The following is a 57,671-nucleotide window of genomic DNA, read 5'->3' on the forward strand; positions in this document are numbered from 1 at the left end:
CATCAAACAGCACGATCTCCACTGCAGAAGGACCCGGATGCGCCATATCATCAAGGTACCGACTAACACTGGGGATTTCAGGCGCATCACACTAGGCGGTGCCCTCGGCCCCCTCCGGGACCTCGCCCTCGGCGCGCGCGATGTCGTCGGTCAGTCTCTTGCGGGCCTTGGCGGGGACGTAGCCGCCCTCCGAGTAGTTCTGGACGAAGGCGTCGGCGAACTCCACCGGGTCCTCCCCGACGATTTCGCGGATCGACGTTCCGTCCGCCACGCCCTGGTCAAACAGGTCGGCGAGGTCTTCGAACATGGAGATGCTGCTGTCGCCGTCGCTGGGGACGAAGTGCATCAGGTACCGCTCGATCGCCTCGACGGCCGTGCGGTGGCCCTCGGGAAGCTCCTTGACGCGTGCCTTGTAGGCCCACCAGCGCTTCTTGGGCCCGATCACCTTCGCGATGAAGCCGGTCTTCTCGTCCTCGGACATGGCTACTTGCCTCCTTCGCGGAGCTGTTCCAGTCGTTCCGTGAGGAAGCTCCAGGTCCTCCAGAACTCTTCGAGGTACTCCCGTCCCCGAGCGTTCAGGGAGTGCACCTTGCGCGGTGGCCCCTTCTCGGAAGGCACCTTCTCCACGTCGACCAGACCGCGCTTCTCGATCCTGAGGAGCAGCGCGTAGATGGTCCCTTCGGCGATGTCGGAGAAGCCCTGCTCCCGCAGCCGCGCCGTGATCTCGTAGCCGTAGGCGGGTCGACCGGACAAGGACGCGAGGATGATGCCCTCCAGCGTGCCCTTGAGCATCTCCGTCTCCAGCTTGGACATGAAGCATCTCCTCTCTCTGTGCTAGTTAGCGCTGTTGAGTACTGGTACACCGTAACGCTGACTACCGGTACTTAGCAAGAAGGAATAGTGGAGTTCTCGATTCACTGCTTGTCGTGGACCCACCCCCACCACGCACCCCCCACCGACACCCACCCACCGCGCCACCCGCCGCCCGCTCACCGCGCCACCCGCTCACGCCGCCCGAGGCGACGCAGCGTCCCGGGAAATGTCACCTCTCCCAGGTTCCGGGCCGCGGGTCGGACCGGACGGGACACCCGAGCCGCGGTTGTCGCGCTCCACGAGGTCCGTGATGCCGGCGGTCGTGCGCCGATGACATCACCACGAACGCACGCCCCCACCCCTACTGCGAGCACCCGCGGCGCCCAGCGGCCGAGCACACCCCAGCAACGGCCGCACCACCCCAGCATCGGCCGACCATCCGTCCCACCGCCGAGCACCCTCCCCATCGCACACGAGCCGCCCACCCCGTGACGCCCCGCCACACTGAGCCCGCTCACACCGCCCCACCAGGGTTCCGGCCTGGATCTGTCACCACTCCGCAACTGTTTCGGTCGGCGGCGGAATCCTCGTACAACCATCCCCGTCCCCATGAGTCATCAGTGGCGGGCGCACCGACCTAGGCGCGCCCACATCAGTTCCAGGGGACAGGGGAACCCTCCATGACTCAGCACCGAATAGCCGGCCGTGCCGCACGCCGACCGCGTGCCCTCGCCGCTGCTCTCGCCGTTGCGACCCTCGCGCCCGCCCTCGTGGTCAGCGCAGGTGCCGCGCCTGCGGCAGCCGCCACACCAGCGGTCTCCTGCACCGCGGTGAAGGCCGGTCTCGCAGCCAAGCTCAAGAAGGACATCGACGCGGCGCTCAAGGGCCGCAAGGGCACCGTCGCGATCCACTTCAACGACCGTGCCGGCAAGTCCAACTGCACCCTGCGCCAGGACCAGAAGTTCGACTCCGCCAGTGTGGTCAAGTCGACCGTCCTCGGTGCGCTGCTCCTCGATGCGCAAGCCCAGAAGCGATCGCTCACCGCCCGTGAGAAGACCCTGGCCACCGCCATGATCACCAAGTCGGACAACGCCTCCACCACCACGTTGTGGAAGCAGCTCGGACTGACCAAGATCAAGCGCTTCCTGACCGGGGCGGGGATGAAGAACACCGTCCCGGGCGCCAACGGCTACTGGGGGCTCACCCAGATCACCGCCCGTGACCAGGGCATACTGCTCTCCCGGCTGACCGTGAAGAACGGCCTGCTCACCGACGCCTCACGCGCCTACGCACTCAAGCTGATGCGTGACGTCGTCGCCTCCCAGCGCTGGGGAACCCCGGCGGGAGCACCCAGTACGGCCACCGTGCAGTTGAAGAACGGCTGGCTGCCGCGTTCCACCCACGGATGGCGGGTGCACAGCATCGGCGCCTTCACCGGCAACGGACACGACTACACGATCACCGTCCTCACCCATGGCAACACGACCATGAACGACGGTGTGAACACCATCCAGGCCGTCTCCCGGGCCATCCACAAGGCGATCAACCCGACCGCACGCACCACGTTCGTCCTGCCGGCGGTGCCGTACGAGGCCGTCCCCGCAACCCCCGAGCGGGCAGCGAAGGACGCGGTCCCGGCCATCCGCTGACCCCACCGGGCCCAGCCGTACCCACAGTCCCGGTCACCCATCCGACGGTGGCCGGGACTGCGCCGTGATCACGCCCCTTCCCAGCGGTTCCCGCCACGCCCTTCCCTGCGGTCCCTGCACCCCCTTTCCCACCGCTCCTCTCCCGCCCTCCCGCACGGTTCCTTTGTTACAACGGGATGAAATCGGCCCCGCCCGGCGTTGGTGTGTCTCGGCGGAACCGAACCAACGGGAGGCATCAGTGGCGGCGGCTGAGCAGGGCTGGATACGGCGACTGAGCGGCTACGCCTGGCGCTACCGGCGCAACGTGGTGCTCGCCCTCGGGTCCTCGCTGGGCGGCATGGCCCTGATGGCCCTCGTACCGCTGATCACCAAGATCGTCATCGACGACGTCATCGGCGACAAGAGCCGCTCCCTCGCCGTCTGGACCGGAGTCCTGATCGTTGCGGCGCTCGTCGTCTACGTCCTCACCTACATACGCCGCTACTACGGCGGCCGGCTCGCCCTCGACGTCCAGCACGACCTGCGGACCGAGATGTACGCGACCATCACCCGCCTCGACGGCCGCCGCCAGGACGAACTCTCCACCGGCCAGGTCGTCGGCCGTGCGACCAGCGACCTACAGCTGATCCAGAGCCTGCTGTTCATGCTCCCGATGACCATCGGGAACATACTCCTCTTCCTGATCTCCCTCGTGATCATGGCGTGGCTCTCGCTGCCCCTCACCTTGATCGCCCTCGCCGTCGGCCCCGCCCTGTGGTGGATCGCCGGCCGCAGCCGAGCCCGTCTCCACCCCGCCACCTGGTACGCGCAGAGCCAGGCCGCCGCGGTCGCCGGCGTGGTCAACGGCGCCGTCTCCGGCGTCCGTGTGGTCAAGGGCTTCGGTCAGGAGGACCAGGAGACCGGCAAACTCCGCGACGCCAGCCGCCTCCTCTTCGCCGGACGCCTGCGGACCATCCGACTGAACTCCCGCTACACCCCGGCCCTCCAGTCCGTCCCCGCGCTCGGCCAGGTCGCCATGCTCGCCGTCGGTGGCTGGCTCGCCACCCGGGGGGAGATCACCCTCGGTACGTTCGTCGCCTTCTCCGCCTATCTCGCCCAGCTCGTCGGCCCGGTACGGATGCTCGCCGTCGTCCTCACCGTCGGCCAGCAGGCCCGCGCCGGTGTCGAACGCGTCCTGGAACTCATCGACACCGAACCCACCATCCAGGACGGCACCAAGGAACTCCCCGCCGACGCCCCCGCCACCGTCGAGTTCGACGCGGTCACCTTCGGCTACGACCCTGACCGTCCCGTTCTGGACGGTTTCTCCCTGGAGCTCCGCGAAGGGGAGACCGTCGCCGTCGTGGGCGCTTCCGGCAGCGGCAAGTCCACCGTTTCCCTGCTGCTGCCGCGCTTCTACGACGTCGACCAGGGCGCGGTCCTCGTCGGCGGCCACGATGTCCGCGAGCTGACCCTCGAATCCCTGCGCGCCGCCATCGGACTCGTCCCCGAGGACAGCTTCCTCTTCTCCGACACCGTGCGCGCCAACATCGCGTACGGAAAGCCCGACGCCACCGACGAAGAGATCCTCGCCGCGGTCCGCGCCGCACAGGCGGAGGACTTCATCGCCGCGCTGCCCGACGGATACGACACCAAGGTCGGCGAACACGGACTGACCCTCTCCGGCGGCCAACGCCAGCGCATCGCACTCGCCCGGGCCATCCTCACCGACCCCCGGCTGCTCCTCCTCGACGACGCGACCTCCGCCGTGGACGCCCGTGTCGAGCACGAGATCCACGAGGCACTCCGCTCGGTCATGGCCGGCCGCACCACGCTGCTCATCGCCCACCGCCGTTCCACGCTCAACCTCGCCGACCGGATCGCCGTGCTCGACGGCGGACGCCTCGCCGACATCGGCACCCACGACGAGTTGGCCGAGCGATCCGCGCTCTACCGCAAGCTGCTCACCGACCCCGACGAACTCGGCGGGGTGTCGCCCGGCCACCTACCGGCCCTGGATGCGGAGCCGCCGCAGGACCTGACCGTACGGGAGGAGCTCGACGCCGAGTTCGACGCCGAGCGCGGCATCACCCCCAGGCTGTGGATACGCGACGAGAGCCCCGCCACCGCTCAGCCCGCCACCGCCGACGCCACGCCCGAACTCCTGGCCCAGGTGGAAGCCCTGCCACCGGCCACCGACACCCCCGACGTGGACGAGGCCCGCGCAGTGCGCGCCGAGCACACCCACGGCGAGCGCCAGGGACTGCGGATGCTCCTGCGGGGCTTCGGCGTACCTCTACTGCTGAGCCTGCTCCTGGTCGCCGTCGACGCAGGCATGGGGCTGCTGCTGCCGGTGCTGATCCGCTACGGCATCGACCAGGGCGTGCAAGAGGTGGCGCTCGGCGCCGTCTGGGCCGCCTCCGGACTGGCCCTGCTGAGCGTGCTGGTGCAGTGGGCGGCGCAGATCGGTGCGACCCGGATGACGGGCCGCACCGGTGAGCGCGTCCTGTACTCCATCCGGCTGCGGATCTTCTCCCAACTCCAGCGGCTCGGTCTCGACTTCTACGAACGCGAACTGACCGGCCGGATCATGACGCGGATGACCACCGACGTCGATGCGCTCTCCACCTTCCTCCAGACCGGATTGGTGACCGCGTTCATCTCGGTCGTCACCTTCTTCGGCATCATGGTGGCCCTCGTCTTCATCGACGTGCAGCTTGCCCTGGTGGTCTTCGCGACCCTCCCGGTGCTGATCATCGGCACCTACTTCTTCCGCAAGCAGAGCATCAAGGCGTACGAACTGGCCCGTGAGCGGGTCAGCGTCGTCAACTCGGACCTCCAGGAGTCCGTCTCCGGACTGCGGATCGTGCAGGCGTTCCGCCGGGAGCGCCACGGCAACGAGCGCTACGTCGCCGGCAGTGACAGCTACCGCGAAGCCCGGGTGCGGGGCCAGTGGCTGATATCGATCTACTTCCCGTTCGTTCAGCTCCTCGCGTCCGTCGCCGCAGCTGCGGTACTGATCGTCGGCGCCCACCGCATCGACGCCGGCACCCTCACCACCGGTGCCCTGGTCGCCTATCTGCTCTACATCGACCTGTTCTTCGCCCCCGTACAGCAGCTCTCGCAAGTCTTCGACGGCTACCAGCAGGCGGCCGTCTCGCTGCGACGGATCCAGGAACTGTTGGACGAGCCCACCTCGACCGCACGCGCGGACCGGCCCACGGATGTCACCGGGCTCCGCGGTGACATCGCCTTCGAAGACGTCGACTTCTCGTACGGCGACGAGGAAGAGGCCCTGACCGGCATCAATCTGCGGATACCCGCCGGGCAGACCGTTGCCTTCGTCGGGGAGACCGGGGCCGGAAAGTCCACCCTGGTCAAGTTGGTCGCCCGGTTCTACGACCCGACCGGAGGTCGGGTCACCGCCGACGGCGCCGATCTTCGGGAGCTCGATCTCACCGCCTACCGGCACCGGTTGGGCGTCGTCCCCCAGGAGGCGTACCTCTTCGAAGGCACGGTCCGCGACGCCATCGCCTACGGTCGTCCCCGTGCCGGCGACGCGGAGGTGGAGGCCGCAGCCCGTGCCGTCGGCGCCCACGACATGATCGCCACCCTGGACGGCGGCTACCTCCACGAGGTCTCAGAGCGGGGACGCAACCTCTCCGCGGGGCAGCGGCAGTTGATCGCGCTGGCCCGCGCCGAACTGGTCGATCCCGATGTCCTGCTGCTCGACGAGGCGACCGCCGCGCTCGACCTCGCCACCGAAGCGCAGGTCAATCAAGCCACGGACCGGCTCGCCGGCCGCCGCACCACCTTGGTCGTGGCGCATCGCCTCACCACGGCCGCACGCGCCGACCGCGTGGTCGTGATGGCGGACGGCAGGGTCGCCGAGGACGGCACGCACGAGGAACTCCTCGCCCTTCAGGGGCAGTACGCCGCCTTGTGGCGGACCTTCATCGGCGCGGACGACCCCGACGACCTGGCGGGTGTCGAGGCCGCGGTGAGCTGACGTCACGGGGACGGGCACCAGGAGGACGGGCACATCGAGGCCGCGGACCGCGGGTGAGCCGAGGCGGCCGGTTCATGGGCCGATGAGCCAGGAAGGTGCACGGGCCGGTGCTGCCGGCTGCAAGGGCACCCGGCAGCACCAGCCCGGCCGGTCAGGAGATCCTGTCGTACGTTCCTGACTGGTCGGTCAGCACCGGTGTCGCCGAGCGTGGCCGGAACGGCACCTTCGCATCGCCGGTGCTCTCGTAGAAGAAGGACGCGGAGTTCGGGCCGAAGGCATGGAGGTCCGCCCGACCGTCACGGTTCCCGTCACCGATGCCGACGAGATGGGTGTACGGCTTCCAGCCGCCGCCCACCTTCACCCGGGGCAGGAACCCACCATTGCCCCGGCCCTGGTAGAGCCAGAGCACCCCCGCCGAGTCCCGGACCACCAGATCGCCGGCCGAACTGCCCGCCACCTGACCCACCGAGGTCAACTGGACGTACGGCTGCCAACCTCCGCCGACTCGTTGCCGGGCCGCATAGGGCGCGGACGCCTTGCCGGTGCCGCGGTAGAGCCAGAGCACCCCCGCCGTGTCGACCGCCACCAGATCGGCCCGGCCGTCCCCGGTGAAGTCGCCTCCTCCCGCGATCTGACGGTGGATCTGCCAACCACCGCTCACCCGGACCCTCGGCGCGAAACTGCCGTCCGTACGTCCCTGGTAGAGCCAGAGCACTCCCGCGCGATCACGGGCGACGACATCGCCGGCCGTCGTCCCCCCGGCATCGCCGACCGCCTCGATCACGTCGTACACGTTCCAGCCGCCGCCGATCAACTGGCGTGTCGTCCGGCCGAGCTTCTGGGTCGCGAGGTCGAAATGGGTGTCCTCGCGCCACAATCTGCCCGCCGTGTCCCTGGCCAGCACATCGGGAGAGCCGTTGTCGGTGTAGTCGTGGGGGGCTGGCCTGCGTACGACGGTGAACTGGCCCGAAGCCGTGACGTCCGGACCGATCCCATTGACCGGAGTGGCCGAAATGTGCCAGGTGTAGTCACCGTTGTACGCGGCCGACTTGCCACCGCCGCTCGCGTCGAGGAGACCGTCCCAGACCAACTGCGCTGACTGGGGCCCGCCCGTGTCCCCTTGATCCGGCCGGATCTGCCGGGTCAGGGTAGCCCCGGTGCGCACATGGCGCAGGGTGACGGTCATCCGGACGTTCAGCCGTGACAGCCGCCATTGCAGCGGGACCTGGCCGCGGTTGCGGTCGAGATCCACCGTTCGCGGAATCGCGTCCCCGAGATACGTGACCTTGGTGGGCTCTCCCGTACTGGCGATCAACTGCACGACCGGGGCGTTGCTTCCGTATGCGGAGATCCGGTAGACGCCTTCGCCCTGATCGAGGGTCCCTCCCACGGCGAGGAGCGATCCATCCGGGGCCGGGGTCAGCGAGCTGACGTGGTCCAGCAGCGTACGGGGTGCGCCTCCGGTCACCGGACGTACGGTGAGCGGCAACAACGGATCGCCCGCGGTGCCGCGGTCCACCGGGGTGGCGTTGCCGTAGGCGACCCAATCGCCCACCAGGCCCACGACCGGATCGTCCACCGCGGGCAGTTCCCACTGGAGGGGCGGTTCGGTGTCCGAGCCGTGCACGGCGACGGAGAGCGTCGTCCGCTGGGCGGCCACGTCGACGTCGATCCAGGCCAGTCGGGTGGCGGAGAGCGCACTCTCCTCGGCGACGCTGTCCGTGCCGTTGGGGTAGACCGCGGTGACCGTCGCGGTGGCCAGATCCACCACGGCCAGGTGCATCGTCCGGTTCTCCGGGGTCCCGGCACGGAACTCCACCAGCAGGCCGCCCGGCGCCGCTCCGGCGGTGGTGATCCGATGGGCGTTGTCGGGGAGCCCGACCACCTTCCGGTTCTGTGTCTGACCGTCCGTCCTGGTCAGCAGGTGCAGGTCCTGGGCGTCGGCGGACCGGGTCCGCGTGGCGATGACCGTCGATTCGACCGTGCCGGCGTACCAGTACTGGTCCGATGTCGGACCCAGATCGATCACGGCCCGATCGGTGCCGGTCGACATGTCGATCAGTCGCACCGAGCGGTAGTTGGCCGGGAGCCCGCCCTCGCCGACGGCCACGACATCGGACAGGGCACCGTGCCACTCGGTCTGGCGGAACTGGGAGGCATCCCGGCTCACCAGGGTGGCGGCGCCGTCGGCGTACCGCGTCCAGCGCACCTCGTCCTTGGCGTTCACCGAGAGGAAACCGTTCGGGCCCGCGCTCAGCACCTCGGAACCTGACGGGTACGGAAGCACGTTGCGCGCGCTCGGAGAGCTCAACGGGCGCGTGGCGTCCCAGGCGTTCGGGGCGCTCGACGCCCCGTCCGGCAGCGCCCGCGGAACCGCAGCGGCCGGTGCCGCCGTCACCGCCAGGGCGGCGGCTATCGCCGCGGCGAGCAGCGGTCTGGTACGTAGTAATTGGATCACGATGGTTTCCCTCCCCGGGAGGGCCCCGCGCACCACGGCGCGCTCGGCCCGCTGCGTTCGGAGGATCGGGGGACGGGGCGTCCAGACGGGTTCCCACTCGGACGATTTGACCCCCGGGTCCGATGTGGCCGGAGCATAACAACGCCGTGGAGGCCCGTCCCCTCCCCGGACGGAGCCGAATTCTCCCCAGAAATTCCGCGGTGTGAAGCCCCTGTGGGGTCGACAACCATTCGGCATCGTCAAGCGTCGTACGGAAGTACGGCATCCACAGCTAGGGGGAGTCATGGCGCTCAGCGGCATGCAGACGGGTACGGGACGAACCGCTCGAATACGAAGGACCTCCACCGGGTGCAGAGCCGTGCGAAGGTTGTTGGCGCAACTCCTCGCCCTCGTGATGGTCCTGCTGGGGTTCAGTGCCTTCGGTCCCGGCGGGCAGCGGGCCCAGGCCGCCCCGGTGAGTTCCTCCGTCGCCATCTCGGCACTCGCGGCGCCCGGTGGGGCGACGGCCCTGGCCTCGGGTTGCTCGGGGCGTCCGGCGAAGACGGTGCGTTTCTCCACCGGAGAGCTGAGGGTCTACCGCAGCCACCGCTATGCCTGTGCGATCACGATTGCCAAGCGCCCGGGCGTTCGGCGCGCCATGTCGGTGTCGCTCCAACCGCGGGGCGGGCGCGCGGTGGTGGACGAAGGCCGCTACAGCCGGAAGGCGGGGCCGGTGACCGTCCATGCACTGAACCGTTGTGTTCGGGCGACCGGAAGCGTTGCCGGCGTCGGACGCTCCACGGGGTGGATCCTCTGCTGACCTGCTGACCTGCTGACCTGCTGACCCGCTGACCCGCTGACCCGCTGACCCGCTGACCCGCTGACCAGGTGACTTGGGCGCCCTGGGGCTGGTTGCGCGGACGCATCGCCTCCGTTCGGCACCCGTTGCCTCCATCTGAGCGCTCTCGTGACGTTCCCTCACCCTTTGCCGGTAACTTCCCTGTCTTCGGCGGGCATAACGGTTGATTCTCCTGTTCAGGGCCCCTGACGTCGGAAATTGGGTCTGGCGGGTCGGGTGTGACCAACGCTAGGTTCGCGGCGACCCACAGAACAATCAGGGGAGGGTTAATGCGCAAGGCGCGCAAGGCGCTGACAGGTCTGGTGTCGCTCGGGGTGCTCGTGGGCACCGTGGGCGCGGCGGAGGCGACTTCAGGGGCGGCGAAAGCCGCGGAGTCTTCGTCCACCAGATCCGTGAGCACCGACATCAAGGATCGGATCCTTGCCATACCCGGCATGAGTCTGATCGAGGAGAAGCCCTACCCGGGCTACCGGTTCTTCGTACTGAACTACACCCAGCCCGTGGACCACCGCAATCCGCGCAAGGGCACCTTCCAGCAGCGGCTCACACTGCTGCATAAGGACACCACCCGACCCACGGTGTTCTTCACCTCCGGCTACGGACTGAGCACCACTCCGCGCCGCAGTGAACCCACCGCGATCATCGACGGCAACCAGGTCTCCCTGGAATACCGCTACTTCACGCCGTCGCGCCCCAGCCCGGCCGACTGGTCGAAGCTGGACATCTGGCAGGCCGCCAGCGACCAGCACCGGATCTTCTCCGCACTGAAGAAGATCTACGACAAGAAGTGGCTGTCCACGGGCGGCTCCAAGGGCGGCATGACCGCCACGTACTTCGAGCGGTTCTACCCGCGCGACATGGACGGCGTCGTCGCCTACGTGGCGCCGAACGACGTGGTCAACAACGAGGACAAGGCGTACGACCGCTTCCTCGCGAACGTCGGCACCAAGGAGTGCCGCGACAAGTTGAACGCCGTCCAGCGCGAAGCCCTCGTCCGTCGTGCACCGCTCACCGCGAAGTACGCCCAGTACGCCAAGGACAACGGCTACACCTTCAACACGATCGGTTCCCTCGACCGTGCCTTCGAAGCCGTCGTGCTCGACTACACCTGGGCGTTCTGGCAGTACAGCCTGGTCGCCGACTGCGGCGCGATCCCGGCCGCGAAGACCGCGACCGACGACGAGCTGTGGAACAGCGTCGACTCGATCTCCGGGTTCTCCTTCTACACGGACCAGGGGCTCGCCCCGTACACGCCGTACTACTACCAGGCGGGTACGGAACTCGGTTCGCCCGACATCAAGCAGCCCCACCTCAAGGGGCTGAGCCGCTACGGCTACCAGCCGCCGCGCAACTTCGTGCCGAAGGACATCCCGATGCGGTTCAAGCCGCACGCGATGAAGGACGTCGACCGGTGGGTGCGCCACAACGCCGACCAGATGATGTTCGTCAACGGCCAGAACGACCCGTGGAGCGCGGAGCCGTTCCGTCTGGGCCGTGGCAGCAGCGACAGTTATGTGTACGTTGCCCCGGGCGGCAACCACGGCGCCAACGTGGCCCGCCTCGCCCCCGACGACAAGGCCGCGGCCACCGCGTCCATCCTGAAGTGGGCGGGTGTCGCACCGGCCGCCGTCCAGCGGGACGAGTCACAGGCGAAGCCGCTGGCGCGGTTCGACGCCAAGCTCGACAAGGTCGACATCGAGCGCGAGCCCACCCTGCGACCGTAAGGTCCCCGGGCTCGGCAGGTCGTGTCCGTCGCCGTCATACGCGGCGGGCACGACCCCACCCGTGCGACACCTGTTTCGACATCCGTGCGTACGGTCGGATGTGTTTGCCGTGGCGTCGTGCGCTCGGCTATACGTGGTGTGCGCAGCCCACCGGCTTGCCCACCCGCAGTTGGACATAGAGATCCGTGGTGGACGGGCACTGCGACCGGTGGAGCACCGCAGACTCGATCTCGTACGCCGGCTCGTGCGGCCCGGATCCGTCGCACGCTGCCTCCTTCACCTGGCCGCCCCCCGCCCGATACACACAGTCGCCGACCACGGTGTGCGGACCACCCCCGCCGCCCGGGTCGCCCGGATGCGGCGGTTCCAGATTGCGCATGCAGGCATAGCCCTGGCCCACGTCCCCGTCGCCGTCCTCGTCGACGGGGGAGTAGCCCTGTGAGATGTGCAGGACGAAGTCGGTGACGAGGGGACAGGCGGGGCCGGTGGCCTGCCGTCCGCCGTGTCGTGCGATCACCCGTGCGGCTGCCTTCTCGCTGGTGCAGGGGACCTCTAGGAAGTGTTTGTCGCGCGAGCCGCAGTCCCCGGGGCCCAGGAAGACCGTTCCGTAGTCGGGAGCGGCGGTGGCGCTCGCGCCCGCCGACTCCTTCGCCGCGGTCCCCTGGGCGGGTTGCTGGCAACCGACGACGAGCGCCACCGGTAGGAGTACCAGGGCGCTCATCGTGGACCTGCGTCGGCTCGACCGCAGCCGCTTTGCCATTCGGACCCCCGAGCGTTCGGCCGTGCGGCCGTCGGATCAAGGGTGGCCCGTCCGGGCTGTCGATGCCAGCGGCACCGATGGCCATGGGGCCCGCTAGAGGTGTTGTGTCTAGAGTGCGGGCCCCATCCGTCTACGTCAGTCGTCGTAGGACAGTCCATAGCCGACGGGGTAGAGCGCCTGCGCCGGATTGTCCGCACGCGGGATCGCCGCGGGCAGCCGTCCACCGGGCTCGCCCTTACCCGCGAGCACGCGGGCGAGCGTAGGCAGTTCTGCGTCCGCGCTGCCGTAGGTGGCGAGAGACGCTTTCACACCGCTGAAGTGGGCGATGTCGTACGGGTTACCGACGGCGACCGTCACCACCGGAACTCCGGTGGCCACGAGCCGCTCCACCAGCACCTTCTGGCGGTTGGTCGCGCCCACGTTCTGGGTGAGGACCACAACGACGTCCTGACCCTGAGCGCCGGCGACCGCCCGCGCGATGTTGGCGTCGTCCCATGTCGCCCGGTTGGCGTGGTCGATGGTGACGGTGGTCGGGGTGAAGCCCTGAGCCGTCAACTGTTCGGCCAACACCGGGACGCTGCGGCGGTCCGCGTTGTAAGGGAACGAGGGGCTCTGGCCGGTGACCAGTACCTTGCCCTGCTTGCGCCGGGACAGCGGAAGGAAGTCCCGCTGGTTCACCAGCAGGGTGACCGTGCGCTCGGCGATCCGGTCCGCGGTCGCGAGGTGCTTGCGGATGCCGACCGTGCGGTCGACGCCGCGGTGGGTGACGTAGGGGTTGCCGTCGAGCAGCCCCACCTTGTCCTTCATGCGGAGAATGCGCAGGATCGATTCGTCCAGGCGCGCCTCGGTCAGTTCGCCGCCGCGCACCGCGTTGAGGACGGCGTTCCAGGCCAGGTCCAGGTTCGGGACGAACAGGAGCTGGTCCACGCCCGCCTTGAGGGCGAGCACGGGGACGCGGTCGTCGCCGTACTTGGTCCGGACACCCGCCATATTCAGCGCGTCGGTCACGATGACCCCGTCGTAGCCGAGTTCTCCGCGGAGCACACCGGTGATGATGGGGTGGGAGAGCGTCGCCGGGTCGTTGCTCGGGTCGAGAGCGGGGACCTGGAGATGCGCGGTCATGATCGACGACACACCCGCGTCGATGGCCGCCCGGAACGGCGGGGCGTCGATCCGCTCCCATTCCTCACGGGTGTGGGTGATGATCGGCAGCGAGGTGTGGCTGTCCATGCCGGTGTCGCCGTGGCCCGGGAAGTGCTTCGCGGACGTGGCGATGCCTTTGCGCTCGTAGCCGCGCACCTGAGCGGCGGTCAGCCGGCTCACATGGCGCGCTTCGGAGCCGAAGGACCGGATGTTGATGATCGGGTTGGCCGGGTTGACGTTGACGTCGGCGACCGGGGCGAAGTTCTGGTGGATGCCCATGGCGGCCAGCTCAATACCGGCGATCTCAGCTGCTGTGCGGGCATCAGAGACCGAACCGTTGGCGCCGAGCGCCATCGGACCCGGGAGTTGGGTGGCCGGCGGGCCGACACGGGTGTTCGGCCCGTGCTCCTGGTCGATGGAGATGACGACCGGGAGGGTGCCGTTGTCCTTCGCGACCTTCTGGATCGCGTTGGAGAGGTCGACGAGCTGGTGCGGGTCGGTGATGTTCCGCGCCCAGCCGAAGTAGATGACTCCGCCGACGTGGTACTTCTGGATCATCTCGGCGACATTGCTGACGCCGATCTCCCGGAGATTCTGGTCGATGTCGCGTTGGGACGGGGCAGTGGCAGACGTCCCGTAGAAGTACGGGACGAACAGCTGGCCGACCTTCTGCTCCAGACTCATCCCGGCGATGAGCTGCTTGAGGCGTTTGGTCTGGGAGTGACGTGCTGCTTCGGCGGCTGCCGCCGGCACGGTCGTGCCCGTCACTGCTGCGACGGTTGCCGCACCGACGGCGGCTGACGCGATGAGCGTGCGTCTGGAAAGGCTTCGGTCCTGCACAGGTGCTCCTTCCGGCCTTGCTCACAAGGGAGTTGAAGGAAACTTCCAGGGGGAAACGGTCAGGCGGAAGATAACTGTCAGGACGAGCGTTCGGCAAGGGAATGGACCCGAGGGGTGTCAGAGGTCCCTTTTGCGTCGATTCGTCTCGGTGGATCAGGGCGATTTGTGCCCCGCCTCGATGCCGCGCTGTCGCTCTGCGACCCCGAGCACCCATGCTGTGAGGGGTCCGCACAGAGGGATGACGGCAGGGCGACAGCAGGACGACGGCAGGGCGACAGCAGGACGATGGCCCAGGTCCGGGGCATCACGTTCCCGGGAGGCGTCACTTTTCCCCGTCGTTGCTCCACCGGCGTGACGTCTTCGCGGTGTCACTCCTCTGCCGCGTCACCGTCCCGCAGCGCCCTTCCCGCGGTCTTGTCCTGCTGCGGGTCGGCGCGTCGAGGCCCGGGTCCGCCACCGGCGCCGTCGGGAGGGGACGCACCGGTGGCGGCGAGCCCGGCCGGCCGCAGAACGGCGGGAGAGGGGTAAGCCGGCGATGCGCTCGTACCGAAACGAAGCGAACCGGCACCGACTGCGGACCCACCCGGCAGGGCTGGCTGGATAGACGGGAAAGTCCGGGCGGGGGTTGCCTGGCGGTCCGAACTCCTCTCGTACGCACCGTTGTCCGCTCCGACCGGGTCACTCCAACGGCCGTGCGTCGGGCGCTCCCAGGAAGACCGTGCGCATTACACCGTTCTGGCGCAGTGCTCCCGCAGCATTCCCACCGTCGTGGTGATCGCCGGTCGCCGCGCCGCACCCGTCCGCCACAAGGCGTACAGCCGCCGCCTGGGCAGGGGATCGAGCCGTACCGCCACCACTCCCGGCGGCAGGGCGCCCCGACCCAGGCGTGGAATCATCGCCACCCCCAACCCGGCTGCCACCAGGGCGAGTTGAGTGTGGTTCTCCTCCGCCTGGTGCACCAGATCGGGCTCATGGCCGGACGCCCGCAAGGTTCGCACCAGCCAGTCGTGACAGACCGTCCCCGGCGGCTGGCAGATCCACCGCTCGCCCACCAGATCCGCCTGGACCGCTCGCCTCCCCGCGGCCAGCGGATGCCCCTCCGGCACCAGCAGATCGCAGAGGTCCTCCCCGAGGAACGCTTGCTCGACGCCCTCCGGTGCCGGCAGCGGTGCGATGTCCCAGTCGTGCGCCACGGCGAGATCCGTCATGCCCTTGGCGACCAGATCGATCGACAGATGCGGATCCACCTCGGTCAACCGCGCGTCCAGGTCGGGGTGACGTTGCGTCAGTGCAGCGAGGACGCCCGGTAGGAGGCCGCGGGCCGCCGATGGGAAGGCGGCGATCGTCAGCCGGCCGGTCGGAGTGCCGCGCCGTTCCTCCAGGGTGGTCTCGGCGCGTTCCACGATCGCCAGCAGCTCCTGCGCCGCCCCGACGAGGTGGCGCGCCTCATCGGTGAGGACGACCCCTCGCCCCTGGCGCTCCAGCAGGATCGTGCGCGTCTCCCGCTCCAACTTGGTGATCTGCTGCGACACCGCGGAAGGCGTGTACCCAAGTGCGGTCGCGGCACCCGCGACCGAGCCGTGCACCGCGATGGCGTGCAGCGCCCTCAACCGTCCCAGATCGAGCACGACGGCCTCCTTCGTCCTCGGCGCTCTCGCCCTCAGCACTTCATTCGTTAGCAATGCTCAATTTCACCATGAAGAAATCCGTGCTGGTGCTACATGGTTCGGGTCCGTGATGCTCGCTTCATGCGCCCAGCACACATCTGCCTGGCCGTCGCCGTCACCGCGACCTGGGGAGTCAACTTCGTCGTCATCGACATCGGCCTCGATCACTTCCCGCCCCTGCTCTTCTCCGCCCTGCGGTTCGCGGTCGCGGCCGTCCCCGCCGTCTTCCTCGTAGGACGCCCCACCGTCGCCTGGCGGTGGATCATCGGCGTGGGCCTCGCACTGGGCGTGGGGAAGTTCGGCCTGCTCTTCCTCGGCATGGACCAGGGGATGCCAGCCGGCCTCTCCTCGCTGGTCCTCCAGGCCCAAGCCGTCTTCACCGCGGTCTTCGCCGCCACCCTCCTCGCCGAGCACCTCGGAAGGGGGCGGATCGTCGGCATGGGCATAGCGTTCGGCGGGATCGTGGTCGCCGCCGTCGACGAGGGCGGCTCGGGATCGTTCGCCGCCTTCGCCCTGGTGATCGCCGCCGCTGCCTGCTGGGGCGTGTCCAACGTGCTCACCCGCAGGGCGTCCCCGTCCCACGCCCTGAACTTCATGGTCTGGGTCAGCGTCGTCCCCGTACTGCCCCTGCTCGCCCTCTCGCTCCTCTTCGAAGGACCGCAGGCGCAGGCAGAGGCACTGCGCTCCCTGGACTGGACCGGCGCGGGAGCGGTGCTGTTCATCGCCTGGGTGTCGACGGTGCTCGGGTTCGGGGCCTGGAACTGGCTGCTCAGTCATCACGCGGCCTCGGCGGTCGCCCCGTTCTCCCTCCTGGTCCCCGTCTTCGGCATGTCGTCGTCGGCGCTGCTGCTGGACGAGTCCATCAGCCCGTTGGGTTGGTGCGCGGCCGTCCTCCTGGTGAGCGGAGTGGCGCTCACTTCGCTGTCGGGAAGGTCGGCTGAGCGGGCAGCGAGGACAGCAATCCCTCCAGGTGCTCCCGTCCCGCGACGAGCAGCTCCGGAAGGTCCGCCGCCTGCGGATGCCAACGCTTCTCGTACTCCCAGCTCAACCACGTCTGGGGCGTGAGCGTCGCCAGGCACTCGGCGAGCGGGACCACGCCTTCGCCGAGGGCGATCGGGGTGAGGTCATCGCGCGAAGCCACATCCTTGACCTGGACGTATCCCAGGAACGGGGCGAGCGCGCCATGGGTGGTGAGCGGGTCCTCGCCGGCCAGCCACGGATGGAGCACGTCCCAGAGGGCACCGGCGTTCAGATGGCCGACCGGCCCGAGGATCCGAGAGAGTGCCTCCCCCGTGGGATGCGAGTCATGGGTTTCCAGGAGCAGCTTCACCCCGGCGCCTGCCGCGGTCTCCGCCGCGGCACCGAGCAACCCGGCGGCCGTTGCATCCGCAAGGGAGGAGTCCCGGTCGCCGCCGCCGGGGAAGACCCGGACGTAGGGCGCGCCGAGGTCCCTGGCCAGCCACAACAGTTCGCCGATCTCTCGCAGCACCACCGCTTCGTCGGCCTCGGCGGCGAGGTCCGTGTAGCCACAGACGGCGAGGATTTCCACCCCGGCCCGCTCGAACTCCTTCACCACGGCGGCCCGCTCGGACATTTGGATCCCCGGGTGCACCGGTTCGTCGGGAGCCACCCTCAGCTCCACGCCCTGATAGCCGGTGTCGGCGGCGAGGGCCGCCACATCGGCCGTGGCCATGCCCGGCACGCCGAGCGTGGAGAACGCGAACTTCACGGCACTGTTCCTTTCGGTCGGGGCCGGTAGCTGCCCTGTGAACTGCGGGACCGGCGAAACGCCCGCCGGCCCGATACGGGGACGGCCGCCGGGACCCATGAGTACGGAAGGTCCGACGGCGCGCGACGCCCCGTGTTTGCGCGTACCCCGCATCCCGCCCGGCATCCGCCACGACCTGCGAGCATCCCCCGGATGACCCCGCACCCGCCGTGCGCAGGGCGGGCCGGGCGCTCACCCCCGCGGCCGGGCCGTGGACCCGCGCACCATGAGTTCTGCCTCGACCGTCGCTATCCCACCCGGAGGTGACGCCTCCTTCCCCATCGCCAACCGCCCCGCCCGTGCCCCCGCCTCGACCAACGGCAGCCGTACGGTGGTCAGCGCCGGCACCGCGTCCACGGCGAAGGGCAGGTCGTCGAAGCCCGCCACCGAGACGTCCTCGGGTACGCGCAGTCCCCGGTCGCGCAGGGCGGCGCAGACTCCGAGCGCCACCGTGTCGTTGGCCGCCACGACGGCTGTCAGATCCGGGTCCCTCCGCAGCAGTTCGCGGGCGGCGTCGAAGCCCGAGCCGCGCCCGTAGGTGCTGTGCACGGTGAGCCGCTCCTGATCTCCCGCCACCCCGGCAGCCGCCATCGCCTCCCGGTGCCCCTCCAGTCGGTCCCTCGTGGTCGTACGACCCGGCGGTCCGGCCACGTAACCGATCCTGCGGTGCCCGAGTGCCAGCAGATGATCGGTGAGCCGTCGGGCCCCGCCCCGGTTGTCGAAGGCGAGCACGGCGGGGGTGGGCGGCTCACCGGCGCCCGGATCACCGCTGATCGGCGGTCGTCCGCAGAGGACCACGCGTGTCCCCGCCCGACTGAGCTTGCCCAGTTTGGTCGCCATCGCGGCCGTGTGCTGGGGGTCTTCGAGCGCACCACCGGTCAGTACCACCGCCGCGGCGCGTTGCCGCTGCAAGAGGGTGAGGTACGTGAGCTCCCGCTCGGCGGCGCCCCCGGTGTTGCAGACGACGGCAAGCTTCTCGCCGCCTCCGCGCCCGGTGCTCCCCAGCCCCCCGATCTCGCTCTGGACGGCCCCGGCCAGGATCCCGAAGAAGGGGTCGGCGATGTCGTTCACGAGGATGCCGACGAGGTCGGACGAGGCGGCGGCCAGGGAACTGGCCGGGCCGTTGAGCACGTAGTCCAACTCGTCCACCGCGCGGAGTACCCGCTCTCGGGTCGAGGCCGCGACGGGGTAGTTGCCGTTGAGGACTCGGGAGACGGTGGCCGGGGAGACCCGGGCCCGCGCCGCGACATCCGCCAGGGTGACTGTCATCGCTTTCCTCCGCGGGAGATCGGCCCCGGGCGCTTGTCCGGGCCGCTGTCGGCAGGCTAGCGTCATATCCGATAGAAAGCGCTTGCTATGACGGGTTGCGGTGAACACGCTCCAGAGGGGTTTCAGCAGCACCCCGTCCCTGTTCCACCAAACGACTGCGCAGGGCAACCCCGGCAGGCGCAGGGGCAAGTGGGGGAGAAGTCGAACGAGCGCACCGCCGCCCGCCACGGCAACCGGCCGCGGGCGGACCGAGGAGCCCCGGAGGCCGGCACGTGACACGCAGGACCGTACGGATCGCCATGAACGGCGTCACCGGCCGGATGGGATACCGCCAGCACCTGGTGCGTTCCCTCCTCGCCATTCGCGAACAAGGCGGAATCGACCTCGGCGGCGGTGAGACCCTCTGGCCCGAACCGGTGCTCGTCGGGCGACGCGAAGAAGCGCTCCGCACCATCGCCCGCCGCCACGGCCTCACCGAATGGAGCACCGACCTCGACGCCGTGCTCGATGCGACCGGACAGGCCAGGGTGGACATCTACTTCGACGCCCAGGTGACCTCCGCCCGCGCGGCCGCGCTCAAGCGGGCCATCACCGCGGGCAAGCACCTCTACGTGGAGAAGCCGACCGCGGGCGACCTCGCAGAAGCGCTCGAACTCGCCCGGCTCGCGAACTCGGCTGGCGTACGGCACGGCGTCGTCCAGGACAAACTCTTCCTCCCGGGGCTGCGCAAGCTCAAACGGCTGGTCGACGGCGGATTCTTCGGCGAGGTCCTCTCCGTCCGCGGAGAATTCGGCTACTGGGTCTTCGAAGGCGACTGGCAGGAGGCCCAACGGCCGTCCTGGAACTACCGGGCCGAGGACGGCGGCGGCATCACCCTCGACATGTTCCCCCACTGGGACTACCTCCTGCACGAGCTCTTCGGCCGGGTGACCAGCGTCTTCGCCCACACGGCCACCCATGTGCCACAGCGCTGGGACGAGCGCGGCGAGCCCTACCGGGCCAGCGCCGACGACGCCGCGTACGGCATCTTCCAACTCGAAGGTGGCGCGGTGGCCCAGATCAACTCGTCCTGGGCGGTACGGGTGATGCGCGACGAACTGGTCGAGTTCCAGGTGGACGGAACCCACGGCTCCGCAGTGGCGGGACTGCGCCGCTGCCGCGCCCAGCACCGCTCGGCCACCCCCAGACCCGTCTGGAACCCCGATCTGCCCGCCACCGAGTCCTTCCGCGATCAGTGGCAGGAGATCCCCGACAACCAGGAGTACGACAACGGCTTCAAGGCCCAGTGGGAGCTGTTCCTGCGCCATGTGGCGCTCGGCGAGCCCTACCGCTGGGACCTCCTGGCGGGCGCACGCGGCGTACAACTCGCGGAACTCGGGCGCAGATCGGCCGCCGAAGGACGCCGGCTCGACGTTCCGGAGCTGACGCCGTGACCCTGCTGCTGCCGGACGCCGACGGAGGGCTGCGCACCCACCGCCCCCGCGTCCACCCCGTCGACTTCCCCCGTCCTGCCCTGCCGGGCCACCCCTCACGTACCGTCTTCGCCGCCGCCCACACGGTCGCCGACCCCCGTGCGGCCAACGGCCCCGGTGCGCCCGCCGTCGTCGACTGGGACGCGACGCTCGCCTTCCGCCGTTATCTGTGGTCATACGGACTGGGCGTGGCCGAGGCCATGGACACTGCCCAGCGCGGAGCCGGCCTCGACTGGCCGGCGGCGGCGGAGCTGATCAAGCGCTCCGCGGCCGAGGCCGCCACAGCCGGCGGACGGATCGTGTGCGGGGTCGGAACCGATCAACTCCCTCCGGGGCCCGCCACCCTCGACGCCGTGTACGTCGCCTACGTCGAACAACTCGCCGTCGTCGAGGAGTGCGGGGCACGGGCCGTGCTGATGGCGTCCAGGGCGCTCGCGGCAGCGGCCCGCGGCCCCGAGGACTACGCCGCCCTCTACGGCGAACTGCTCCGCCAGGCCCGCGAACCGGTGATCCTCCACTGGCTCGGCCCGATGTTCGACCCTGCGCTGCGCGGCTACTGGGGGAGCGATGACCTCGAAGTCGCCACCGCGGCCCTGGTGGAGATCGTCGCCGCTCGACCGGCGGCGGTCGACGGCGTCAAGGTCTCGCTCCTCGATCCGGCCCTGGAGATCGAGCTCCGCCGTCGACTCCCGGCGGGCGTACGGTGCTACACCGGGGACGACTTCCACTATCCGGAACTGGTGGCGGGGGACGAGACGGGCCACAGCGACGCCCTGCTGGGCGTCCTCGACCCACTGGCGCCCTTGGCGGCGCACGCCCTACGGCTGTTGGACGAGGGTGATCCGGCTGCCTTCCGCACCGCCCTCGAACCCGCGCTTCCGCTGTCCCGGCACCTATTCGCGCCACCCACCCACCAGTACAAGACGGGAGTGGTGCTGCTGGCCTGGCTGGCCGGCCACCAGACCCACTTCACCATGCTCGGGGGAATGCAGTCCGCCCGTTCACTACCCCACCTGGCCCGGACGTACGAGCTCGCCGACGCCCTCGGCCTCTTCCCCGACCCCCAGATCGCGGAGGCCCGGATGCGATCCCTCCTCTCGGTGTACGGGGTCGAAGGGTGAACGCCCGGGGCACGACCGCCCTCGACCGGTTCAGCATCAACCAGATGACCGTGAGACAACTGTCCCTGCCGGAGCTGGCCGCCGTCTGCGTACGGTTGGGCGTACGGGGGGTGGGCCTCTGGCGGGAACCGGTGCGCGCCCACGGGGTACGGGCGACGGCCGCGCTGATGGAGTCCGCCGGACTGACCGTCACCAGCCTCTGCCGGGGCGGCTTCTTCACCGCGGCGGACCAGCGGGGAAGAGATCGTGCCCTCGGTGACAACAGGGCCGCGGTCGACGAGGCGGCAGCCCTCGGTACGGATACGTTGGTACTGGTCAGCGGTGGTCTACCGGAGGGCAGCCGCGATCTGGTGGGAGCCCGGGAGCAGGTGGCCGAAGCACTTGCCGTACTCGCTCCCTACGCGGCTGAACGGGGCGTGCGGCTGGCCATCGAGCCGCTGCACCCGATGTACGCGGCCGACCGCTGCGTCATCTCCACCCTCCACCAGGCACTGGAGCTCGCCTGCCGCTTTCCGCCCTCCTGGGTGGGAGTGGTGGTGGACACCTACCACGTCTGGTGGGACGAATGGGCGCCACAGACGGTGGCCAGCGCCGGGGAGCAGGGCCGCATCCACTCCTTCCAACTGGCCGACTGGACCACGCCCCTCCCGGCGGGCGTGCTCACGGGGCGCGGGCAGCTCGGCGACGGTTCCATCGAACTGCGGCGCTGGCGGGAGCGGGTCGAAGCGGCGGGATATCGGGGGCCGATGGAGGTGGAGCTGTTCAACGAGGTGCTCTGGTCGCGGGACGGTGCCGAGGTGGTCGCCGAGACGCTCAGGCGGTTCCACGAGCACGTGGGGTGAGGCGCCCCGCCCGCCGTACCAGGTCCGTCGCTGCTCTCCTGCTCTCCTGTACTCCTGCTTTCTTGCTTTCCTGCTTTGCCGTGTCCGGGTTCTCGCCTGAGCCCTGGAAGCGGGACGATCGAGGCCGAGTGCGGCCTGGCCGGAACGGGACGCTGGTCGAGGTGCTGGCGAGGTGCCGGTCGAGGTGCCGGTCGAGGGGAGACAAAAAATCTTCCCGGGCGGTGCAACCCTTCCGCGTCCATGCGTGTCGTAGCTGGTGTCAGGACTTCCGGGGGGGATCTGGGGGGATTCTGGGGTTCCTGACGGAGGGGAAAGGGAGGGGCCCGGTCCATGGCCGGGTCCTCCTCATTTCCGGACCGTCTACCTCTGAACTGTCCGACAACGCGATTCGTTCGCTGATGGCTCAGTGGCGCTCGGTGGCCCTCAGCGGCGTACGCCGTGCACGGATCGGGCTCGGCCTACGGATGGCGTACGCCGGAATGTTCCGGGTTATCCACAGGCGGGGCGGCTTGTCGGACCGAGACGGTAGCGTCGGATCATGTCCCAAACGACAGTGCCTCAGCTGGCGGTCGTCGAAGGTGTCCTGGAGCGCGTCACCTACGCCAACGAGGAGAACGGCTACACGGTGGCGCGCGTCGACACCGGTCGCGGCGCGAATGATCTCCTCACCGTGGTCGGCTCGCTGCTCGGTGCCCAACCCGGCGAGTCCCTGCGCATGGAGGGCCGCTGGGGCTCGCATCCGCAGTACGGCAAACAGTTCACCGTGGAGAACTACACGACGGTCCTCCCCGCCACCATCCAGGGCATCCGCCGCTATCTCGGCTCCGGGTTGATCAAGGGCATCGGCCCCAAGATCGCCGAACGCATCGTGGACCACTTCGGGGTCGACACGCTCGACGTCATCGAGCAGGAGCCGAAGAGGCTGGTCGAGGTCCCCGGTCTCGGCCCCAAGCGGACCAAGCTGATCGGTGTGGCCTGGGAGGAACAGAAGGCCATCAAGGAGGTGATGGTCTTCCTCCAGGGCGTCGGCGTCTCCACCTCCATCGCCGTCCGCATCTACAAGAAGTACGAGGACGCCTCGATCTCCGTGGTGAAGAACCAGCCCTACCGGCTGGCGGCGGACGTGTGGGGCATCGGCTTCCTCACCGCGGACAAGATCGCCCAGGCCGTGGGCATTCCGCATGACAGCCCGGAGCGGGTCAAGGCCGGCCTCCAGTACGCCCTGTCGCAATCCACCGATCAGGGGCACTGCTTCCTGCCCGAGGACCGGCTGATCTCCGACGCGGTCAAGTTGCTCCAGGTGGACATCGGGCTGGTGATCGAATGCCTTGCGGAGCTGGCGGCCGAAGAAGAGGGCGTCGTCAGGGAACGGGTGCCCGCACCGGATGGCGGAGACCCGTTGACCGCGGTCTATCTGGTGCCCTTCCACCGGGCAGAAATATCGCTCTCCGCCCAACTCCAACGCTTGCTGGGTGCCGCGGACGACAGGCTGCCCGCCTTCCAGGACGTGGAGTGGGACAAGGCACTGGGCTGGCTCGCCGAGCGCACCGGTGTGGAGCTGGCCCCCGAGCAGCAGGCGGCCGTTCGGCTCGCGCTCACCAGCCGGGTCGCGGTGCTCACCGGAGGCCCCGGCTGCGGAAAGTCGTTCACCGTGCGATCGGTGGTGGAGCTCGCGCGGGCCAAGAAGGCGAAGGTGGTGCTGGCAGCACCCACGGGCCGTGCGGCCAAGCGGCTCTCCGAGCTCACCGGCGCCGAGGCGTCCACGGTGCACCGACTGCTGGAGCTGAAGCCGGGCGGGGATGCCGCGTACGACAGGGACCGGCCCCTGGACGCGGATCTGGTGGTGGTCGACGAGGCGTCGATGCTCGATCTGCTCCTCGCCAACAAGCTGGTCAAAGCGGTCGCTCCCGGTGCCCACCTGCTGTTGGTGGGGGACGTGGACCAATTGCCGAGCGTGGGTGCGGGGGAGGTGTTGCGCGATCTCCTCGCCGATGGCGGGCCCATCCCCAGCGTCCGACTCACCCGGATCTTCCGGCAGGCCCAGCAATCGGGCGTGGTCACCAACGCCCATCGCATCAACTCGGGCGTTCCTCCCCTCACTTCCGGCTTGACGGACTTCTTCCTCTTCGTCGAAGAGGAGACCGAGGACGCCGGGAGGCTCACTGTCGATGTTGCCGCGCGAAGAATTCCAGCCAAATTCGGCCTCGATCCTCGGCGAGATGTTCAGGTTCTCGCCCCTATGCACCGAGGCCCCGCGGGCGCTGGCACCCTCAACGGCCTTCTTCAGCAGGCCATTACGCCCGCCCGCCCGGATGTGGCCGAGAAGCGTTTTGGCGGGAGGATTTTTCGCGTCGGCGACAAGGTCACGCAGATTCGCAACAATTATGAGAAGGGAGAGAACGGTGTCTTTAATGGAACGGTGGGCGTCGTCACCTCCCTTCACCTGGACGATCAGCGACTCACCGTGCTGACAGATGAGGACGAGGAGGTTCCGTATGAGTTCGATGAACTCGATGAGCTGGCCCATGCCTATGCGGTCACCATCCATCGCTCTCAGGGCAGCGAGTACCCGGCGGTGGTGATCCCGGTCACCACCGGCGCGTGGATGATGCTCCAGCGAAATCTGCTCTACACGGCCGTCACCCGAGCCAAGAAGCTCGTCGTCCTCGTCGGCTCCCGCAAAGCGATCGGGCAGGCGGTCCGCACGGTTTCCGCAGGCAGACGGTTCACCGCGCTGGACCACCGACTGAGCCGCGACTGAGGCGGGCACACTCGTCCGCTCGGGGGAAGCGCTTTGGTACCAGGGTGGGAAATGCCACCTCGACTTCCGGTTTCCCGCCTGACGGGGCAGGATGGGCAGGCTTGGCGGCACTCAGTGCCGCCAAAGGGTCAATCGGTCGACCCCGAGTGCACTCTGCTGAGCCAAGTGGGGGATGGTAGAGACAGTCAGGGCACCTCGAAGAAGAGGCACTACGTCGGTGAGGGATGACGTGAGCGACAACTCTGTAGTACTGCGGTACGGCGACGGCGAGTACACCTACCCGGTGGCCGAGAGCACCGTCGGTGACAAGGGCTTCGACATCGGGAAGCTCCGAGCCCAAACCGGTCTGGTGACCCTGGACAGCGGCTATGGCAATACGGCCGCCTACAAATCCTCGATCACCTATCTCGACGGCGAAGAGGGAATCCTCCGCTACCGCGGGTATCCCATCGAGCAGCTGGCGGAGCGCTCCAGCTTCCTCGAAGTGGCGTACCTGCTGATCAACGGCGAGCTTCCCACGGTCGACGAGCTCGCCGAGTTCCGCGGCGAGATCACCCAGCACACGCTGCTGCACGAGGACGTCAAGCGGTTCTTCGACGGCTTCCCGCGTGACGCCCACCCCATGGCCATGCTCTCCTCGGTGGTCAGCGCGCTGTCGACGTTCTACCAGGACAGCCACAACCCGTTCGACGAGAAGCAGCGGCACCTCTCCACGATCCGGCTGCTCGCCAAGCTGCCCACGATCGCGGCGTACGCCTACAAGAAGTCGATCGGTCACCCCTTCGTCTACCCGCGCAACGACCTCGGGTACGTCGAGAACTTCCTGCGGATGACCTTCTCGGTCCCCGCGCAGGAGTACGACCTCGACCCGGTCGTGGTCGCGGCCCTCGACAAGCTGCTGATCCTGCACGCGGACCACGAGCAGAACTGTTCGACGTCCACGGTGCGCCTGGTCGGCTCCTCCCAGGCGAACATGTTCGCCTCGATCTCCGCCGGCATCTCGGCGCTCTGGGGTCCGCTGCACGGCGGCGCCAACCAGTCCGTGCTGGAGATGCTGGAGGGCATCAGGGCCTCCGGCGGCAACGTCGACTCCTTCATCAACAAGGTGAAGAACAAGGAGGACGGCGTCCGCCTGATGGGCTTCGGCCACCGGGTCTACAAGAACTTCGACCCGCGGGCGCAGATCATCAAGGCCGCCGCCCACGACGTGCTCTCGGCGCTCGGCAAGTCTGACGAGCTGCTCGACATCGCGCTCAAGCTCGAAGAGCACGCGCTCTCCGACAGCTACTTCGTGGAGCGCAAGCTCTACCCGAACGTCGACTTCTACACCGGCCTGATCTACCGGGCTATGGGCTTCCCGACCGAGATGTTCACGGTGCTGTTCGCGCTCGGCCGGCTGCCCGGCTGGATCGCGCAGTGGCACGAGATGATCAAGGAGCCGGGTTCGCGGATCGGCCGTCCGCGGCAGATCTACACGGGCGTCGTCGAGCGCGACTTCATTCCCGTCGAGGCCCGCTGAGCCCTTCCCGGCTGCCGCTAGGGCCGCCGACGCCCTGGATAGGCGTCGAGCTCGCCAGAGCCCCCGGGGCTCGACCACCGGGGTCGCTGCCCGTTGAGGCCCTGCGTCCCCAGTTCCGTACGGCTGCCCGTGGACGGGCGTCCTGGCAGCCGTACGGTTCAGCGTCACGCTGCCGGAGTGCCCTCTCAGGGCACTCCGGCGCCACTGTTTCAGGGCCGGATCCCCTTGGCGCGGAGACCGGACCTCAAGGGTAGGCACTGCGTGCCGCGTCGCGCCGACCCCCGACGAGCCGGGGTCCAACGGGTGCATCCGCTTGCGCCGTTGTGCGCATGCACCGGCTGCCCGAAGTGACTCGCCCTTCGGGGCTCCGCAGTCCGTACCGGGCCCGTTGCTGCCCTCTGGGCGTAGGCCTGTCTGCCGCTGTTCTGCCGCTGTGACGCCCCGCGCTGTGCCCTGCCCTGTCGCCTTACTGTGCTGCGTTGGGTCGGGCTGCGTTGGGCTGCGTTGGGTCGGGCTGCGGTGGGTTGCGTGCCCACAGGCCGAATGGCTCCGCGCAACGATCACTGTGCGTCGTCGCATCGAGGGTTCTTCGGCGGCTGGTTCTGGCCGGTCGGTTGGACAGGAGCCGCGCTTCGGGCAACGTCCCACCGCCTCCGTACGGAACGAGGCGCCACCCGTGTGGACCCCTTCGGGTGCGGTGTCGTGTTGCATGTCGTGTGCGCCGAGCGCGCCGTGTTTCTGCTTGGCCGGTGGGGGCGGTCGTTCGACGGGCCGGCGCGATGCACTCTCGCGGAGTGAGCCATGGGTGCTGCCATGGAGGGCCAACCGAGAAGAGGCGTCCGGACGTGCTCCGGGCGCCCGCGGTCACAAGCCCGAGCCCGTAGTGGCCTCTCCAGGCCCTGAGCGGCCCTGTGGGGCACTTGTGGCACCACGGTGGGCTCCCCGGGGCGTCCGATGCCCGGACGGCCCGTAGAAGACGAAAGCGCCCCGCCGCCGATCCCCCCACGGGTCGACGAGCGGGGCGCTTCCCATATCCCCGGAGCGGATTCCCCCCACGGGATCCGGCCGGGTGTCTCTGCTGCTTGGGGGACCTCCGAGACGGATTCCCCCCACGGGATCCGATCGGGTGTCCCTGCCGCAGCAGAAGCTCCACACGCGGTCTGCCGGGGTACGTACGCACGGGAGGGCCGCTCAAAGCTCCCCGGGCACGTGCCCCGGCCAACGCTTGCCTGGAATGTCCCCCAAGACATCCCACGAACGTCCCCCAAGACGTTCCTGGCATCGCCCATTTAGACTCATGCGGAGCCTCAATGGTTACCCCTCAATATCTGTGATCTAGGTCTCTTTGTGAAGGTCTTGTGCCTCACATGAGCTCAGTTGAACGACCGTAGACGCAGGGCGTTCGTGACCACAAAAACGGATGAAGCGGCCATGGCAAACCCAACGATCATGGGTTTGAACTGGCCGGATGCCGCAAGAGGTAGTGCGGCTACGTTATCGCCAAAGGCCCAAAAAAGATTCCCTTTGGTGGTCCTGAGTGTCCGACGCGCGAGACGGATCGCGTCCGCGGCCACCCGTAGAACTCCCCGGATGAGAGTGAGATCACTCGCCCCGGCGGCGGTATCCGGGCCCGTTTTCGGCGGCGGATCCGGATCTGTCGTGGCGAACGCCCTCGTGTCGCCGGTGTCGGCCCGTCGAGTGCCGCTCCGTGCGCCTGGCCCGGAACCCTTCGCGTGACCTCCGCACCGTCCTTCGCCGGCGCCTGAGAACACGCCTCGTCATTGCCGGCCTCGGCCATCGCGCCAGTGGGCGGTGGGTGGGCGGTGGGTCGGCCGGAAGAGGTGCGTCGGTCGCACTGCGCTGCCGTGTCACCGCTGAGCCGCCGCCGTGTCGCAATCTCGGCGTCCGAGGTCTCCGTCGAGCGGGATCGGTAGGAGGCCCGGCGGTTTGCCCTCGCAGGCCGCCTAGACGGCCATACGGCCCCTGAGGGGGTCAGAATCATCCTGCGTCCCGTTCGGTGTGGCCGCAGGCGTCAGGGGCCTCTCCGGCAGCCGTATGCCGGCGTCTGTGGGCAGTCGGGCCCGTTCGACCGGTCCCCGTTGGCTTTCGATCGTCCCGTATCCCAACTCTGGCGGGGGCGGGTGTCGAGCGCGCTTCGGCACCTTTCGGAGCGAACCGGGCGATGGGGTGCTCCGGCTGTGCTCTTCTGAGCACCGGTGCAGGGGTGAGCCCAGGAAGGGGGCCGCCCGCCGGCCTGTCGCCACGTGAAGACACCGGACGTGGTGAGGGCCGTCGTCGTCCGTCGCACGACCGGTCCTCGGCGCCCGCCCAAGGCACGCCGTGCCGCACTCGGTTGTTCGTTTCGAGCGGGTCTTGGGCCGGCGGCCGAAGGAGGCAGCCGGGCTGGCGGCTTCTCCGGTGGAACGCCGAGCAGCTGACCCCGTGGGGTCGTCACGGCGAAAGGCGTGATGGATTCCCGCCATCCCGGCGGACCCGGAGGGCAGTGCCCAGAGTGACGGCGCGGGGCATGGGGAGACGAGCCCGTCCTTGTGGCTGCTTCGCTCGCCGCGCAGTCGGGTCCGGGCAGGGCGGTGAACCATCGAGCCGTACCCCACCAGCCAACTGATCGGATACGGCTCGACGGCTGGGTTGTTCTCACCCGGTCCGGTGCGGTTCGGGTTCGGTGACTGTCAGTCGGCCGGGCCCGGGCTTCTCGTTCAGGCCTTGCCCACCAGCTCGTACCCGGCCTCGTCCACGGCGTCGCGCACGGCGGCCTCGTCGAGGGGGGCCTCGGACACGACGGTCACCAGACCGGTCGCGGCCACGGCCTGGACGGACGTGACGCCCGCGATGGCGGAGACCTCGGTCGAGATCGCGCCTTCGCAGTGGCCGCAGGTCATTCCGGCGACCTGGTAGACGGTGGTCACGGCGCCTTCCGCCGCGGCGTCGGCCGAGTCGGTGCCGCAGGTACTGCCGCCGCAGCAACTGGAGGCGGGGGCGTTCTCGATGATCTCGATCTCGGTCTTCGCGGTCATGTCGTTCTCCTCGCAGGGCATTGGGGATGCGCCTGTCGCGGCGCACCAGTGGCGTACCAGAGGCCCCCGAGACGGCCGGGACCCTGTGCTACGCAAATATACTATACCCCTAGGGGGTATGAAATCGCCGGTGGTGGGAGTTCAGGGTGTCCCTCTGGCGGCGCGCTGGGCCACGGGGCAGTGCTCGTCCTCGGGGAACAGTGGGTCCAGGTAGCGGTACAGGACCGTCTTGATCTCCGACGCGTACGACTGCCGTTCCTCACCCTCGTGGGCGAGGACGAGATCGAGGCCCGCTTTGAAGATGGTGAGCGCGGTGTTGGCGATGCGGGAGAGTTCGGCGGGCGGCAGGTCGGGCAGGTAGGTGGCGAACACCTCCTCGATCCGGGCCAGCAGGCTCAGGTGGATGGCGTTGAACTCCTGGGCGATCTGACCGGGTGTGTCGTGTCCGTGGATCAGGACCGCGAAGGCCGGGTTGTCGTAGTTGAAGGCGAACAGCGGATCGAGGACGTCGTCCAGGAGCGTGTCGAGGGGCAGCGGCTGTCCTGCGGCGACGAGGGCGGTGCCGTGGGACTCGCGCCAGCGCTCCAGGAGCCGACCGCCCAGTTCGATGGCGATGGCTTCCTTGTTCGGGAAGAACTGGTAGAGCGTGCCGGGGGAGACGCCGGCCTCCCGGGCGATGGCGTTGGTGGTGGCCGCGGTGTAGCCGGACGTGGTGAAGACGGTCGCCGCCGCGTCGAGGAGCTGGGCGATCCGGCGCTCTCCGCGCGCCTGCCGCCGGCGCGGCTTGGCGGCCGTGGGTGTGGGTGCGGACTCCGGATCGGGCGCGATTTCCGGAGTTTCCGACTCCGGTTTTGTCGTCTCCGGCACTGATATCCCCAGCTTCCTGGCGCGGTTGACAAACGCGAGTGGTCGCTCGCATTCTTGGGGTCAATGCGAGCGATTGCTCGTGTTTGCCAAGTCTATGGCAATGGTCGTCCCATGCTGCCTGCTCGTATGCCTGCGCATGGGCCACGGTGAAGGGGACACCGCACCATGTCCGAAGTCAACAGCCTGCCCCCGCGTCGGGGGCGGGTCGGTGGGTGGACCCGATTCGTCACTGCGCGACCACGACTCTCGCTGCTCGCAGCCCTGGTCCTCACCGTGCTCGCGGTCTTCGCGGGCAGCGGGGTGGCGGATCGCATGGGAAGCGGTGGGTGGACCGACCCGGCCGCCGAATCGTCGTACGCCACCAAGGCGCTGGAGCGCGAGTTTCCGGCGTCCCAGCCGAATCTGCTTCTCCTGGTCGACAGTGGCCCGGAAGGCGTGGACAGCGCGAAGGTTGCGGCCGAGGGGCGTCGGTTGACCGAGCGCCTCGCTGCCGAGGAGGGGATCTCGGGTGTCGGCTCGTACTGGCGGCACCCCTTGCCGGCCCTCCGGTCGGAGGACGGACGGCAAGCGCTCATCGCAGCCCGGGTCCTGGGTGATGAGAAGACCAAGGCCGAGGTGCTCCAGCGGATAGCCCCGGAGTACCGGGGGGCGCACGGTCCGGTGGAGGTCTCCCTCGGAGGGCCGGTCGCCGTGGAGCATGAAATGACCACGATCATCCAGGAAGACCTGCTGCTGGCCGAGGCGATCGCCCTACCGGTGACGCTGATCCTCCTGGTCATGGTCTTCGGAAGCGCCGTTGCGGCAGTGTTGCCGCTGCTGGTCGGGATCGTGGCGATCTTGGGCACCAATGCGCTGCTGAGGGGCCTCACGGAGTTCACTGATGTCTCGGTCTTCGCGATGAACCTCACCACCGCGCTGGGGCTGGGACTGGCCATTGACTACGCGCTGTTCATCGTGCGCCGGTTCCGGGAGGAACTGGCCGGTGGCCTTGAGGTCAGGGAGGCGGTGGGAGCGACCCTGCGCACCGCGGGGCGCACCGTTCTCTTCTCGGCCCTGACGGTGGCGGTGTCCCTGGCGGCCATGCTGGTCTTTCCGCAGTACTTCCTCCGCTCGTTCGCCTATGCGGGAGCGGCGGTGGTCCTACTGGCGGCCGGTGCGGCTCTGATCCTGTTGCCAGCTGCGCTGATGCTCCTCGGACACCGGGTCAACGCCCTGGATCTGAGGGCTGCCTTTCGACGCCGAAGGAACCGCAGCGAGCCCGATAGCGGTCAGCGCGGTGGCGCCGAGGGGACCACGAAGGACGGGGCCACGAAGCGCGAGGTTGCAGCGGATGGGGCCGCGCGGGATGGCGTCGTAGCGCACGGAGCCCCGGGGGGCGGGGGCGCATCGGCGGGCGAGCGTGGAGGCTGGACCCGACTCGCGGATCTGGTCATGCGAAGGGCTTCGCTGTTCGCCTTCACCACGATTGCGGCACTGCTCCTCCTGGGGCTCCCCTTCCTGGATGTGAAGTTCGGTACCCCGGATGATCGGCAACTCCCCGCGAGTGCCGAGTCCCGTGTGGTGCAGGAGGAGATCCGCGAGCGATTCGCCGGAAGCCCCGACGGGGCGGTCGAGATCTTCGCGGGGCCGCTCACCGACGAAGGGGAGAGCGGACGTGCGGGCGGGACACCCGCCGCGTACGCGGAGTACCGCGACCGAATAGCCGACCTCCCCGGAGTGCTGCGGGTGGACGGACCGGCCGTGTCGGGCAGCGCCGCCTACTTCACCGTTCAGCCCGACGGGGAAGCGGTGGGCGAGAGCGCCCAGCAGTTGGTGCACGACCTGCGCGAGGTGCCCGCGCCCTTTGAGACGTCGGTGACGGGCAGGGCCGCCGTTCTGGAGGACTCCAAGGCTGCGATCGCGGACAAGTTGCCGTTGGCGCTGGGGATCATCGTCGTGGCCACGTTGCTTCTGGTCTTCCTCCTGACCGGCAGTGTGCTGATTCCCCTTCAGGCGGTCGTCCTGAATGCGCTGAGTCTCACCGCCATGTTCGGTGCGGTCGTCTGGGTCTTCCAGGACGGCAACTTCTCCGGACTGCTGGGCTTCACTCCCACAGGAGATATCGAGACCAATCTGCCGGTGCTGATGTTCTGCATCGCCTTCGGCCTCTCGATGGACTACGGAGTCTTTCTGCTCTCCCGCATCAAGGAGGAGTACGACCACTCGGGCAACCACGAACACGCCGTGCGCTTCGGCCTTCAACGCACCGGCGGTCTGATCACCGCGGCGGCCGTGATCCTCGCCGTGGTGATGGTGGCCATCGGTACCTCGCGGGTCACCAACACCAAGATGCTCGGTCTCGGTATCGCCCTCGCGGTGCTGATGGACGCGATGGTGGTGCGCAGTCTGCTGGTGCCGTCGGTGATGAAGCTGATGGGGAAGTGGAGTTGGTGGGCACCGGCGCCCCTGCAACGGTTCCACCAGCGGTTCGGACTGAGCGAAGGCGACACACCGGCCTCCGGCGCTTCCGAAGGTGAGCGTTCGGGTGGCGGGGGAGCCCAGGGGCGCGAGGTGGCCCCTGACGAAGCGGCCCACGACGAAGCGGCTCACGACGAAGGGGCGATGGAGCAAGTGGCAGGCCCCGCGTCAGCTGATCGGACCAAGGTCTGACAACCGGCAGGAGCATCTGACGACTGGCAGCAGCATCTGACGACCAGCAGGAGCAGGTGCAACAGCAGTTAACGAGCTCGTTAGGGGGAGCGAGGGGGGAACGGAACAGGGGCCGGAAACCGGGCGGTCCCGCACCCAAGGTTGGTGTGCGGGACCGCCCGGCAGAGACACAGGAGTCAGTTGGCGCGACCTCTGTTTCCGGGACGGTTGGCGACCCATACGCGAATGGTGTCGGCGTACCAGTAGGGCTTGCCGGCCTCGACCAGATCGGGTGGCGGGAGCTGTCCGTGCTTGCGGTAGGAGCGGACCGTGTCGGGCTGTACCCGGATGTGAGCAGCGATCTCCTTGTAGGACCAGAGCCTCTTGTCCGTCATGTGGCACCTCCCTGCGTGCGCGACAGCGGCGACCTGGGGGCCGTCGGGGGAGCCGTCGTGCGGACGCTGGCGATCATGAGAGTGCGCCTGCCGGACCGCCCTCGGAACAGGGAAGAAGGCTCTGTCGACCCCCCGTGACGGAAATCCCGCGTAATGGAGATATGTGTGATCAGAGGGCGACAACGGTGACAGATGTGATGAGTGAGCTTCAGGCGCCGCACATACGCAGGTAGCGACGGGTACGGCGGGCGATGGGCAGTGGTTTGTCCGGTGGGCAGGGATACATGTCCTGCTCGACGATCGCGAAGAGTTCCACGCCCAGAGCATCGGCCGCGCTCAGTACGGGTTCCAGGGCGGGAACGCCGGAGGGTGGCTCACACATCACTCCGCGTGCCACGGCTGGACCGAAGGGGATCTGATCGGCAATCACCTCCGCCAGGATCTGCGGGTCCACCTGCTTGAGGTGGAGATAGCCGATCCGTTCGCCGTACGTCTCGATCAGGGTGGCGCTGTCACCGCCGCAGTAGGCGTAATGGCCGGTGTCCAGACAGAGGGAGACCAGATCCGGATCGGTGGCGTCGAGGAAGCGGCTGACGTTCTCTTCGCTGTCAATGTGGGTGTCCGCATGGGGGTGGACCACGATCTTCAGCCCGTAGCGCTCACGCACCTCCTGGCCGAGACGTTCGGTCTGGACGACCAGATCACGCCATTGACGGGAGGTCAGAGTGCCGTCCTCCACGATCCGGCCGGTCTTGTCGTCCCTCCAGAAGGCGGGGATGACCACCAGGTGCTCGGCACCCATGGCCCGGGTGAGGGCGGCGATGTCGGACACGTGCGCCCAGGTCGACTCCCAGACGTCGGGGCCACGGTGCAGGGCGGTGAAAACCGTACCCGCCGACACCTTGAGACCTCGACGAATGGTTTCGCCATGAAGCACCGCGGGATCGGTGGGGAGGTATCCATAGGGGCCGAGCTCGATCCACTCGTAGCCGGCGCGTGCGACCTCGTCGAGGAACCGTTGCCACGGCACCTGGTGGGGGTCGTCGGGGAACCACACCCCCCAGGAGTCGGGGGCGGAGCCGACCCGGATGCGGTTCAGTGCGGGGACGGGGGAGCTCATGCGGCCGAGCCTTACGGCCGCTCCGAAAGGGTGTCAAGTCAACGTCCGAATGTCAGGACAAAATGTTGACAGCGTTCGGCGGACGGGACTAGACCTGGATGGGACCCGCGCAGAGAGGCGAAGGGACGCGCATGCCGCAGCCGCACCAACCGGAGCCCTTCGACGTCATCACGATGGGACGCATCGGGGTGGATCTCTATCCACTGCGCACGGGCGTGCCTCTGGCGAGGGTCGATGTGTTCGGCAAGTTCCTCGGCGGTTCGGCGACCAACGTCGCCGTCGGTGCCGCACGGCTCGGACGACGTACGGCGGTCATCACCCGCACCGGCGCCGATGCCTTCGGCGACTACCTCCATCAGGCGCTCGTCGAGTTCGGCGTCGACGACCGCTGGGTGACCCCCGTACCGGGGCTTCTGACCCCCGTCACCTTCTGCGAGATCTTCCCCCCGGACGACTTTCCCCTCTGGTTCTACCGGCAGCCCAAAGCGCCCGACCTGGAGATCGCGATCCAGGACCTCGATCTGGGCGCGATCCGCTCGGCGCGCGTCTTCTGGACGACCGGTACCGGACTGTGCGAAGAGCCCAGTCGCGCCACCACGCTGGCGGCGCTCGCGCATCGCGACCGCGCGGGGATCACCGTGTTCGACCTCGACTGGCGGCCCATGTTCTGGGAGGACCCTGCGGCTGCCCGCCCGCACTACCGCAAGGCGCTGACCCTGGCCACGGTGGCCGTCGGCAATCTCGACGAGTGCGAGATCGCCACCGGTGAACGCGAGCCGTCCGCAGCGGCCCGGGCGCTGATCGCAGCGGGGGTGGAGCTCGCCGTCGTCAAACAGGGCCCGGACGGCGTGTTGGCGCTGCACCGCGACGGCACGAGCGTCCAGGTGCCCCCGGTCCCGGTGGAGGTGGTCAACGGGCTGGGCGCGGGAGACGCCTTCGGCGGGGCCCTCTGCCACGGGCTGCTCGCCGGTTGGGACCTGGAGCGAGTGATGCGCCACGCGAATGCCGCCGGAGCCATCGTCGCCGCACGGCTCGCCTGCTCCACGGCCATGCCGTACGCGGCGGAAGTCGACCAGGTGATGTCCGGCGGGCCCGTACCGCCCTCGCCCACCCCACCACCGACCGCCCCGCCACTCCCACCTGAACCGCCGCCCGTGGCGTCGGGCCGACCCCCGTCGCCCCCGTCGCCCGTGGCGTCCGTCCCGACCCCGCCGGGTGTCCCGGTCGACGGCCCCGGAGGCCACCCATGAGCCGGGTCGACATCAGCGAGCTGATCGGCATCCGGGCCCATCACCCCGAGGCCGTGGCGGAGGCCGCAGCACGGCGCCGAAAACGCGCCCGTCTCCTCGGTGCGAGCGGCCGACTCATGATCATCGCTGCCGACCATCCGGCCCGGGGCGCGCTCGCCGTAGGACCCAGCCCGCTCGCCATGGCCAACCGTCTCGACCTCCTGGAACGGCTCTGCCTCGCCCTCTCCCGCCCCGGTGTGGACGGGGTCCTCGCCACCGCCGACATCCTCGACGACCTGCTCCTGCTCGGAGCGCTCCACGACAAGGTCGTCATGGGTTCCATGAACCGCGGCGGACTCGCCGGCGCCGTCTTCGAACTGGACGACCGCTTCACGGGCCACCGCCCACAGGACCTCGCCCGCCTCGGCTTCGACGCCGGCAAACTGCTGCTCCGCATCGACTACCAGGACCCGGCCTCCCTCGACACCCTGCACGCCAGCGCACGCATCGTCGACGAGATGGCCGCACACCGACTGCCCGTCTTCGTCGAGCCCTTCATCTGCCAGCGGAGCGGAGGACGTCTCCACACCGATCTCAGTGCCGGGGCGATCACCCGTTCCATCGCCATCGCCTCCGGTCTCGCCGGAACCTCCGCGTACACCTGGCTCAAGGTCCCGGTGGCCGATGACCCTGAAGCGATGGGGACCGTGCTGGAGACCTCCATCCTGCCCGCGGTCATCCTCGGCGGGGACATCGGCACGGACCAGGACGCCGCCTACGCCAAGTGGCACCGAGCCCTGCGATTGCCCACCGTCCAGGGCCTCGTCGTGGGAAGGTCACTGCTCTATCCGGCGGACGGAGACGTCGCCGCCGCCGTCGACACCGCCGTAGGACTGCTGTAGGGGGGTACGGAGAGAACATGAGCGCCGATCACACCCATGCCGTGCCGCCCGGGCCGAGCCCTCACCTTCCGGCCGGCAGCGCGCACAGCGGGCCCTACGCACTGCGCATCGATCCCGCCCGCGCGGGATGGACCCATGCCTCCCTGCGCATCCTGGAACTGCCCCCCGGCGGCGCCCACTCCCTGGACACGGGCGACAGCGAATGGATCGTCCTGCCCCTCAGCGGCGGCTGCACCGTACATGCGGATGGAGAGTTCTTCGAACTGCACGGAAGGGAAGGTGTATTTGGCGGAGCGACGGACTTCGCCTATCTGCCGCGTGATGCGCACGCACAGATCGCCTCCGGTGCGGGAGGTCGCTTCGCCCTGGCAGGAGCGAAGTGCGAGCGACGACTCCCCGCTCGCTACGGCCCCGCGCCGGAGGTACCGGTCGAGCTCCGAGGCTCGGGCGCCTGCTCGCGCCAGGTCAACAACTTCGCCGCCGCCGACGTCTTCGACTGCGATCGACTCATCGCCGTGGAGGTCCTCACCCCCGGCGGCAACTGGTCGTCCTACCCGCCGCACAAGCACGACGAACCCGTGCCCGGGGTGGAGTCCGAGTTGGAGGAGATCTACTACTTCGAAATCGATCGGGGCGGTACGGGATTCCACCAGGTGTCGCCCTCCCGGCCGGGAGGTACTGAGTTGCTCGCCGAGGTCCGCAGCGGTGACGTCGTCCTCGTACCCGACGGATGGCACGGTCCGTCCATCGCCGCTCCCGGACGGGACATGTACTACCTCAATGTGATGGCGGGACCGGGGCCTCGGGAGTGGCTCATCCGGGACCATCCTGACCACGGCTGGATCCGGGACACCTGGCCGGACCAGTCCATGGACCCTCGGCTGCCGCTCCATCGGCCGTCGGACCCGGCGGCCGAACCGAGCGCCCCCGCCCCCGCTTCCGACGGTGTCCAACCGGCCGAGGGCCGCTGATGACCAGCCGTCGACTCACCGTCGCCCAGGCACTGATCACCTTCCTCAGTCGCCAGTACTCCGAGCGTGACGGACGCCGGCAGCGGCTCATCAGCGCCACCTGGGGCATCTTCGGCCATGGGAACGTCGCCGGCATCGGTCAGGCACTCGTGGAGTCGGGCACCGGCCCCCATCCACCTGCGCCGCAATCCGGCACCGGCCCGAGCCCGTACGCGACCGGCACCGGCACCGGCGTTGAATCAGTTGAATCAAGCGTCCACCGTGCCGGCGACGAAGGGCACGGTCACGGCGGGGGCGGCCGAGGCCGACGACCCGTCATGCCGTTCCTCCAGGGACGCAACGAGCAGGCGATGGTCCACGCAGCCGTCGGCTATGCACGGCAGTCGCGCCGGCTCTCCGCCCATGCGGTCACCACGTCCATCGGCCCCGGTGCCACCAATCTCGTCACCGGCGCCGCGCTCGCCACCATCAACCGCCTCCCCGTGCTGCTGCTGCCCGGTGACGCCTTCGCCACCCGCCCTGCCGATCCGGTGCTGCAACAACTCGAAACCCCGCACGCGGGCGATCTGTCCGTCAACGACGCGCTACGACCGGTCTCCCGCTACTTCGACCGCATCACCCGCCCCGAAGCCCTGATCCCGGCCGCGCTCCAGGCCATGCGGGTCCTCACCGACCCCGCGGAGACCGGAGCGGTCACGCTGGCCCTGCCGCAGGACGTGCAGACGGAGGCGTACGACTGGCCCGAGGAGTTCTTCGCCCAGCGGATCTGGCGGGTGGACCGGCCGCGCCCCGATCGCGACGCGCTCGACGAAGCCCGTCGCCTCCTTGCGACCGCACGCCGCCCCCTCCTCGTCGCCGGCGGCGGAGTCCACCACAGCGAGGCCGAGGGGGCGCTCAGGGCGTTCGCCGACGCCACGGGCGTACCCGTCGCCTCCACGCAGGCCGGAAAGGGGTCCCTCCCGTACGACCACCCCTGTGACATCGGCGGCATCGGTCACACCGGCACTGCGGTCGCCGCCGAGTTGGCCCGTACCGCGGACGTCGTGATCGGCGTCGGCACCCGCTGGTCCGACTTCACCACCGCCTCCTCCACCCTCTTCCAGAACCCCGCCGTTCGATTTCTCAACATCAACGTCACCTCCTTCGACGCCCACAAGATGGCCGGCCTCTCCCTCGTCGCGGACGCCCGCGAAGCCCTCGCCGAACTCTCCGTTGCGCAGCGGGTGCCCCAGGCGTACGAGGAGGAGTACCGCGACGGCAAGGAGCGCTGGGAACAGCGCGTGGACCTCGCCTACCGCGCGGACGACCCCCGCGCCCGCCCCACCCAGACACAGGTGCTCGGAGCGCTCGACGCCCTCGTCGACGAGGACGACATCGTCATCAACGCCGCCGGCTCGCTGCCCGGAGACCTCCACAAGCTGTGGCGCGCCCGGTCCGCCGACCAGTACCACGTCGAGTACGGGTACTCCTGCATGGGCTACGAGATCCCCGCGGCCATCGGCGTCAGTCTGGCCGCGCCTGGCCGGCCCGTCTGGGCGCTCGTCGGCGACGGCACCTATCTGATGAACCCCACGGAGATCGTCACCGCGGTCCAGGAGCACACCCCCATCAAGGTGGTCATCGTCCAGAACCACGGGTACGCGTCGATCGGCGGGCTGTCCGCGTCGGTCGGCGCCGAGGGGTTCGCCACGGCCTACCGCCACCGCGCCCCGGACGGCACGTACACCGGAGCGCCGCTCCCCGTCGATCTGGCCGCCAACGCCGCCTCGCTCGGACTGCGGGTGATCCGGGCCACAACCGTGGACGACCTGCGGCGGGCGCTCGCCGATGCCCGTACCGCGGACGTTCCCACAGGTGTCTACATCGAGACCGAAACCGCAGACACTGTGTCGAGCCCTCCCCCGGCACAGGCGTGGTGGGATGTTCCCGTGGCAGAGATCGCGACCCGGCAGTCGGCGGTCGAGGCCCGGGAGGAGTACGAGCGGCGCACCGCCGACCGACGCCGCCAGCTGTGAGACATCCGCAGACGTGCCGGCACTTGTGAAGGAGCCTTTCTCATGACGAAGAACATCCACCACTGGATCGGTGGAAAGACCGTCGAGGGAACGTCGGGCAACTGGGGTCCGGTCACGGACCCGGCGACCGGCGCCGTCGCCGCCCAGGTGGCGCTGGCTTCGACCGACGAGGTCGGTGCCGCCGTCGCCGTGGCCAAGGACGCGTACGCCACCTGGGGCACGTCGTCCCTCTCGCAGCGCACCGCGATCCTCTTCCGCTACCGCGCCCTGCTGGACGCCCGCCGCGACGACATCGCCGCCCTGATCACCGCCGAGCACGGCAAGGTCCACTCCGATGCGCTGGGCGAGGTGGCCCGCGGTCTGGAGATCGTCGAGCTGGCCTGTGGGATCACCACCCAGCTGAAGGGCGAGCTGTCCACGCAGGTGTCCAACCGGGTCGACGTGTCCGCTATCCGTCAGCCCCTCGGCGTCGTCGCCGGCATCACCCCGTTCAACTTCCCCGCGATGGTCCCCATGTGGATGTTCCCGCTGGCGGTCGCCTGCGGAAACACCTTCATCCTGAAGCCCAGTGAGAAGGACCCCTCCGCGGCGAACTTCCTCGCCCAACTGGCCACCGAGGCGGGACTGCCCGACGGCGTCCTCAACGTGGTCCACGGCGACAAGGTGGCGGTCGACGCCCTCCTCAACCACCCCGACGTGTCGGCGGTCTCCTTCGTCGGTTCCACCCCCATCGCCCGCTACATCCACACCACCGCGTCCGCCAACGGCAAGCGGGTACAGGCGCTCGGCGGTGCGAAGAACCACATGCTCGTCCTCCCGGACGCCGACCTGGACGCGGCGGCCGACGCCGCGGTCTCGGCCGCCTACGGTTCGGCGGGCGAGCGCTGCATGGCCATCTCCGCCGTCGTCGCCCTCGACTCCATCGCCGACGAACTGGTGGAGAAGATCCGCGAGCGTGCCGAGAAGATCAAGATCGGCCCCGGCAACGACCCCACGTCCGAGATGGGTCCGCTGATCACCAAGGCGCACCGCGACAAGGTCGCCTCCTACGTCACCGGCGCGGCGGCCCAGGGAGCCGAGGTCGTCCTCGACGGCACCGGGTACACGGTCGACGGCTTCGAGGACGGGCACTGGATCGGCATCTCCCTCCTGGACAAGGTCTCCACGGACTCCGACGCCTACCGCGACGAGATCTTCGGCCCGGTGCTGTGCGTGCTGCGAGCCGAGACCTACGAGGAGGGCCTGGCCCTCATCAACGCCTCGCAGTACGGCAACGGCACCGCGATCTTCACCCGTGACGGCGGTGCGGCCCGCCGCTTCCAGATGGAGGTCGAGGCCGGCATGGTCGGCGTCAACGTGCCGATCCCGGTCCCCGTCGGCTACCACTCCTTCGGTGGCTGGAAGGACTCCCTCTTCGGCGACCACCACATCTACGGCAACGACGGCGTGCACTTCTACACCCGCGGCAAGGTCGTCACCACCCGCTGGCCCGACCCGGCCGACGCCCCCTCGGGCGTGGACCTCGGCTTCCCGCGCAACCACTGACACACCGCGTAGCCACTGACACACCGCGCACCGGGCGCGTGGCCGCAGCGTAATCCGCTCGCGTCGGCCACGCGCCCGACCGCATTCTGGGGCCCATGCAGGAAACACCCCGGCGCGCGATCCGCGCGCTGCACACCGACACCACCATCACCGTGTACCAGGCGTACTCCCCGGCACTCGGCCTGCCGGCAGCGCGCGACGGCCGCTTTCCCGCCGCCTGGAAGCGCGATCGGATGACATGGATCAAGCCGTCGTTCCTCTGGATGATGTACCGCTGCGGCTGGGGTCTGAAGGCGGGCCAGGAGACGGTGCTCGCCGTGGAGATCACCCGTGAGGGCTTCGACTGGGCGCTGCGGAACTCCTGTCTGTCCCACTACGACAGGGACTTCCACACCGACCGCACCCAGTGGAAGCACGAGCTGAAGCGCTCGCCGGCCCGGGTCCAGTGGGACCCCGAACGGGATGTGCGGCTTCAGCCGCTGCCGTACCGCTCGCTGCAACTGGGTCTGGCGGGGGAGGCGTCGCGCCGGTACGCGGACGAGTGGACCGTGTCCATCCGTAACGTGACCGACCTGGCGCACGAGATCCACGCCCTGGTGAAGGAGGGCGACCTTCCCGGGGCGGCCGCGCTCCTGCCCGAGGAGCGTCCGTATCCGAGTTCGGGAGGCCCTGGCCAGGCGGATCCCGTTGCGCGTGTCGGTGATGCGCTGGTCTGAGCGGACTTGCCCCGAGCCGTGCAGGCCCTGGCGGGACGCCACCCTTCCCACCCTGTCAGGGGCGCGTACCGCAGCTGGTGTACGGCCCGGTCGGGGGCTACTCCCCGGGGAGACCGAACGCCTCCGTCTGGCGGCAGCCGAGAGCCCACAGCTGTTCCGCTTAGGGTTTCAACCATGCAGATGCGACTTCTCCGGCTCCGCCCGCCCGGCCGATGGCTCGCGGGTGCCGCAGCCATCGCCGTACTCGCAGGGGCGGGGACCTGGACCGCGGTCGCCGATGACGGCGCTCCGACCGTGCGCCGTGAGGACCGCGTGCACTCCCTGTCCGGGGCGAAGATTGACACCTCGTTCTTCACCGCGGGCAGCGCCAAGGAGCGGCGTCCGGCCGTGCTCCTCGGTCACGGTTTCGGCGGCAGCAAGGATGATGTGCGTGCCCAGGCCGAAGGGCTGGCCCGGGACGGTTACGCCGTGCTGACCTGGTCGGCCCGTGGCTTCGGCGACTCGACCGGGCGGATCGGGCTCAACGATCCCGACTTCGAGGTCAAGGACGTCTCCCGGCTGATCGACTGGTTGGCCGAACGTCCCGAGGTTCGGCTCGACGCCGACGGCGATCCCCGGGTCGGGGCGGCCGGTGCCTCGTACGGCGGTGCGATCTCACTGCTGGCCGCCGGGCACGACCGTCGGGTGGATGCCATCGCTCCCTCGATCACCTACTGGAACCTCGCCGACGCCCTCTTCCCGAACGGGGTGTTCAAGAAGCTCTGGGCCGGCATCTTCTTCTCCACCGGCTCGGCCAGCGCGCCCGGCATCGCCCCGCGCACCGAGCAGCCGAGCGCACCCGCCCAGCCGGACGATGCTGCCCCACCGAGCGACGCTGCCCAGCCGAACGCCGGTGCCGCCTCGGGGCCGGCCCCGGTGAACCCCGCAGGTTGCGGCCGGTTCCAGCCGGAGCTGTGCGCGATGTACGAGCGGGTCGCCACGGCCGGCGTGCCCGATGCCGCCGCCCGTGAGCTGCTCGAGAGCCGTAGCCCCGCCGCCGTGGGCGAGCGCATCAAGGTCCCCACCCTGATCATGCAGGGGCAGGCCGACTCGCTGTTCCCCCTCTCCCATGCCGATGCCATGGCCCGTGCGATCAGTGCCAACGGCGCACCGGTCTCCGTCGACTGGATCTCCGGCGGCCACGACGGCGGCGACGGCGAGTCCGCGCGTCTCCAGGGGCGGATCGGCGCCTGGTTCGATCGCTACCTCAAGCAGGACAAGGGTGCCGACACCGGCCCGGCGTTCCGGGTCAGCCGTACCGGAGGTGTCGACTCCACCGATGGGCAGGCGCTGCTCCGCGGCGCGAGCGGCGACCGCTACCCCGGACTGTCGAGCGGCACCAGGCCCATCGCACTGACCGGCCGTGAGCAGACCTTCTCCAACCCGGCGGGGGCGACACCGCCCGCGATCTCCGCCGTGCCCGGGCTCAGCGGTGGGCTCGGCCAGTTCTCCTCCTTCGGCGTCGGGCTCTCCCTCGACTTCCCCGGCCAGAACGCACGCTTCGAATCCCGACCCCTCCAGCAGGACCTGCGGATCACCGGCTCGCCCACGATCCGCGTCAAGGTGGCCTCCTCCACCGGCTCGGCCGTCCTCTTCGGGAAGGTGTACGACGTCGGCCCGGACGGTCGCCAGCAGGTGCTGCCCTCCCAACTCGTCGCTCCGATCCGCATCGACGGTGCCCGAGCGGGCAAGGAGGTCGAGCTGACCTTGCCCGCCGTGGACCATCAGGTGGACGCCGGACACCGGCTGCGCCTGGTCCTGAGCGCGACCGACCTGGGCTATGCCTCGCCGACCGCTCCGGCCTCCTACACGGTCGGCTTCGCCGGCGGCGGCTCCAGTGCCCTCGCCGTACCCACCGCGCCGGACGTGGAGACCGAGGCCGCCGGGTTGCCCTGGTGGACCTGGGGCCTTCCCCTCGCGGGGGTGGTGATCGCGGCCGGTCTGCTGTTCACCGCACGGCGCAGGGCCGTCGCCCCGGCGCCGGACCCCGCCCGTGCCGATGTCCCCTTGGAGATCACCGACCTGTCCAAGCGGTACGCCAAGTCGGCCGACCGCTACGCCGTCCGGGACCTCTCGTTCCGGGTGGAGAAGGGGCAGGTGCTGGGCCTGCTCGGGCCGAACGGCGCGGGCAAGACCACCACCCTGCGGATGCTGATGGGCCTCATCCGTCCCGATGCGGGCGAGATCCGTGTCTTCGGGCACGCCATTCGACCGGGTGCGCCGGTGCTCTCCCGGGTCGGCGCGTTCGTCGAGGGCGCAGGGTTCCTGCCGCATCTGTCGGGGCGCGACAATCTGGAGCTCTACTGGCGGGCCACCGGCCGACCGGCCGAGGACGCCCACATCGAAGAGGCCCTGGAGATCGCCGGTCTCGGCGATGCGCTCGCCCGTGCGGTGCGCACGTACTCGCAGGGCATGCGGCAGCGGCTCGCGATCGCCCAGGCCATGCTCGGGATGCCGGACCTCCTCATCCTGGACGAGCCGACGAATGGACTCGACCCGCCACAGATCCGTGAGATGCGGGACGTGATGATCCGGTACGCGGCCGGCGGCCGAACCGTGATCGTCTCCAGCCATCTCCTGTCCGAGGTCGAGCAGTCCTGCACCCATCTGGTCGTGATGGACCGCGGCCGACTGGTGCAGGCCGGACCGGTCGCGGAGATCACAGGGGAGAGCGACACCCTGCTCGTCACGACCGCAGCGCAGATCTCCGACCCCGTGGTCGAGAAGATCGGCGCACTCGCCGGGATCGCCTCGGCCGCCCGTACCGAAGAGGGGCTCCTGATCCGTCTGGACGGTGCCACACCGACCGACATGATCGGCGAACTGGTCCGCTTGGACGTCCCGCTCACGGGTGTCGGTCCGCACCGCCGCCTGGAGGACGCCTTCCTCACCCTGATCGGAGGTCCCGCATGAGCACGCTGGTCGATTCGGCCCCCGGCTACCGCGCCCGGCGCACCCTGCCGCTTCGGGTGGAGGCGGTGCGCCAGTTGAAGCGGCGACGGACCATGATCATGGCCGGGATCCTGGCCGCGCTGCCGCTGATCCTGATCGCCGCCTTCGCGATCGGGGGCTCGCCGGACGGCGGCGACAACGACCGCATCACCCTCATGGACACGGCCACCGCATCGGGCGCCAACTTCGCGGCCACCTGCCTGTTCGCTTCGGCGGGCTTCCTGCTGGTCGTTCCGGTGGCCCTGTTCCACGGCGATACGGTGGCTTCCGAAGCCAACTGGTCCTCGCTGCGCTATCTGCTGGCCGCGCCCGTGCCCCGTACCCGTCTGCTGTGGTCCAAGTTGGCGGTCGCGCTCGGCTTCAGTGCGGCGGCGATGGTGATGCTCCCGGTGATCGCCCTGGCGACGGGGACCCTCGCCTACGGTTGGGGGCCGCTGAAGCTGCCCACCGGGGGTTCGCTCGACGCCGCGGAGACGCTGCCCCGACTGGCGCTGGTCGTGGCGTTCATCTTCGTCTCCCAACTGGTCACCGCAGGGCTCGCGTTTTGGCTGTCCACCAAGACCGATGCCCCGCTGGGAGCGGTCGGTGGGGCCGTGGGCCTCACCATCGTCGGCAATGTGCTGGATGCGGTGACCGCACTCGGCTCCTGGCGTGACGTGCTGCCCGCGCACTGGCAGTTCGCCTGGATAGACGCACTGCAACCCCAGTTGGAGTGGAGCGGCATGGTGAAGGGCGCGGCTGTTTCCGTGAGTTATGCGCTCGTGCTCTTCGCGCTCGCCTTCCGCAACTTCTCCCGCAAGGACATCGTGTCCTGACCGACCCGCGGCAGCCCCCTGCCGCCCGTCGCAACGAGCCGCCCCTCGGACATACGAGGGGCGGCTTTGTTGCACACTGCGTACAGCTTTCGGGCCGGTGACGGCCGTCTCGCCGCGGTCGGCAGGCGGTTCCGCGGGGTGGTGCCCCGGTCGTTGCGGTGCTCCCTCCGTTGCCGCATCGAGACGGTTCCGCAACACCTTCGCCGGGTCCGAACCGCCCCACGGGACGTCACATCCCCAAGCGCCGACCACACGGGGGAGATCCGGATGAAGCCCGGCACAGTCCAGTCCGGCAGCATCAACACCAGCACAAGGGCGGGCGTACGCAGAAGGACCTATCGAGGTGCGGTGGCCGTACTCCTCGCCGGTGGGGTGCTGCTGACAGCCGCGTGCAGCGACGGCGGGGACGGCGGACGCAACTCCACCTACGACGCGTCCGACGAACGCGAGCGACGCGAGGGCCAAGGCGCCGCACAGAGGAACCCGACGGCTGCTCCACCGCCGGCCGCACCGCCCGCCGCGGGCCGGAAGAGCGGCCAGGACGGTCAGGACGGCCGGGACGGTCAGAACGGCTTGAGCCAGGGCGACACCGCCGAGAAGTTCAAGCCCCCGGCCGACTACCTCTCCACGTTCGCCCTCGACGTGGACACCGCCTCGTACGGATACGCCCGCCGCACCCTGGAGAACGGACAACGCCCGAGGCCCGGGGACGTCCGGCCCGAGGAGTTCATCAACAGCTTTCGACAGGACTATCCGCAGCCCTCGGGCAACGGCTTCTCCGTGACCCTCGACGGCGCCCGTCCCACCGCGGCCGAGGGCGAGATCCGGGGCGAGATCGGCGGACAGGAAGCCGTCCACGGAGACTGGTCCCTGGTGCGCGTCGGACTCGCCGCCCGCGCGAGCGACCGCTCGGCCGAACGCCCGCCCGCCGCGCTCACCTTCGTCATCGACATCTCCGGTTCGATGGCCGGCGAGGGACGGCTCGACCTGGTACGGGAGTCCCTGCGGGTGCTCGCCGACGAACTGCGCGACGACGACTCCATCGCCGTGGTGACCTTCAGCGCCAAGGCCGAGACCCGGCTGGCCATGACCCGGCTCAAGGGCAATCGCGACCGCATCCGCGACGTCATCGACGATCTGCGGCCCACCGACTCCACCCATCTCTCCGCGGGTGTGCGCACCGGCTACGCGGAGGCCGTCGAAGGCAAGCGCAGCGGTGCCACCAACCGGGTCGTCCTCCTCTCCGACGCCCTCGCCAACACGGGGGAGACCGACGCCGACCGCATCCTCGACCAGATCGCCGACGCCCGGCGCGAACACGGCATCACCCTCTTCGGTGTGGGAGTCGGCAGCCAGTACGGAGACGCCCTGATGGAGCGGCTCACCAACAAGGGCGACGGCCACACCACCTATGTGTCCAGCGAAGATCAGGCCCGTACGGTCTTCCGCGACCAACTGCCCTCCCACGTGGAACTGCGGGCCCGCGACGCCAAGGCCCAGGTGGTGTTCGACCAGCAGAACGTGCAGCAGTTCCGGCTGATCGGCTACGAGAACCGGGCTGTCGCCGACGAGGACTTCCGCAACGACGGGGTGGACGGCGGTGAGGTGGGGCCGGGGCACACGGTGACGGCGCTGTACGCCGTCAAGCTCAAGGAGGGAGCGCGGGGCCATGTGGCCACGGCGACCGTCCGCTGGCTCGACCCCAAGACCCGCGCCCCGTATGAGAAGTCGGGCTCGATCGAGGTCAGCGCCCTCGACGGCTCGCTCTGGCAGGGTGCGTCGAAACGGTTTCAGGTCACCGCGGTCGCCGCCTACTTCGCCGAGGCCCTGCGCGGGGGCTCGCTGCCGGGTGCCCCGGGCTGGGGGGAGTTGGAGCAGCGGGCGACGACGCTCGCCGATTCCACCGAGGACGAAGCCGTGGCCGATCTGGCGGAGACGATCCGCCAGGCGCGGCGCCTCACCAACTGAAACGACCAGACCGAAACGGTCAGACTGAATCCGCTCGACTGAGCCGCTCGACTCAAACCGCTCGACTGAACCGCCCGAAATGAAACCGCCCGCCCGAAACCGGCAGACTGTACTGGCCGACTCGAACCGGTCGTCCGAACCGACCGACGGTCGCCCTTCCCCGGCTGGTGGGGAGGGGCGGACCGGGCCAACGGCGGCAGCGGTTAGCATCGGTGCAGCCACCAGGATCGGAGAGTACGACTGTGCGTCAGCTACGCGTGGGCGTCGCCATTTTGACCATGGGCAACAGGCCGGCGGAGCTCGCCGCCCTCCTCGAATCCGTGGCCGCCCAAGACCTCGCCGCCACCCGGATCGTCGTGGTGGCGAACGGCGTGGCACCGCCGCCGCTGCCGGATTCGGTCACCTGTGTCGCACTGCCCGAGAACGCCGGTGTGACCGGAGGGCGCAACGCGGCCCTCGCCCGGCTCAAGGAGTTCGGCGATGTGGACATCGTCGTCGACCTCGACGACGACGGGCTGTTGATCAGCACGGACGTCTTCAGCCGACTGGTGGCGGCCTTCGCCGACGACCCCCGGTTGGGCGTCGTCAGCTTCCGTATCGCCGACGAGCGCAATCGCACCCAGCGCCGTCATGTGCCGCGACTGCGCGCGTCGGACCCGATGCGCGGTGGCTACGTCACGACCTTCCTCGGCGGCGGCCACGGACTGTCGATGCCGATGCTCGACGAGATCGGCGGCTGGCCGGATGAGTTCTTCTACGCCCACGAGGAGACGGACCTGGCCTGGCGCGCCCTGGATGCGGACTGGAAGGTGCTGTACGAGCCGCAGCTCGTGCTCCAGCACCCCTGGACCGCGCCCACCCGGCACGCCGTCTACCACCGGATGATCGCCAGGAACCGGGTCTGGCTGGCCAAGCGCCATCTACCGGCCCTGCTGGTGCCCACCTACCTCGGGGTCTGGACGGCCCTGACCCTCGTGCGGAGCCGTTCGCTGTCGGGACTCCGCCCGTGGTTCGCGGGGTTCGCCGAAGGAGTGCGGACACCGTGCGGTCGGCGCAGGCCGATGCGCTGGCGCACGGTGTGGCGGATGACGACGCTCGGGCGACCCCCGGTCATCTAGTTCCGATGAGACGCAGTTCACCCTCGGGCCGGCCTGCACGGATTCGGATGCCCGATGATGGAACACATGTCGCACGGCATCTCCGTGCCCGGGCCGCCAACGCGCCCCGGGCCCCCTCATCTGCTCGGCCTGACCGAACCGGCTGACCGTCCCCGCACCATGACCGAGAACTTCTGGGCAGGGCTGCTGGAGTCCGGCTGGGCGGCACGGCTGCGATCCGGGGACGGCCGGACGCGATTCCGGTTGCACTACTACGGAGAGTTGTTCGACGGGCTGATCGTCGGTGACGACTTGCCCGCCCTGGTGTACGCGGTCCCCGAGTCCGGGCAGCAGATCCTGCTGTTCGACGGCGCGGTGCACGGCTACGACGCGATGTTCTGTGACACCTGGGACGGTGACGGGCTGCGCACCCGCCGTGCCGACCGGGTGTATGTCGATGCCGATGGCGAGGACACCTTCGAGCTGGTGGTCTGGGTCGGCTACAACATCGACTGGGAGGACGAGCGAGAGTCCTTCGTGGACGCTGACGATCCCGACTCCGTCACGCTCGTTGATGGTCGTCGTCTTCCGTTCGAGATCGCTCGGCACGCCGCCTTCGACGCCATCTCGATCACCGCCACCAATGCGCGGGGCCGGGCCACCGACGCCGTGTCGGAGGAGCTGGCCTGAGCAGTTCCCCTCTTGGTCATCCGGCGGAACAGACACCCTGTCGACCAACGCCCGTGCGGCGGGGTCGACAGGGCGAACACTGCCTGCTGCGGCACGAGCAAGCGGGCGGCCCCGGCCCGAGGGGCCGCGCCGAGCGGGCCTGCCGGCGGCCGGATCTGACCTAGTCCGGCATCAGGGCGACGCCCTCGTACGCCAACCACTGGGCGAAGCCGTGCAGCCCACGGGCGAGTTCGGTGCGCGGCGCCCACCCCGGGGGCCGGCTGCCGTCCGTCAGCAGGGCACGGTTCCTGTCCACCGGGCGGGCCGCCGAAGGGGACGCCTCCTCGATGGGCACCGGGCGCACCGCACGGTGCACCGTCCGGGCGACCTCGGCCACCGTGACGGGTGGACCCGCGAGGCTGAGCACGCTCTGGCCCGGTGGGGTGCGCAGTACGCGGGAGAGCGCATCGGCCAGATCGCTCACGTACAGCGGATGCAGCGCATCGTCCGGGGCTTTGACGTACAGGCTCTGGCTGCGCAGTGCGTCCCACACCAGACGGCCGATGAGGGTGTGCCGGGAACAGCCGGGGCCGTAGAGGTCACCCGCGCGCAGGGTGTAGCTGATCGGCGGTGTGCCGCCGTCGTGCGTACCGCCGAGGCGGATGGTCGCCGTCGCTTCGGTGTCCCGCAGGCCCCTGAGGTCGATGACGGCGTCGAAGGGGGAGTGGTCATCGGCCGGTTCCACCGGCACCACGGGGTGGCCGCGGTCCGCCAGCCCTCGTAGGACGTGTTCTCCGACGGGCGTTGCCGAGCCGACGACACCCAGTGCCTTCACCCCCGGGTCCCCTTCCGTCGGGGAGTCGGTTCCCAACGATCCGGGGGAGTCCCGTTGGGAAGGGTTCCGCACTGCGGATGCTCGGGTCGCCTCCTCGGACGGCCCCGGGCGGCGACGCGTACGGCGACGGGCGATCTCCTCGGCCTTCTCCCGGCCCGCTGCGAGTCCTTGGGTCGCGGCCTTGGCGAGCGCGTCCCGGCGTTCGGCGATCCGGTCCTCGGACGAGGTGTGGCTGATGCCGCCGGGACCGATCGTCGCGAGCGACTCGGCGAGGACGAGCGGATCGGGCGCGCAGTCCGACGGCCGGTTCAGGTCCGCCAGCCGTGCAGAGCCGTGGAGTCCCATCGCATAGGCGGTCAGCCAGGTCCCGCGGCTGTCGGCGTCCGATCCGTGCCCGCCGGCCTGGTGCAACACCTCTGCGGGCACCCCGCGCCCCTCCAGATAGGTCTCGCACTCCAGGTGCAACCAGCGCCGCGGGCCCGGCCCGACGATCCGCACCGCGCACTGGGCGACGCCGTTCTTGAAGAAGGGCACCATGTCCAACCCGGTCAGTCTTGAGCCCTCGTCGCCCACCGGGTCCGACGGGAGGAAGCAGACCGATCTGCGCGGGCCCCGGAAGGCGTTGCCCGAGATGCTGCCGCGGTCCTCGTGCTCCGCGAGGTTGGGCACGGAGACGTATCGGGGCACGTCGTGCTCCCGTAAGTAGCGGTACATCAGGATGTCATCGGGCCACGCACCCAGGCGTGAGCGGCCGTAGGTGACGAACCCCTCCGCGATCGGCCGCGGCAGGACGATCGCCACACAGGGGAAGTACTCGTTGACCGCGCCGACCCAGCGCGCACCCGTCATCGCACCCCAGCGGACCGCTGCTCCGTTGCGCGAGTCCCAGAGCGCGAACAGCGCGAGCGCCGCATCGGGCATCGCCTTGATCGCCAGACGCACCCGCTCGAAGAAGTTTTCGGACAACATCATGTCGTCTTGGATCACCAACTGGTGCGTGGCGTCCTCCTCGATGGAGGACCAGGCGGCCAGTGCCGTGCGCAGGACGGAAGGCGTGCCGGTCGGGTCCGGGTCCATCACCACCCGTAACGCCCCCGGAGGCGCTGTCAAGGCCAGTTTCTCTGCGGCTTCACGGCGTTTCGGGTGGGTCATCACCACACCGCTCAACCGGGGTGACGTCACAAGCCCTCCATAGGTCCAGTTGTCGTTCATGGCGACCCTCGGCCGCCGAATCCGGACAGTACGGCGGGGGTTTCCGGGCCGCAAGAGTGCCGAAAAGGCACTCTGGCACGCCGTGCAGGGGGGACAGATGCTGATCACACGTACCGAGTCCGAGAGTCGACCCCCGGAGGCGAATACATGACCGCAGGAGTGAATGGAGCCGGAGCCGGCCAGGCTACGGCGGCTGTGGAGCCCGTCCTGTCCCGACTGGAGAAGCTGCGCGACGCGCGGGTGGTCGTGACCGGTGGCGGTGGACTCGTCGGCAGCCGCCTCACGGCCCTTTTACACCGGGCGGGTGCGCACGTCACCGTACTGGACCGCATGGACGCCTACCCCGACTCCGCCCACGAGCTGTTCGGAACCGCCGGCACCGGCGCTGAGTTGATCATCGGCGACATCACGGACCGTCAGGCCGTGCGAAGACTCTTCCGGGGGGCGGACTTCGTGGTGCACGCCGCCGCCTACGCCGATGTCGCCGCTTGCACCCGAAGGCCCGATATCGCCTTCCAGGCCAATGTCCAGGGCTCCGAAGTGGTCCTCGAAGAGGCCGCCGCGTCCCGGGTGCGCCGATTGGTCCTGGTCTCCTCGGCCTCCGTCTACGGAGACGGCGCACCGGGCGTCGAGGGCCCGCAGATGTTCAGCGAGGACCAGACGCCCTTCCCGCTCTCCGTCTACGCCAACTCCAAGCTCTGGGCCGAGCACCAGACCCGGCTGCTCCTCGGCGGGGAGACCTCGACCGAGTACGCGATCGTGCGGTACTTCTCGGTCTACGGCGACCCCCAGGTCCCCAAGCCGGGCAGCCACTCCTGGATGGTGGCCTGGCTCGCCATGCACGCCCGCCTCGGACTGCCCATGCGCCTCAACGGCGGCGGCGTCCAGGTCCGCGACCTCGTCCATGTCGAAGACATCGCCGAAGCGACCGCACTGGCGCTGATCGAGGAGCGGATGGCCGGGGCGACCGTGAACATCGGCACGGGCACCCCCACCTCGGTGCGCGCGGTCGCCGAGTTGATCGCCCCGCACTTCCCGGGGTCGCAGTGCATCACAACGCCCCGCCCGGACGGCGACCCGCTGGGCGGATACGCCTCCACCGAACGCGCCCGCGAACTGCTGCGCTGGCAGGCCCGCATCCCCGTCGACGAAGGCGTCGAGCGCTATGTGAAATGGCTGACCGCCACGCCGTACGCCGTGCCGCGCTGGCTCTCCGAGGCCGCCGCATGACAGCCTGCTGCCCGGCGACCGGCGGGAGCGGGGCGACCCGCCGGCGTGCCGCATCAGCCACCCCCACGACCAGCCCCATGAGCGGGACCGCCAGTGGGTCCGTCGCCAGTGCGACCGCCTGCTGCGACAGGCGATCCGGTAGCCCCGGGCCCGGCGTGAAGGTCGCGGGCGCCGGACCCCGCCGCGGTCCGGAGAGTGACGCAGCGATGAGTTACGTCGGGTCCTACATCTGGTCGCTGCGCCAACAGGTCGGCGCCCGCACCCTCCTCGTCCCCGGGGCGCAGGTGCTGCTGCTGGACGCGCAGGGGCGGGCACTGTTCCAGCAGCGCGCCGACACGGGCGTGTGGGAACTGCCGGCGGGTGCCTGCGAGGAGGGCGGCGACTTCCTCGACGCGGCGGTGCGCGAGGTGGCGGAGGAGACCGGGCTCCGGGTGGCGCGGGACGATCTGGACGCCTTCGGCTCACTGTCCGACCCGGGAGTCCACACGCTCACCTATCCCAACGGTGACGTCACCCACTGCTTCGCCCTCTGCTTCGTCACCCACGCCTGGTCGGGGCGGCTGGCGCCTGGCCCGGACGAGGTGCGCCGTGCGGAGTTCCGCGAACTGACCGACCTCCCCGCCCCGCTGCACCCGCCGACGGCCGTCGTCCTCGGCATGTACGCCGAGTTCCTCCGCACGGGAAGGTTCCAGGCACGGTGAGCGCGCAGCACCCCACCGGACCGACCAGCTCTGTCGGTCCGGTGGATCCGACGGGCCCGGTCGGTGCCCTCGGCTCCCCTGGGGCCGTACGCGTCGACGTGCCCTGCCGCGCCTGTCTCTCCGGTGAGGATCTGGACTGGTTGGGCGGGCGTTCGGTGAGCGTGGCACTGGACCTACCGACCCGGGTGGAGATATCCGCCCTGGCCGCACCGTCCGACGCTCCCCCCGAGGGGTGGGCAGCCGAGGTCTGGGGGTTCCTCAGACAGCGGCTGCCGGGACTCGCCGAGCACCCACCGGCCGTGACCTCCCACAGCGAGGCACCGTCAGCCAGCGGACTGTCCTCGTCGACGGCGCTGATCGTGGGCCTGTTCCGGGTGTTCACCGACGCCGGCCATCCACCGGGCCGGCTGCCTGACCGGGTGCTGGCCCAGTGGGCGTACGAGTTCGAGTTCGCCGTCTTCAACGGCGGCGGCATGGACCACCTCGCCGTGGTGGAGGGCGGGGCCCTGCTGCTGGAGGGCAGGGAGGTCGGCCTGCCGGAGGTCAAGGAGCGCGCGGAGTTCCCCGCCGACTGGTCCGTGGTCGTCGTGGACTCCGGCACCCGCAAGCACACCGGTGGCCACATCCGTACCGTACGGGCTCAACTCGCTGGCGGTGACGCCGATCTCGCCGCGTACATGCGCATTGCGGACGAGGCGTCGGGTGCGGTGTGGGAGGGGATGCGGGCGCACGATCATCAGGCGGTCGGGGCGGCGATGAGCAGGGCTCATGAGGCCATGCGCGACCACCAGCGGATGTCGACCCCACTGCTGGAGGAACTGCGCACCACGGCCGCGCGTGCCGTGGGGCTGCCGCTGAAGGTGAGCGGGGCCGGCGGCGGCGGGTCGCTCGTCGGCGTCTGTCCGCAGGTCGACGCGCCCGACATGGCACGGGCTCTGCGGATGGCGTTGCGCAGCGACCACCCGCAGGCCCGGGTGCTGGTGACGAGCGCTGCGCCGGGGCGGAGCGCCGCCCCCGTGCGGGCGGTCAACACCGTCTGAATGCAACGACCGCCCGAACACAACGACCGCCGAACACAACGACAGACCGTCTGAACGCAACGACCGTCCCTCGGGACACCACGTCCGTCTGAACGCAACGACCGTCCGTCTGAACACGACGACAAGGGGCCGGTCGACCGCACCCGCGCGGTCGACCGGCCCCTTCGTGCTGTCGGATCCTTCCCCCGAGGTGCCCGGGGGCGAGACCGCGAGCCTCGCCCGGCTGTCTTCGCTCAGCCGGATGAACGCATCGCCGCCCCGCCCTCCCGGGCCGGCTCAGATGAACGGGTCGTAGTCCGTCCCCAACTCCCGCCCCTCACCCTGTGCGATGCGATCCATCTCCAGGTTGGAGAGGTGGCGCGCGCAGTGGAAGCGGCAGTCCCGCTCGGGATCGACCATGCCCCGGTCGGACTTCTTCCAGATCTCGGCGAGGTCCTCGGTGACGGCGTCGCCGATCCGCGCCAGCGGGTTGCCCCGGTGGTACGAGCACACGTAGACGCCCGACGGCGTGATGAGCGTGCGCAACTCGGCCACCTTGCAACGGTGGTAGTCCTTCGGCTGCACGGGCCCCACATGGGTGCGCAGCGCCGTCAGCGTCGAGGAGTTGATCAGCTGGAAGGTGTCGCTCTCCAGCCGGGCGGCCTTCTCCAACTGGCGGTCGACGGAGTCCAGGATGTCCTCGGGCACCTGGATGATGTGGTGGTCGTCGTCGAACATGGCCTTGGTCTCGAAGTAGTCGCACCCGATGTCGTGGGCGAGTTCCGCGGCCTGGAGCACCTCGTTGTGGTTGCTCACGGTGGTGCCGTCCGACAGCCGTCGGGACATCACCAGGAACGAGTACCCGAGAGCCCCCTGCTTGGCCCCGGCGAGCAGCCGCATATTGCCGACCACCTTGTCGAAGACGCTGCGCCCCTTGCGGTCGGGGCGGAAGATCCCGTACGTCTCGGGGGTGCCGGCGTCCATGGACACCCGCACCCAACTGGCGTACTCGGCGAGTTCGTCGAGGTTCTGCGCGATCATGGTGCCGTTGGTGACGACCCCGATGGCCAGCCCCGCTTCCCCGAGCACCTTCAGCACATTGCGGGTGCCGCGGTGTGCGAGCGGTTCGCCGCCGCCGATGAGGACCACCGCACGCACCGAGAGGTCGACCAACTCTTGGGCGAGGGCCGCCAGTCGCTCCGGCGTGAACCGGCCCTGGTTGAGTAACTTTCCGCTGATGCACTCGGGGCAGGCCAGGTCGCAGAAAGTGGTCGGATCGAGGTCAACCACCAGAGGGGCGCTGGAGGTGCCTCCGGTGGCTGCTTCCACAACCCTCGGCCACCCCGAGGGTTGGTACAGCTTGGACACCAGGTCCAGGCGGTCTGACGTCACGATGAATCTCCTCGTGGTCGTGGAACGGTTGAACGGTGGTTCGCAGGTGGGGGTGGATTGCCGGTGGCCCCGACGGGGCCGTGGGCCGGAGGGCGGGAGGGGGACGACTGCTCGGTCTCCGTGGACACCGGTACGAGTACGGGACCGGGGGAGGGGCAGCCGTACGGGGACGCGATGGGGTGACGGTTGCGTTCCGGGGCACGGCTGGAGGGCCACCGGGCGGGATGGTGGTCACCCCGCCCGGCGGCCGTCCGGCCTTCCCCACGTCCCGTTGCCGCGGTCCGGCGCGACGGTTGCCGGCACTCACCCGGGGGCGGTGCTCCAACCGGGGCGGCACCCCCGCGGGACGATCCGCCGCGGTCGACCGCACCCGGGCACACGGCGCGGAGCCGAGCCGTCACGGTGGACGGCACCGCGCTCCACACCAGTGATCACCGGTCGCCCGACGCTCCGGCCCGCTCCACCACCGCTGCGTGCTCGCTCACCCCTTGATGGCGCCGACGGTCAACCCGGCGGCGATCTTGCGCTGCACGAACAGGAAGAAGACCACCACGGGCAGCGCGGTGAGCGTCGCCCCGGCCATCATTCCGCCGTAGTCGGTGCCGAACCCGGTCTGGAAGGACACCAGCCAGATGCTGAGCGTCTGCTTCTCCGGACTCGACAGCAGCACGTACACGAGGACGTACTCGTTCCACGCCTGGATCATGGCGAAGATCGAGGTGGCGACCAGGCCCGGCGCGAGCAGCGGCAGGATCACCCGCCGGAACGCGCCGAGCCTGGTACACCCGTCGACCATCGCCGCCTCCTCCAACTCCACCGGGATGCCCGCGATGAAGCCGCGCAGCAGCCAGATGGTGAACGGCAGCATGAAGACCAGATAGGTGAGGATCACACCGGTCAGGGTGTCCGTCATTCCGGCGTCGTTGACCAGGAGGTAGACCGGAATGACCAACGCCGCCAGCGGAATCATCTGGACGCCCAGGATCACCACGACGAACGCCTTGCGTCCCGCGAACCGGAACCTGGCCAGGGCGAAGGCGGCGAGGGTGCCGATCACCAGCGAGACCAGGACCGTGCCCAGTCCGATGAGCACGCTGGAGCGGACGTTGGGCCAGAACGTCTCCGTCCCCATCGCCCGAGCGAAGTTGTCCAGGGTGAATCCGTTGGGCCAGAACACCGGTGGATTGCTGAGCACGTCGGACGCCGGCCGGAACGCGGTCAGGACCATCCAGTAGACGGGGAAGCCGATCACCGCCGCGACCAGCAACCCCAGGACGTTGTCCCGGCGCCGCACCCGGCGTACTCCGTTCCTGCGCCGTACGCGGCTCACTCGACCTCTCCCATGCGAAGCATCTGACGTAGATAGACGACGGATCCGGCGAGGAGCAGCAGCACGGTCACGACGGCGATGGCCGCGCCGGCGCTGTAGCGGTTGACCGCGAACGACTCGATGAAGGAGTAGATGCCCAGGAGGTAGTACTCCCGCTCCGGTTGACCACCGCGCATCAGCCAGATCTGGTTGAAGACCCCGAAGTTCCAGATGGACATCAGGGTCGTGACCATCACAAAGCTGGGCTTGATCACGGGGAAGGTGATGTGCCGCAGCATCTGCGAGCCCTGCACCCCGTCGATGACCGCGGCCTCCTCCAACTCCTGCGGGATCTGCATGAGTGCCGCATGAAGGGTG

At 69.4% G+C, this 57,671-nt stretch carries 40 protein-coding genes and 2 pseudogenes (1 of these 42 running past the window's edge); 25 read left to right on the top strand and 17 right to left on the bottom strand.

Annotated elements, in window-relative coordinates:
• Window positions 1–91: 91 nt before the first annotated feature.
• Together ABZ348_RS28600 and ABZ348_RS28605 are read right to left on the bottom strand one after the other, a co-directional pair.
• Window positions 92–481, bottom strand: a complete 390-nt coding sequence (locus tag ABZ348_RS28600; RefSeq protein ID WP_358937846.1) for a DUF1048 domain-containing protein — start codon at window positions 479–481, stop codon at window positions 92–94.
• A 2-nt stretch (window positions 482–483) separates the two neighbouring features.
• Entirely contained in the window at window positions 484–813 is a 330-nt protein-coding gene (locus tag ABZ348_RS28605; RefSeq protein ID WP_358937848.1) for a PadR family transcriptional regulator, read from the bottom strand.
• Window positions 814–1,493: 680 nt separating this feature from the next.
• Here ABZ348_RS28605 and ABZ348_RS28610 point away from each other — a divergent pair.
• Window positions 1,494–2,462, top strand: coding sequence for a serine hydrolase (locus ABZ348_RS28610; protein ID WP_358937850.1), 969 nt, complete (start codon window positions 1,494–1,496; stop codon window positions 2,460–2,462).
• 238 nt (window positions 2,463–2,700) lie between these two features.
• Window positions 2,701–6,450 (top strand): ABC transporter ATP-binding protein, encoded by a 3,750-nt coding sequence (locus ABZ348_RS28615; protein WP_358937852.1) that lies wholly within the window; start codon window positions 2,701–2,703, stop codon window positions 6,448–6,450.
• 151 nt (window positions 6,451–6,601) lie between these two features.
• Here the strand turns inward: ABZ348_RS28615 and ABZ348_RS28620 are convergent, their stop codons facing one another.
• Window positions 6,602–8,908 (bottom strand): VCBS repeat-containing protein, encoded by a 2,307-nt coding sequence (locus ABZ348_RS28620; RefSeq protein ID WP_358937854.1) that lies wholly within the window; start codon window positions 8,906–8,908, stop codon window positions 6,602–6,604.
• A gap of 394 nt (window positions 8,909–9,302) precedes the next feature.
• Between ABZ348_RS28620 and ABZ348_RS28625 the strand changes: the two genes are divergently transcribed.
• Window positions 9,303–9,707: a hypothetical protein gene (locus tag ABZ348_RS28625; RefSeq protein ID WP_358937954.1), complete on the top strand. Its 405-nt coding sequence runs from the start codon at window positions 9,303–9,305 to the stop codon at window positions 9,705–9,707.
• Window positions 9,708–10,015: 308 nt separating this feature from the next.
• The gene (locus tag ABZ348_RS28630; protein WP_358937856.1) at window positions 10,016–11,470 is read left to right on the top strand and encodes a S28 family serine protease; all 1,455 of its coding nucleotides are present in this window, start codon (window positions 10,016–10,018) and stop codon (window positions 11,468–11,470) included.
• A 127-nt stretch (window positions 11,471–11,597) separates the two neighbouring features.
• Here the strand turns inward: ABZ348_RS28630 and ABZ348_RS28635 are convergent, their stop codons facing one another.
• The 3 genes from ABZ348_RS28635 to ABZ348_RS28645 all read right to left on the bottom strand — a co-directional run bounded on the left by ABZ348_RS28635 (window position 11,598) and on the right by ABZ348_RS28645 (window position 15,841).
• Complete coding sequence (locus tag ABZ348_RS28635; RefSeq protein ID WP_358937858.1) at window positions 11,598–12,191, bottom strand: hypothetical protein; 594 nt, start codon at window positions 12,189–12,191, stop codon at window positions 11,598–11,600.
• Window positions 12,192–12,365: 174 nt separating this feature from the next.
• Window positions 12,366–14,213 (bottom strand): glycoside hydrolase family 3 protein, encoded by a 1,848-nt coding sequence (locus ABZ348_RS28640; RefSeq protein ID WP_358937860.1) that lies wholly within the window; start codon window positions 14,211–14,213, stop codon window positions 12,366–12,368.
• Window positions 14,214–14,938: 725 nt separating this feature from the next.
• Window positions 14,939–15,841 (bottom strand): LysR substrate-binding domain-containing protein, encoded by a 903-nt coding sequence (locus ABZ348_RS28645; protein ID WP_358937862.1) that lies wholly within the window; start codon window positions 15,839–15,841, stop codon window positions 14,939–14,941.
• Window positions 15,842–15,961: 120 nt separating this feature from the next.
• On the opposite strand from ABZ348_RS28645, the pseudogene ABZ348_RS28650 reads away from it, so the two are divergent.
• Window positions 15,962–16,813 (top strand): annotated as a pseudogene (locus tag ABZ348_RS28650) (EamA family transporter); the annotation flags it as partial.
• Here the strand turns inward: ABZ348_RS28650 and ABZ348_RS28655 are convergent.
• The gene (locus tag ABZ348_RS28655) at window positions 16,794–17,609 is read right to left on the bottom strand and encodes a sugar phosphate isomerase/epimerase (protein WP_358937864.1); all 816 of its coding nucleotides are present in this window, start codon (window positions 17,607–17,609) and stop codon (window positions 16,794–16,796) included. The pseudogene ABZ348_RS28650 and the gene ABZ348_RS28655 overlap by 20 nt on opposite strands.
• Window positions 17,610–17,840: 231 nt before the next feature.
• Window positions 17,841–18,917 carry a LacI family DNA-binding transcriptional regulator gene (locus ABZ348_RS28660; RefSeq protein WP_358937866.1) on the bottom strand — a complete coding sequence of 359 codons (1,077 nt, stop codon included), beginning with the start codon at window positions 18,915–18,917 and terminating at the stop codon, window positions 17,841–17,843.
• Between the two features lie 272 nt (window positions 18,918–19,189).
• Here ABZ348_RS28660 and ABZ348_RS28665 point away from each other — a divergent pair, with 272 nt between their 5' ends.
• The 5 genes from ABZ348_RS28665 (at window position 19,190) to ABZ348_RS28685 (ending at window position 26,632) form a co-directional block, all read left to right on the top strand.
• Window positions 19,190–20,350, top strand: coding sequence for a Gfo/Idh/MocA family oxidoreductase (locus ABZ348_RS28665; protein WP_358937868.1), 1,161 nt, complete (start codon window positions 19,190–19,192; stop codon window positions 20,348–20,350).
• Window positions 20,347–21,510, top strand: a complete 1,164-nt coding sequence (locus ABZ348_RS28670) for a dihydrodipicolinate synthase family protein (protein ID WP_358937870.1) — start codon at window positions 20,347–20,349, stop codon at window positions 21,508–21,510. Before ABZ348_RS28665 ends, ABZ348_RS28670 begins: the two co-directional genes overlap by 4 nt.
• 44 nt (window positions 21,511–21,554) lie before the next feature.
• Entirely contained in the window at window positions 21,555–22,352 is a 798-nt protein-coding gene (locus ABZ348_RS28675; protein WP_358937956.1) for a sugar phosphate isomerase/epimerase family protein, read from the top strand.
• Between the two features lie 538 nt (window positions 22,353–22,890).
• Entirely contained in the window at window positions 22,891–25,113 is a 2,223-nt protein-coding gene (locus ABZ348_RS28680) for an ATP-dependent RecD-like DNA helicase (protein WP_358937872.1), read from the top strand.
• Between the two features lie 229 nt (window positions 25,114–25,342).
• On the top strand, window positions 25,343–26,632 hold the full coding sequence (locus ABZ348_RS28685; RefSeq protein WP_358937874.1) for a citrate synthase: 1,290 nt from the start codon (window positions 25,343–25,345) through the stop codon (window positions 26,630–26,632).
• Window positions 26,633–28,005: 1,373 nt separating this feature from the next.
• Here the strand turns inward: ABZ348_RS28685 and ABZ348_RS28690 are convergent.
• From ABZ348_RS28690 to ABZ348_RS28700, 3 genes and pseudogenes are all read right to left on the bottom strand, one after another.
• Window positions 28,006–28,266: pseudogene (locus ABZ348_RS28690) on the bottom strand (heavy metal translocating P-type ATPase); the annotation flags it as partial.
• Window positions 28,267–29,349: 1,083 nt separating this feature from the next.
• Window positions 29,350–29,667: a heavy-metal-associated domain-containing protein gene (locus tag ABZ348_RS28695; RefSeq protein WP_358937876.1), complete on the bottom strand. Its 318-nt coding sequence runs from the start codon at window positions 29,665–29,667 to the stop codon at window positions 29,350–29,352.
• Window positions 29,668–29,808: 141 nt separating this feature from the next.
• Window positions 29,809–30,495, bottom strand: a complete 687-nt coding sequence (locus ABZ348_RS28700) for a TetR/AcrR family transcriptional regulator (protein ID WP_358937958.1) — start codon at window positions 30,493–30,495, stop codon at window positions 29,809–29,811.
• A gap of 204 nt (window positions 30,496–30,699) precedes the next feature.
• Here ABZ348_RS28700 and ABZ348_RS28705 point away from each other — a divergent pair, with 204 nt between their 5' ends.
• Window positions 30,700–33,183: an MMPL family transporter gene (locus ABZ348_RS28705; protein ID WP_358937878.1), complete on the top strand. Its 2,484-nt coding sequence runs from the start codon at window positions 30,700–30,702 to the stop codon at window positions 33,181–33,183.
• Between the two features lie 176 nt (window positions 33,184–33,359).
• Here ABZ348_RS28705 and ABZ348_RS28710 read toward each other — a convergent pair whose 3' ends face one another.
• On the bottom strand, window positions 33,360–33,557 hold the full coding sequence (locus ABZ348_RS28710; RefSeq protein WP_358937879.1) for a MerR family transcriptional regulator: 198 nt from the start codon (window positions 33,555–33,557) through the stop codon (window positions 33,360–33,362).
• Between the two features lie 208 nt (window positions 33,558–33,765).
• Complete coding sequence (locus tag ABZ348_RS28715) at window positions 33,766–34,677, bottom strand: sugar phosphate isomerase/epimerase (RefSeq protein WP_358937881.1); 912 nt, start codon at window positions 34,675–34,677, stop codon at window positions 33,766–33,768.
• 131 nt (window positions 34,678–34,808) lie between these two features.
• Between ABZ348_RS28715 and iolC the strand changes: the two genes are divergently transcribed.
• From iolC to ABZ348_RS28770, 11 genes are all read left to right on the top strand, one after another.
• Window positions 34,809–35,927 (top strand): 5-dehydro-2-deoxygluconokinase, encoded by a 1,119-nt coding sequence (iolC, locus tag ABZ348_RS28720; RefSeq protein ID WP_358937883.1) that lies wholly within the window; start codon window positions 34,809–34,811, stop codon window positions 35,925–35,927.
• On the top strand, window positions 35,924–36,808 hold the full coding sequence (locus ABZ348_RS28725) for a deoxyribose-phosphate aldolase (RefSeq protein WP_358937885.1): 885 nt from the start codon (window positions 35,924–35,926) through the stop codon (window positions 36,806–36,808). Before iolC ends, ABZ348_RS28725 begins: the two co-directional genes overlap by 4 nt.
• 17 nt (window positions 36,809–36,825) lie before the next feature.
• Window positions 36,826–37,779 carry a 5-deoxy-glucuronate isomerase gene (gene iolB, locus ABZ348_RS28730; RefSeq protein ID WP_358937886.1) on the top strand — a complete coding sequence of 318 codons (954 nt, stop codon included), beginning with the start codon at window positions 36,826–36,828 and terminating at the stop codon, window positions 37,777–37,779.
• The gene (gene iolD / locus ABZ348_RS28735) at window positions 37,779–39,794 is read left to right on the top strand and encodes a 3D-(3,5/4)-trihydroxycyclohexane-1,2-dione acylhydrolase (decyclizing) (protein WP_358937888.1); all 2,016 of its coding nucleotides are present in this window, start codon (window positions 37,779–37,781) and stop codon (window positions 39,792–39,794) included. The genes iolB and iolD overlap by 1 nt, the downstream gene beginning before the upstream one ends.
• A 42-nt stretch (window positions 39,795–39,836) precedes the next feature.
• Window positions 39,837–41,339, top strand: a complete 1,503-nt coding sequence (locus tag ABZ348_RS28740) for a CoA-acylating methylmalonate-semialdehyde dehydrogenase (RefSeq protein WP_358937890.1) — start codon at window positions 39,837–39,839, stop codon at window positions 41,337–41,339.
• A 95-nt stretch (window positions 41,340–41,434) separates the two neighbouring features.
• Complete coding sequence (locus ABZ348_RS28745) at window positions 41,435–42,055, top strand: DUF4291 domain-containing protein (RefSeq protein WP_358937892.1); 621 nt, start codon at window positions 41,435–41,437, stop codon at window positions 42,053–42,055.
• 174 nt (window positions 42,056–42,229) lie between these two features.
• The gene (locus ABZ348_RS28750) at window positions 42,230–45,007 is read left to right on the top strand and encodes an alpha/beta fold hydrolase (protein WP_358937894.1); all 2,778 of its coding nucleotides are present in this window, start codon (window positions 42,230–42,232) and stop codon (window positions 45,005–45,007) included.
• Window positions 45,004–45,861 carry an ABC transporter permease gene (locus tag ABZ348_RS28755; protein ID WP_358937896.1) on the top strand — a complete coding sequence of 286 codons (858 nt, stop codon included), beginning with the start codon at window positions 45,004–45,006 and terminating at the stop codon, window positions 45,859–45,861. The genes ABZ348_RS28750 and ABZ348_RS28755 overlap by 4 nt, the downstream gene beginning before the upstream one ends.
• A 267-nt stretch (window positions 45,862–46,128) precedes the next feature.
• Entirely contained in the window at window positions 46,129–47,829 is a 1,701-nt protein-coding gene (locus ABZ348_RS28760; RefSeq protein ID WP_358937898.1) for a von Willebrand factor type A domain-containing protein, read from the top strand.
• A gap of 242 nt (window positions 47,830–48,071) precedes the next feature.
• Entirely contained in the window at window positions 48,072–48,947 is an 876-nt protein-coding gene (locus ABZ348_RS28765) for a glycosyltransferase (protein WP_358937900.1), read from the top strand.
• 66 nt (window positions 48,948–49,013) lie between these two features.
• On the top strand, window positions 49,014–49,616 hold the full coding sequence (locus ABZ348_RS28770) for a hypothetical protein (protein WP_358937902.1): 603 nt from the start codon (window positions 49,014–49,016) through the stop codon (window positions 49,614–49,616).
• Between the two features lie 160 nt (window positions 49,617–49,776).
• On the opposite strand, the gene ABZ348_RS28775 is transcribed toward ABZ348_RS28770, so the two are convergent.
• Complete coding sequence (locus tag ABZ348_RS28775; protein ID WP_358937904.1) at window positions 49,777–51,612, bottom strand: hypothetical protein; 1,836 nt, start codon at window positions 51,610–51,612, stop codon at window positions 49,777–49,779.
• Window positions 51,613–51,789: 177 nt separating this feature from the next.
• Here ABZ348_RS28775 and ABZ348_RS28780 point away from each other — a divergent pair, with 177 nt between their 5' ends.
• The 3 genes from ABZ348_RS28780 to ABZ348_RS28790 all read left to right on the top strand — a co-directional run bounded on the left by ABZ348_RS28780 (window position 51,790) and on the right by ABZ348_RS28790 (window position 54,613).
• A complete protein-coding gene (locus tag ABZ348_RS28780; RefSeq protein WP_358937906.1) occupies window positions 51,790–52,872 on the top strand; it encodes an NAD(P)-dependent oxidoreductase in 1,083 nt (360 codons plus the stop codon).
• Window positions 52,873–53,078: 206 nt separating this feature from the next.
• Window positions 53,079–53,573 (top strand): NUDIX domain-containing protein, encoded by a 495-nt coding sequence (locus tag ABZ348_RS28785; RefSeq protein WP_358937908.1) that lies wholly within the window; start codon window positions 53,079–53,081, stop codon window positions 53,571–53,573.
• The gene (locus ABZ348_RS28790; protein WP_358937909.1) at window positions 53,570–54,613 is read left to right on the top strand and encodes a galactokinase; all 1,044 of its coding nucleotides are present in this window, start codon (window positions 53,570–53,572) and stop codon (window positions 54,611–54,613) included. The genes ABZ348_RS28785 and ABZ348_RS28790 overlap by 4 nt, the downstream gene beginning before the upstream one ends.
• A gap of 276 nt (window positions 54,614–54,889) precedes the next feature.
• On the opposite strand, the gene ABZ348_RS28795 is transcribed toward ABZ348_RS28790, so the two are convergent.
• The 3 genes from ABZ348_RS28795 to ABZ348_RS28805 form a co-directional block, all read right to left on the bottom strand.
• Window positions 54,890–55,984, bottom strand: a complete 1,095-nt coding sequence (locus tag ABZ348_RS28795) for a radical SAM protein (RefSeq protein ID WP_358937911.1) — start codon at window positions 55,982–55,984, stop codon at window positions 54,890–54,892.
• A 481-nt stretch (window positions 55,985–56,465) separates the two neighbouring features.
• Window positions 56,466–57,314, bottom strand: a complete 849-nt coding sequence (locus ABZ348_RS28800; RefSeq protein WP_358937913.1) for a carbohydrate ABC transporter permease — start codon at window positions 57,312–57,314, stop codon at window positions 56,466–56,468.
• On the bottom strand, window positions 57,311–57,671 hold the final stretch of the coding sequence (locus ABZ348_RS28805; protein WP_358937915.1) for a sugar ABC transporter permease. It continues 728 nt past the right edge of the window; only the last 361 of its 1,089 coding nucleotides appear in the window; its start codon lies off the right edge, out of view — the gene reads right to left on this strand; the stop codon is at window positions 57,311–57,313. Before ABZ348_RS28805 ends, ABZ348_RS28800 begins: the two co-directional genes overlap by 4 nt.

The organism is Streptomyces sp. NPDC005963, assembly GCF_040638655.1.
In the GTDB taxonomy this organism is placed as follows: domain Bacteria; phylum Actinomycetota; class Actinomycetes; order Streptomycetales; family Streptomycetaceae; genus Streptomyces.

Excerpts from the sequence above, each read along its gene's own strand:
- ABZ348_RS28680 (WP_358937872.1), top strand. The coding sequence starts at position 22,891 with ATGTCCCAAACGACAGTGCCTCAGCTGGCGGTCGTCGAAGGTGTCCTG.
- ABZ348_RS28725 (WP_358937885.1), top strand. The coding sequence starts at position 35,924 with ATGAGCCGGGTCGACATCAGCGAGCTGATCGGCATCCGGGCCCATCAC.
- ABZ348_RS28695 (WP_358937876.1), bottom strand. The coding sequence starts at position 29,667 with ATGACCGCGAAGACCGAGATCGAGATCATCGAGAACGCCCCCGCCTCC.
- ABZ348_RS28760 (WP_358937898.1), top strand. The coding sequence starts at position 46,129 with ATGAAGCCCGGCACAGTCCAGTCCGGCAGCATCAACACCAGCACAAGG.
- ABZ348_RS28610 (WP_358937850.1), top strand. The coding sequence starts at position 1,494 with ATGACTCAGCACCGAATAGCCGGCCGTGCCGCACGCCGACCGCGTGCC.
- iolB (WP_358937886.1), top strand. The coding sequence starts at position 36,826 with ATGAGCGCCGATCACACCCATGCCGTGCCGCCCGGGCCGAGCCCTCAC.
- ABZ348_RS28750 (WP_358937894.1), top strand. The coding sequence starts at position 42,230 with ATGCAGATGCGACTTCTCCGGCTCCGCCCGCCCGGCCGATGGCTCGCG.
- iolC (WP_358937883.1), top strand. The coding sequence starts at position 34,809 with ATGCCGCAGCCGCACCAACCGGAGCCCTTCGACGTCATCACGATGGGA.
- ABZ348_RS28625 (WP_358937954.1), top strand. The coding sequence starts at position 9,303 with ATGGTCCTGCTGGGGTTCAGTGCCTTCGGTCCCGGCGGGCAGCGGGCC.
- ABZ348_RS28710 (WP_358937879.1), bottom strand. The coding sequence starts at position 33,557 with ATGACGGACAAGAGGCTCTGGTCCTACAAGGAGATCGCTGCTCACATC.
- ABZ348_RS28755 (WP_358937896.1), top strand. The coding sequence starts at position 45,004 with ATGAGCACGCTGGTCGATTCGGCCCCCGGCTACCGCGCCCGGCGCACC.
- iolD (WP_358937888.1), top strand. The coding sequence starts at position 37,779 with ATGACCAGCCGTCGACTCACCGTCGCCCAGGCACTGATCACCTTCCTC.
- ABZ348_RS28705 (WP_358937878.1), top strand. The coding sequence starts at position 30,700 with ATGTCCGAAGTCAACAGCCTGCCCCCGCGTCGGGGGCGGGTCGGTGGG.
- ABZ348_RS28660 (WP_358937866.1), bottom strand. The coding sequence starts at position 18,917 with ATGACAGTCACCCTGGCGGATGTCGCGGCGCGGGCCCGGGTCTCCCCG.
- ABZ348_RS28600 (WP_358937846.1), bottom strand. The coding sequence starts at position 481 with ATGTCCGAGGACGAGAAGACCGGCTTCATCGCGAAGGTGATCGGGCCC.
- ABZ348_RS28785 (WP_358937908.1), top strand. The coding sequence starts at position 53,079 with ATGAGTTACGTCGGGTCCTACATCTGGTCGCTGCGCCAACAGGTCGGC.
- ABZ348_RS28630 (WP_358937856.1), top strand. The coding sequence starts at position 10,016 with ATGCGCAAGGCGCGCAAGGCGCTGACAGGTCTGGTGTCGCTCGGGGTG.
- ABZ348_RS28740 (WP_358937890.1), top strand. The coding sequence starts at position 39,837 with ATGACGAAGAACATCCACCACTGGATCGGTGGAAAGACCGTCGAGGGA.
- ABZ348_RS28745 (WP_358937892.1), top strand. The coding sequence starts at position 41,435 with ATGCAGGAAACACCCCGGCGCGCGATCCGCGCGCTGCACACCGACACC.
- ABZ348_RS28635 (WP_358937858.1), bottom strand. The coding sequence starts at position 12,191 with ATGAGCGCCCTGGTACTCCTACCGGTGGCGCTCGTCGTCGGTTGCCAG.
- ABZ348_RS28605 (WP_358937848.1), bottom strand. The coding sequence starts at position 813 with ATGTCCAAGCTGGAGACGGAGATGCTCAAGGGCACGCTGGAGGGCATC.
- ABZ348_RS28715 (WP_358937881.1), bottom strand. The coding sequence starts at position 34,677 with ATGAGCTCCCCCGTCCCCGCACTGAACCGCATCCGGGTCGGCTCCGCC.
- ABZ348_RS28780 (WP_358937906.1), top strand. The coding sequence starts at position 51,790 with ATGACCGCAGGAGTGAATGGAGCCGGAGCCGGCCAGGCTACGGCGGCT.
- ABZ348_RS28770 (WP_358937902.1), top strand. The coding sequence starts at position 49,014 with ATGTCGCACGGCATCTCCGTGCCCGGGCCGCCAACGCGCCCCGGGCCC.
- ABZ348_RS28675 (WP_358937956.1), top strand. The coding sequence starts at position 21,555 with ATGACCGTGAGACAACTGTCCCTGCCGGAGCTGGCCGCCGTCTGCGTA.